The sequence below is a fragment of the Prevotella communis genome (genome assembly GCF_022024115.1).
Classification (GTDB): Bacteria; Bacteroidota; Bacteroidia; order Bacteroidales; family Bacteroidaceae; genus Prevotella; species Prevotella communis.
Genome location: NZ_CP091792.1, coordinates 2,650,302 through 2,707,972 on the forward strand (window position 1 = coordinate 2,650,302; position 57,671 = coordinate 2,707,972).

A 57,671-nucleotide genomic window follows, 5' to 3' on the forward strand; every position below is an offset into this window, starting at 1 on the left:
TTTTCACTATAAAGACGCTGATGACATCATTGTTGATAATAACACTCTGTTCGACTGGACGACATCCTCTGACAGCAACGTAAGATATTTCTCAGGGACAGCGACATACAGCAATTCGTTTACCATTAAGAAACTGAAGAAAGACGCACGCTATATCATCAGCTTAGGTCAAGTAAAAAACCTTGCCTCTGTAACCGTCAATGGCAAACCCTTCCCCACTCTATGGAAGGCACCATTCCTATTGGATATCACCCCTGCCATACATAAAGGCATCAACACCATAAGCATTGACGTTACCAACCTGTGGCCTAACCGCATGATAGGCGATGAGCAGGAGCCAGACGACATAGAATGGTCAGAACCCCTGACATACACCTATGCCCCAGGCAGTCCTACGGCAGGTCGTTATATGGCAAAGCTTCCCGAGTGGCTGAGCAATGGCACCCCACGCCCCTCCAAAGGAAGAAAGACCGTCGGGTGCTTCAAGTTCTTCACAAAAGAATCCCCCCTGCTTCCATCAGGATTGTTGGGTTCTATAGAACTATTGACTACGAAAACAAGATAAACTTCAAGACAGCCCTTGCTGCTTGCGATATTCCTGTGGTGTTGTCCCGGAATCACCAGAGACAGGAACTTTGATTCACGTTAAGGAGTTGTATCAGTTGACCTGTACCTGAGATTCCCCTACAAAAGGAGGGGAGGGTCTAAGATTTTTTGCTTACCTTTGCCCTGTAAAAAAATGTTTATGAAGAAGCTGTTATTCACAATCTCTATCACTGTTGTAGCGTCGATAAACTGTATGGCGCAAGGCTATCGCAACCCTGTGCTTCCCGGCTTTCATGCCGACCCAAGTGTGTGTACTGACGGCAAGGATTTCTACCTTGTGAACAGTACGTTTCAGTATTTCCCAGGTGTACCAGTCTTCCACAGCAAAGACCTGATACATTGGGAGCAGGTAGGAAATTGCCTCTCACGCAAATCGCAGCTTGACCTCTCAGGACTATACTCGCAAAACCAGCCAGAACTGGGTTGGACCAATGCGGGCATCTATGCACCGACCATCCGCTATCACAAGGGCCGCTATTATATGGTGACCACCATTTTTCCTTCACGCCGCCATTTCTACGTATGGACAGACGACCCCTCCAAAGAATGGTCTGACCCCGTATTCATAGACTTTGCCATTGGCAGTTGCGACCCTACCCTATTCTGGGACGAAGGGAAGTGCTATTTCTTATGGAAAGCGGCTGCCGACGAGACACGGCCGGGAATCAAGCCGGGCGACATCAACATCTGCGAGATTGACATTCATACCGGCCGGCGCACAGGCGATATTCATCACCTGGGAACAGGGCTCGGCGGACGTTATCCTGAAGGTCCGCACATATACAAAAAGGACGGCTTCTACTACATGATGCTTGCCGAAGGTGGCACGGAACATGGGCACCATGTCAACATCTTGCGAAGCCGTTCGCTGTTCGGCCCCTACGAACCGAATCCTGCCAACCCCATCCTGACGCATTTCAGCATGAAGATGCAGAACAGCAATATTCAAGGACTGGGGCATGCAGACCTCATACAAGCGCCCGACTCATCGTGGTGGATGATATGTCTGGGTTATCGCACCAGCGGCTACCTCCTGCATGTGATGGGACGCGAGACCATGCTTGCACCGATGCGTTGGGACAAGAATGCTTGGCCTGTGGTCAATGGTGACGGCACTTTGGCCATCAATATGAAATGTCAGACCTTACCTCAAGTTCCAATGCCCCTTGACCCTGTTCGCGAAGAGTTCAATTTCGTCAAGCGCGATGTACCAGCCGACAGCTACAGCAGCATCGGTTTGCCTTGGGGATGGATGAGTATCGGTAATCCCGATTATTCCTGCTATTCTCTTACTGAGCGGGAGGGCTGGCTGCGCCTGCATCCCACTTCTACGACACTCGATGCAGCCACCTCGCCCACCTTTGTGACAAGGCGGCAGACAGAGCTGCGTTTCAACGCCACCGCACTTATCGATGCATCGCATCTAACAGAAGGCTCTCAGGCAGGAATCACAGCCTACGCAGCGCCCCTGAATCATTATGATGTGATGGTGGAACGAAAGAACGGAAAGCTATTGGCCAAGTCAAATATCCGCGTGGGAGCACTCAGCCATACCGGCCAACCCGTTGAACTGAAAGGCACTCAGGCCTTCATACGCATCGGTTCCGACAAGGACTATTACTACATGCAAGTATCTGCTGATGGCAAATCGTTCGCCACACTCGCCAAGATGGATTTCCGCTACCTTTCAACCGAGGTGATAGGCGGTTTCACGGGTGTTATGCTTGGTTTGTTTGCCCAAGGTGACAGCAGAGACGAATATGCAGATTTTGATTGGTTTGAATATGACAATGCTTTCACAACTTCGAAAACGTTTTGATTTCTGCCTGCATAATTAAAATGAAGAGAAAAAGTGTCTAGTGAAATCAGGAAAAGTCAGCGCACGGCATCAGGAATATCATGTTGTCACTGGGATGGTGAGTAACTGAATAAACATTAAAATTTTTTGTTATCTCGGCCTTTTCCACTAACTTTGCACGCAATTATCGGAAAAGAAGGAAAAAAATGAGACCACTGATACTGATTTCCAACGATGATGGCTATCAGGCTAAGGGCATCCGCTCGCTGACGGCTATGCTGGAAGATATTGCCGACATCATAGTATGTGCACCTGATGATGCCCGCTCGGGCTTCTCGTGCGCTTTCTCGGCAACCATACCCCTCAAGCTGACCCTCAGGGAGAAGCGCGAGGGTGTGACGGTCTATTCGTGCAACGGTGCACCTGTGGACTGCGTAAAAATGGCGCTGCAGAATATCTGCGAGCGTCGTCCTGATATGATTATCGGAGGCATCAACCACGGCGACAATGCCTCGGTGAATGCCCACTATAGCGGCACGATGGGCGTGACGATAGAGGGTTGTCTGAAGTACATACCCAGCGTGGCCTATTCGCTGTGCGACCACCGCGAGGATGCCGATTTTGAGCCCCTGCGCCCCTATATCCGCAAGTTCACGGAGAAGGTGCTGAAAGAGGGACTGCCCAAGGGTATCTGTCTGAACGTGAATTTCCCCGCGGCCAAGGCGTTCAAGGGCGTGAAGGTATGCCGCATGGGCTTCGGCTCATGGCAGAACGAGACCACGAAGTGTCATCATCCACGTGGGTATGACTACTGGTGGATGGTGGGCCATTACCACAACGACGAGCCCGAGGCTACGGATACCGACCGCTGGGCACTGGATAACGGATACGTGGCCATCACCCCAACAGAGATAGACCTCACGGCCTATGCCTTCATGAGTCAGAAGGAGTCCTGGGAAGAATAACTCTTAACTCCCCCCATCTCTTAACTCTTAACTCTTAACTAAATGAAGTATTACCTCATAGCTGGCGAAGCCTCTGGCGACCTCCACGCATCACGTCTGATGCGGTCGCTGAAGGCATGCGACGCAGAAGCGGAGTTCCGTTTCTACGGCGGCGACCTGATGCAGGCCGAGGGTGGCACCTTGGTGAAACACTATAGCGAGATGGCCTACATGGGGTTTGTGCCCGTATTGCTGCATCTGCCCACCATCCTGAGGAACATGAGGCAATGCAAGGAGGACATACGCCGCTGGATGCCCGACGTGGTGATTCTGGTGGACTACCCGGGCTTCAACCTGAAGATTGCGGATTACGTGAAACGCCACAGCATCTGTCCTGTATACTACTATATCTCACCCAAGATATGGGCGTGGAAGGAGTATCGCATCAAGGATATCAAGCGCAATGTAGACGAGCTCTTCTCTATCCTGCCCTTCGAGGTGGATTTCTTTGAGAGGAAGCACCACTACCCTATCCACTATGTGGGGAATCCGACAGCAGATGAGGTTAAGGAGTGGCGGCTCACCCCTCCATCACAGGGAGGGGACGGGGGAGGGTCTCCCGTTATTGCGCTGCTGGCTGGCTCCAGAAAGCAGGAGATTAAGGATAACCTGCCGACGATGATCAGGGCGGCACAGAAGTTTGAGAAAAACTACCAGTTGGTGCTGGCTGGCGCACCTGGCATCGACGAGGCTTACTATCAGAGATTCCTGGAGGGTACCAACGTGAGACTGGTGAAGAACCAGACCTACGACCTGTTGTCGAAAGCGCATGCTGCCCTCGTCACCAGCGGCACGGCAACACTCGAGACGGCCCTGTTTGGTGTGCCTCAGGTAGTATGCTACGAGACACCCCTACCCTGGCTTATCGGTTGGCTGCGCAAGAAACTGCTGAAGGTGAAATATGTCTCGCTGGTCAACCTGATTGCTGACCGTAAGGTGGTGACGGAACTGGTGGCCGACACGTTCAGTCAGGCCAACATAGAGCATGAGCTGGAGCTCATACTCGACGGGCCGGCACGCCAACAAATGCTCGAAGGCTATGAGGAGGTGTGGCAGCGTCTGGGCAAAGAGAAAGCGCCGGATAATGCCGCAAGACTCATCACGCAGATTCTAAGAGAGCGTCTTTAACCCCTTGTTCTTTTGTCTTTCCTGCCAGATTTCAAACGAATTAATGATATTCTGCCAGAGGATATAGCAACCGGGGCCCACGGATGATAGTGGGTTCAGGTAGGTGATTCCCAGCCAGATGGCGAAGGCGGTATTCTTCTGCCCCAGTGCCTGACCGGCCTCCTGGGCTCGTCCGAAGAAATGGCCGATGAAGCGACCCACGGCAAACTGGATGATGCAGAGCACCAGGCCCAACAGGGCTATCATGCCAAGGAACACCACGGAGGCCTCAGCATGGAGGATATTCTTCACGGTGGTGCCTGTGACAATCATCAGCGAACAGCCCCAGAGGTAGAACGACAGGTCCTTGATGCTGATAATCTTCTGGTGAAAACGATGCATGGTGTGCTTCACGATATAGGCCAGCAGCATGGGCACTACCAGCAGTACCACGACCTGATAGAGAATCTTCAGGAAGGCACTCATAAAGGAGATATCGGCTCCCTTCTCAATCATCGGGAAACAAATGGGTACCATCAGCACCGTGATGAAATTGGAAAGGAAAGTATAGGTGGTGGTCTGTTCCAGCGAGCCGCCCAACTTCTGGGTTACCACAGCGGCGGCGGTGGCACAAGGAGAAATAATGCACATCAGCAGAGCCTCCAACAGAATAAGGGTAGAGTGAAAAGTGAATAGTGAAGCGCTCGACCTCAGGTCGCTTGCTACCGAAGGGACGCAAGAATTTGCTACCGCACGAGGCAAGCTCAGTATCAATGCCATCACGATGCCGATAAACAGCAGGTTGAAGATGCTCACCCACAGATGCCACCACACAGGGCGCATCTTATGGAAATCGACCTTGCAGAAGGTCACAAAGAGTATCAGAAACATAAACAGGGGCAGGATGGCCTCCATCACGGGGTCAAAAAACAGGGCTGCCCCGTCCAGCTGTGGCACGTAGGCAAACACCAGATACAACAGCGCTCCCATACCCATTGATACGGGCAGCGTCCAGTCTTTCAGGAATCTAATCACATTCATACAGTGTGCAAAGTTACGAATTAATTGATAATTGATAATGTATCGCGGGGAATTATTTGGTTATTGGCGTTTGTTTATTGACAATGAATAATTTTTAGTACCTTTGCACACGCAATGAAACAATACGATACTTATATATTCGACCTCGACGGCACGCTGCTGGATACGCTCGACGACCTGACAGCTGCCGTGAACTACGCCTTGCGACAGCACGGGATGCCCGAGCATACACGCGAGGAGGTACGCCACATGGTGGGCAACGGCGTGCGCCTGCTGATGGTGAGGGCCGTGCCCGATGGCGACAAGAACCCTCGTTTCGACGATGCCTTCCGCACCTTCCGCGAATACTATATGGAACATTCCCTGGACACCACGCGTCCCTACGACGGGATTCCCGAACTGCTGGCCGCACTGCGTCAGCAAGGCAAGCGCGTGGCCGTGGTCAGCAATAAGTTCTATGCCGCCACCCGCGAACTCTGCCGCCATTTCTTCGCAGACACCGTAGAGGTAGCCATTGGCGAACATGAGGCCGAGGGTATCCGTAAGAAGCCCGCCCCCGACACCGTGATTGAAGCCTTCCGCCAACTGGGTGTCAGCAAGGAGAATGCCGTGTATGTAGGCGATAGCGACGTGGACCTGCAGACAGCCGTCAACTCGGGGCTGCCCTGCATCAGCGTGCTATGGGGCTTCCGCGACCAGGCTTTCCTGGAGGCACACGGCGCCACCACCTTTGCCCGTAAGCCCGGGGAGATACTTCAGTAACTGTCGCTGGGATTTTCCACCTGTGTCTTTGGCCAATTGACCAAAAAGACCTGTTCGGTGGCACGCGTCAGGGCGGTATAGAGCCAATGGAAATAGTCGGGCGTGAGCATATCATCCGTCATATACCCCTGGTCTATATACACATGCGCCCACTGGCCGCCCTGCGCCTTGTGGCAGGTGGCAGCATAGGCGAACTTGATTTGCAGGGCGTTGTAGTACTTGTCGTCCTTGAGTTTCTTCAGGCGTTCTGATTTATAGGGCACATCCATATAGTCCTCCATCACCTGGGTATACAACTGCTCCTGCTGTTCGCGCGTCAGGGCAGGCGCCTCGGTAGTGAGCGTGTCGAGCAGGGTAATAGCCGTGAGCTCGTAGTCGTCGTAGTCGGGGAAGGTCATGGTGACCTCAGCAAAGCGGAAGCCATAGAGCTCATGGACATTGCGCACGCGCTGAACGACCGCGATGTCGCCATTGGCAATGAAGCTGATATTCCCTTCAATGCCCTCGCTCTTCACCCAGTAATAGTTATTCTTCACGATCATGATACGGTCACCACGACAGAGTTCGTCCTCACGATCGAGGACCGTATTGCGGATGCCCTGGTTATAGATATTGGCCCGCTTGTTGGAACGCGTCACCACCAGCGTCTCGTCCATGCCCACATGACTGAAGCTCGAGGCCAGCGACTCGATGAGTTCATCACCGGGCACGCTCACGATATCAGGAAAACCGTCAAGGCGGATCTTTGGCAACTCACATCTGCCATCAGCCATCATACATCTTACCTCGGTGGCATTCCACAGAATCCCAGAGTCCTCAGCCTGGCGCAACACCTCGGTGAGGTCGGCCTCATAGACCTTCATGCCGTAGCCACGCAGCACATGGGCCATCAGCGCCGGACTCTCTTCCTCGCCCACAGGGGGCAACTGGGCACGGTCGCCGATAAGCAGCAGACGGCAGTTTTTATAGTTATAGACAAAACGGATCAGGTCATCGAGCAAGGGCGTATCGGCATTGGCTATCATCGAGGCCTCGTCAACGATGAAAAGCGTGTCCTGGGCGGCATTGAATCCAAGACTGAAGGCAGAGAGGTCGGCAGCCGTCTTCTGACGGTAGATACGACGGTGGATGGTATAAGCCGGTGTACCGGAATAGTTGGAGAAGACCTTGGCAGCACGGCCGGTTGGCGCCATCAGCACCAGTTTCTGTTTCATGGCAAGCATGCCACGCACAATGGCAGAGGCCAGCGTGGTCTTACCCGTACCGGCCGAACCACGAAGCACCATGACCACCTGCTCGTCGCGGTCGGTCATAAACGTGGCAAACGTCTGCAGAGCCGCATGCTGCTCAGGGGTAGGCAAATGTCCAAAATGCGTCTCTATCTGGTAAATCAGCTCGTCTTGAATCATACAATATGCAAAGGTAAGAAAAAAAATAAGAATTAAGAATTAAGAATTAAGAATTATTTTTGTAATTTTGCAGCAAAATTACAAAAACAGATGCCAGAAATCAGTAACACAAAGCAACGGCTCACCATCCGCATAGGACGGGGCACCTTGTCGTTTTCACAACCCACGGACGACGGAACGGATGTGATGTTTGAACCATACGTGGTGAAAAGCGGCATATCTATGGCTGCCAACCTGCGCGAGGCTTTCAAGACCAGCGAACTGCTGATGAATCCGCCCAAGCGTGTCAGGGTGGTGCTTGACGCTGATGTGCTGATGGTTCCCGTGGAGAGCTTCCACGAAGAACAGGCAGAGACGCTCTATTTCCATGCTTTCCCCAGCAAGGAGCCCCTGGCTGTATACTATAACGTGCTGCCAGACCTGAACAGCGTGGCTGTCTATGCGATGAACAAGGACCTGCGACTGGTTATCGACGACCATTTCCAGGATGTCAACATGATCATTGCGCTCTCTACCGTATGGCGTCACCTGCATCAGCGCAGCTTTACCGGCACGCGCAGCAAACTCTATGGTTACTTCCACGAGAAGCGACTGGAGATATTCAGTTTCCAGCAGAACAGGTTCAAGTTCTGCAACTCGTTTGATGCATCACGCGCCCACGACTCACTCTACTTCCTGCTCTACGTATGGAAGCAGTTGCAACTGGAGCCTGAGCACGACGAACTGCATATTGTGGGCGATATCCCCGAACAGGAATGGCTGCTCAAGGAACTGAAGAAATTCCTGCAGAATGCCTACGTGATTAATCCTGCGGCCGACTTCAACCGTCATCCCGTGACAACAATCAAGTCGATGCCCTACGACCTCCAGACGCTGTTTATCAAGGGAAGATGAGGGATGATGGCTGAGGGCTGAGGGATGATGGCTGATGTAAGATGGAAGATGTAAGATAGCATGAGAATTATTACTGGAAAATATAAAGGAAGACATTTCGAGATTCCTCGCTCATTCAAGGCGAGGCCTACAACGGATTTTGCCAAGGAGAATATCTTTAACGTGCTGACACAGTATATTGACTTCGAGGAAGCCACAGCACTGGACCTGTTCTCTGGCACAGGCAGCATCTCCCTGGAACTCATGTCGCGTGGTTGCCAGCAGGTGGTCAGCGTCGAGATGGACCGCGACCATCATCGCTTCATCTGCGAGTGCATCAAGAAACTGGGCGACAAGAGTTGTATACCCCTGCGTGCCGATGTCTTTAAATTCCTGAAAGCCTGTCACCAGCAATATGATTTTATCTTTGCCGACCCTCCCTATGCGCTGAAGGAGATTCCGCAGATACCCGACCTGGTTTTTGAAAAGGGACTGTTGAAAGAGGATGGCATGTTTGTACTGGAGCACGGCAAAGACCATGACTTCAGTCAGCATCCGCATTTCATAGAACACAGAAGTTATGGCAGCGTGAATTTCTCGTTGTTTAGAGCAGAGGCGACAGCAGACGCATAACCGACTCGCCTAAGCGCACCAGGAACTTTGGATGGAGGCGTTTAGGCAGGGCGGACAGTGGTGTGGACTGACGGGCATCACGCAGGAAAATATCCTTCATCTGTAATGCCACAGCCTCGTCGTACACAAACGTATTAGCTTCAAAATTATTCAGGAACGAACGGAAATCGATGTTCGTAGAGCCGCATGTCGTGGTATGGTCATCACATACCAGCGTCTTGGCATGCAGAAAACGCGGTTCGTAGAGAAGTATCTGGATACCAGCCTCTTGCGCCTCACGCAGATAGGACCTGCTACCCCACTCTACAAACCAGCCATCGGTCTTGCGCGGCACCATCACCCTGACATCAACACCCGATGCCACGGCCGTCTTCAGCGCAAAGAAGATGGTCTCCGTAGGCAGGAAATAGGGCGACTGGATATAGATATAGCGCTTGGCCGACAGGATGATGCGCAGATAGCCCTGCATAATCTCGGGATAAGGTGCCAGGGGCGCCGACGTGACGGTCTGGAGGAGCGCGCCGTGAGCATCTTCCGCCGACTTGGGATAATAGCGCTTGTCACTCAACTGCGTGCGGTCCACGAAATACCAGTCGATGAGGAAGGCACGCTGCAGGGAGTAGACACCACTACCCTCGATGCGCATCATCGTGTCGCGCCATCCTCGCTGATGACGGCCCTTCACATAGCGCAAGGCGAAATTCATGCCACCGATATAGCCTACCCTGCCATCGACGATGAAAATCTTACGATGGTTGCGGTAGTTCATCTTACGTGCAAACGTGGGGAAACGTACGGGCATGAAGGCTTCCACCTCGACTCCCTCGATACGCATCCGCTCAAAGAAACGGTTGTCCACGCTCCAGCATCCCACGGCATCATAGAGCACACGCACCTCCACGCCCTCGCGAGCCTTGGCTATCAGGGCATCAGAGATGAGTCGTCCCAGGGCATCGTCCTCAAAGATATAGACATCAATATGGATATGGTCCCGCGCAGAGGCGATGTCACGCAGCAGCGACGGGAAGAAATCATAGCCATCCGTCAGGATCTCCACCTTATTATTATTAAAGGGAAGGGAGAAACTCTGATTGATGAACAGGTCGATAACCGGACGACTGAGTTCCGGCAACTGGAGATCGCCCTGTTCGATGAAGCCCGACATGGAACGGCGGGTGAGCTGATCCATGGAACGCTGGCTGACCATGCGTTCACGACGGGTGTTAACGCCCAGAAACAGATAGGCGATGATACCCACCACAGGCACGAAGAAAATCACCATACCCCATGCCATCGTCTTCGAAGGCTGACGATTATCCAGGACTACATGAATAATCGTTGCTACCACGATAATCTGATAGATGAGGAGTATGATGCTGTGCCAGGACATAGGGGTTGAGTTTTGAGGTTTGAGATTGGAGGTTGGAGATTGGAGGTTGGAGATTTATTCTATGTCAATGAGCTTATGGGTCTGCAACGACAGGCGCCACTTGGGATGCTGCTTGATATATTCTACGCAGGCCTGCGTAATAGCCTTATTGCGCTCAGGGTCGCCCGTGTCGCAGGGTTGCAGGTAATAATAATCCGCTTCGAGCTCAAAGTCCGACACATGTTCGGCATCCGTAAAGACCACCTTCACCTCGCTACAACGCTGGTGAACGGGCTTCTGCTTGGGTGATACCGTGAGCCAGTCGAGATTCTGGGGAGCAGGGCGCGTGCCGTTGCTCTCCATCGCCACCTCATAGCCATGCTGATGCAGGAAGTCCACGAAGGCCTCATCGACCTGCAACGTGGGTTCGCCGCCAGTCAGGACAATCAGAGGTTTGATGGCTGATGGCTGAGGGCTGAGGGCCTCAACCTCTGCCATAATCTCCTCGTTGCTCATCTCGCGATAGGACTCAAACTCCGTATCGCAAAACGAGCAGCGCAGGTTGCAACCAGCAAAGCGGATGAAGACAGCAGCACGCCCCGTGTTGCGTCCCTCACCCTGCAAAGAATAGAAAATATTATTTACCCTCATGCGGTAGCAAATTTTTCACTATTCACTTTTCACTCATCCTTTTCATACGCCGCGAGGTTGCCCTCGCTCTCCTGTACCTCAGCACGGTAGCAGGTAGGAATCTGCTCTACACACCAGCGGGCGATATTCTCTGCCGTGGGGTTGAAAGGCAGCACATCGTTCAGATTCTGATGGTCCAACGTTCCCTTGATCTTACGTTTGATCTCGGTAAAGTCGACCACCATACCATTCTGGTTTAACTCCTTGGCACGGCAGTAAAGGGTGATAATCCAGTTGTGACCGTGCAAGTTTGAACACTTACTCTCATAGTCCAGCACCAAGTGATGGCTGGCTGATACTTCTAATTTTTTCTGAATGTAATACATAATTCGTTTTAGACAACGAGATCGGTGCCCAGGCGCTTGGCCAGTTCATCACGAAGCTCTTTGGTTTCCTTATGTTCCTTTAATAATTTCATCATTTGTTCAACATCAGAGCCCACCTGTAGCAACTGACGCTGAATCTCTTTTAATCTATTCTCTACAATGTTGAGACGGAAGTCCATCACAAGATGGATGACGCGCTGACGCAAGGCCCCCTCACGAGGTTCCAATACGAAGCGTCCGCCCAACTGATGACGGTCGATGGCCAGGCGGGTGGCCAGTTGACTGACCTGCACATCGGCGTGATTACAAAAATATGACTCGGCCTTGAAACCGGGCTTCTCACTCTGCTCTACGGCCTCCTCCAGAATCTGGTTGTGGATGGGAAGAGCAAAAGAGAGTCCGTCCTGCGACAGGTCGAAGTGGACATACTGTGCCACATTGAGCGAGATGGTTCCACCTTCCTCTGTCTCCACATCCTCGAAGATGATTTCCTCACCATGACGCACGATCTCGCGAACAAGCATCTGCTCGACCTCAGAAGCCTGCTCTGTGGGCGAGTGAAGCGCCAGCAGGTCGTCCTCGTTCATCTGCGGCTGTGGTATTTCCTGCTCATTCTGAGGCTCGCGCCCTTGCTGTCGTGCGCTGTCTTTTCCTTTATCCTCCAGGTTCTTTTGGATGTATTTATTCATCTCTGCCACCAGCGTCTGCTCCTTCATATTGATGCGATGAGCAAAATCGCTGAGGTAGGTGGAGCGCAGAATCTGGTCTGGAATCACGGAGATACTCTTCACGATACCACCGATAGCCTCGGAGCGTTTCACGGGGTCTGTGACGTTCTCTACCGTGAGTCGGCTCTTGAAGGTAATGAAGTCGGTCTGGTTCTCCTCGATATAGCGCTTCAGGTCCTCCGTAGAGTGCTCGCGGGCAAACGAGTCGGGGTCGTCGCCATCGGGCAACAGCAGCACCTTGATGTTCATCCCCTCCTCCAGGAGCATGTCCGTGCCTCGCATGGCAGCATGTATACCAGCCTCATCACCATCATACAGCAAGGTGATATTACTGGTGAAGCGGTGAAGCATGTGTATCTGGTAGGTTGACAGCGCCGTACCACTATTGGCCACCACGTTCTCGATGCCGGCCTGATGCATGGCGATGACGTCGGTATAGCCCTCCACCATGAACACGCGGTCTTCCTTCACAATAGCCTTCTTGGCCTGATAGATGCCATAGAGCTCACGTTCCTTGTGATAGATGTCCGAGTCGGGCGAGTTGACATATTTCTGTGCCACACCCTTCGTCCTGCTGTCCAGCACACGGCCACCAAAGGCCACCACCTTGCCGCTGACATTGAACCAGGGGAAAATGGCACGACCGGCATAGCGGTCATATACTCCCTTCTCGCCCTCAATGCACAGACCAGTCTTTACCAGGAACTCTGGCTTATAGCCCTTGGCTTTGGAAGCCAGCGCCAAAGCGTCACGTTTCTGAGGCGCATAGCCCAACTGGAATTTCTCTATGATATCATCGCGTATGCCACGACTGCGGAAATACTGTTTGCCGATGGCGATGCCATCAGGGTCGTTCTTGAGGATATCATGGAACCAATCCTTAGCCCACTCATTGACAATAAACATCGACTCGCGCTCGCTCTGTGCCTCGCGCTCCTCGTCGGTCATCTCCTTTTCGACAATCTCGATGTTGTATTTCTTAGCCAACCAGCGCAGCGCCTCAGGATAGGTAATCTGCTCATGTTCCATGAGGAAGTTGGCAGGCGTACCACCCTTTCCGCATACGAAGCAGTGGCAGATATTCTTCGACGGCGACACCATGAACGACGGGTTACGGTCGTCGTGGAACGGACACAAGCCCTTATAGTTCACGCCACTCTTCTTGAGTGTCACGAACTCTCCCACCACATCTACGATGCGGGCAGCATCGATAATCTTGTCAACCGTCGCTCTATCAATCATCTTTTCTTATTTCTTTGGTAAGGTGAACACGAAACGTGCACCTGCTGTATAACTTGTATCGAGCACCACATCGCCACCCAGTCGGCGGGCGATACTGCGGGCCACGGTAAGACCGATGCCGGCGCCATCGTAGTATTCATTCAACTGTACAAACTCATCAAAGATATGTTCGGCTTCTTCTGCAGGGATACCGATACCCGTATCCTCCACAGCAAACTGCACGAAATGCTTGTCGGCCGACTGTGACACGAGGAGACGGATGGTGCCCTGACGCAGGTCCTCGCCCGACGGCTGCATGAACTTACGGGCATTACCTATCAGGAAGTAGATCGTGCGGACAGCCTGTTTCAGGTTGGTCTGCAGCATCAGGTCTGTCACGTCGTCATCGATATGGCATTCAAAGTCTGTCATCTCGAAACTGCGGACGCCCGACTGCTCAATAGCATCCTCGGCAATCTTCGCAGGTGTCACCTCGTCCTCGCGCTCTATAATCTTCTCGCTGTTAGCCTCACTCAGCTCCAGCATCTTATTAACCAGGTTGACGATACGGCCCGTGCTCTCGGCAATACGATGGTTGATGCTGCGACGCACATCGGGATCCAACGGGTCGTTCTTGGCAGTCAGAATCTGCGAGAAGCCCGACAGCACATTCAGCGGCGTGCGTATCTCGTGGGATATCTGATGGATAAAGTCGGTCTTCATCTTCAGAGAGACCTCAGCACGCTCGCGCGCCACCTTCAGTTCGTTATTACGCTGAGCCAGTTCGCAGTTCTTCTTCTTCAGGCGGCGTGCTGCATAGTAGATAATCAGCATGATAATCAGCAGCGTCACGGCAGCCAGCGTGGTGATGATGGTGATAAACTTACTGCGCTGAAGCACAGAATGGATTTCCATCTCCTCAAGACGTGTCTCGTGCTCGGCATTGGCCGTCTCCAGTTCATCCACCTTGAACATCGTACGGAGCTCGTTCAACTGCGTACGTGTGTTGGCCTGATTCAGCGAGTCGCTCAGGGCTAAGGTACGGGCATACATCATTGCGGCTTCCTTATAGCGGCCTGCACGCATCAAGATATCTGCGCGCTGCTTATGTACAGGAATCAGGGTGGGCTTATCGTCGATGACGCTACACATCCTGATACGCTCCGCATTCAGATCGAGGGCCTCATCATAGCGACCCTGCAACATACGCAACTTGGCACGATAGAACAGCAGGAACAAGTATTCGTAGCTTTTCTTGCCGGGCAGGTTCTTCTCTACCTCGTCCAGATATTTCTCTCCCTCTTCCAACTTACCCTTTCCCAGTTTAGCCTGAGCACAAGCAATGAAATAGTTGGCAAAAAGGATTTCCCTATCACGTTCATCCCCCTTTGCGAACCTGTTTTCTATCACCTGCCACCACTGGTGGGTCACGCTGTCCAGTTTCTCATAACGCTTCAGCGACTCCAGAGCATCACAATAGTAGGGATACATCTCCAGCAGCACCTCAGGGTCTATCTTCTGCATCAGGGGGATACTCTTCTCGAAAGCATCGGCCGACTCCTCAATATGGCTCATGCTGTAATAGACATTTCCCATATTGAAATAGGCCATCGACTCACCATATTCAGAACCCACGCGATGGGCCTCCTCGTACATCAGTTTCACTTCGCGAAGCGCCTGGTTGTACTGTCCGGTGAAATGATAGGCGCCCACCAGCATGTGCCAAGCCTGCATCTTCTTACGCACCATGCCGTGCTTCTCGCAGAATGTCATCATATCGCGCGAGAGGTGGAAGATGGAGTCATAGATTGCCACATTGAAATAATCGAGGATGCGATCCACACGCGCCTCGGCTTCGCTGGCAGCATTACCCTGACGACGGGCTTCTGCCTGCCATTCGTCAAGGCATCGCAACTGGAGCTTGAAGTCGCCAACCAAGAGGCTCTGGTTATAGATTTCCTCCATGGTATTCAACTTCTTCTCACCTTTCTGATGAGACATCACCTGGCGCAGGGAGTCCATTGTATGTTGCGGAGTGACTGCCGCTGAAAGGCTGGCGCCCCACAGCATCGTCACAAGCACGAGAGCCGTTTTCTGTATTTTATACCAGTTTATGGATAATACCATTTGTTTCAAAGTTATTTCTTGAGATACTTAGCCAACTCAGACTTGTTGGCCTTCAAACCTTTTGCAAAAGACTGCGCATTCATCTGTGCGCCCAGTTTTGACGTGTGGGTGTGGTCCTTCTTGAAATAGACAGCACCTGCCTTCTCCTTAATTTGAGCCACCTCAGTCTTTGCCTTCTCCTTATCGGCAGAGAGGCGCTTCTTGGCAAACTTCTTATCCAGGAAGTCGGCGCTGATGTTGTGCAGGTCCACAAACTCCACACCTGTCTCCTTCACCACCTCACGGTACCATTTGCCATACGAGCCGTCACGGCGCTCAATCTTGCCGCCAGGCCACTCGTTGCGCGGTGTCAGACTCACGAGGATGGGTGTAGCACCCTTCTCACGACAGTCGTCAATCATCTTCTTCAGATACCAGCCGAAGCTATAGACCACCTCGTAGGTACCGTTGTCCAGACGATAGACGTGCAGCGTGTCCTTCGACTCGGCAATCACGCCACGGGCCTTCGCATCCGTAATGGGACAGATATCGTTATGGCCAAACTGAATGGTCACGAAGTCGCCGGGCTGCAGGGCGTTATAGACGGCGTCCCACAGGCCTTCGCGGATGAACGAGCGCGTGGAACGGCCGGCACGGGCCGCATTCACCAACTGTATCTTGTTCTCGTCAAAGACGGTAGAAGCCTGCGAGGCCCAGCCCCACATGCCGTCGTCGTCCTTGTCGGCATTCTTCACAGTCGAGTCGCCCGTAAAAAAGACCACAGGCTTTCCGCTGAGGCGATCCACATTCCAGATGGTCTTCTGGGGAATCTGCATGAATTTCATGAGTGCCTTCAACTTCGGATCGCGACTATTCACAATACCCATATAGGCGCTATAGGCGTTGAGCTCAGCACCGAACTTTGACGTATGGATCTTGTCGCCCAGGAAGTGATAGTCCACCTTCCAGCGGCTGAACGAGTCGAGCTTCCTGCCACTAATCTCGTTGAGGTCGATGAAGGGCACGCCCTCCACGGCAGCGATATAGGCCGCCCACTCCGTCTGGGGCTTGCGCACAATCTTGCCCGTCTTCTCGTCGTAGGCATTGCGGGGCGTCAGCGACATCAGGATGGGGCTTGCCCCCTTCGCACGAATCTCACGGATATACTTGCGCAGGTAGGTGCCGTACGAATAGACGGTATCCTGCTTCTGCGTGCGCTGGTTGAAACCTATATAACAGGTATCAGGATCTACGCCGGGAATCACGGCACGGGCACGCTTCTGGTCAAAAAACTCACCATTGTCGTTATGACCTATCGACACGATGACCCAGTCGCCTGGCTTCAAGGCCTGACGTATAGCAGGCCACAGATCTGTATAGAATGTGCGGGTACTCATGCCGCCCAGGGCCTGATTTTCCACCGCAATCTTGTCTGCATCAAAATATTTGGGGAAGAAATAGCCCCAGCCCCACTGGCCGTTGTTGCCATTTCCCAAAGTGCCATTACGCATCGTGGAGTTTCCAACAAGAAACATCACGGGCTGCGAGCCCTTACGCGTAGAGCCCGGCTTTGGTCTCGACATCAATGCCTTGGCAATTGAGTCGGGCGTGTTATCCACAACCTTGTTCACATCCTCGATGGGATCTGGCAGGTTGTCGAAGGCCTGTGCCCACGCTCCAAGCGACAAGCCAGACATCATCACAATAGTAAGTAGTCGATTCATCATATTGCTATTTTGACAATTTCTTCGTTTTTCAGGGTGCAAAGTTACGAAAAAAGACTGATTTCTCCATATTTTTTCGTACTTTTGCACCGAAGATTACAATTCTTTAAGAAGAATGACTGATATGGGTTTATTAAAATGGGTGGCCTGCTGGGGCAACGCCACCTCGATTACCGACCGTCGCGAGGCCGTGTATGCCAAGAATCTTACGTTGCGTTATCCCGTACGCATGCCGTTTACCGGTAGCGCCTTGCGTTTCCGCTTCTCCAATCTTACAGGCACCGAACCTGTAACCCTCACGAAGGTGTTTGTGGGTCACACACCCATTACCTTTGGTGGTGCTACCAGCGTTACGCTGCAGCCTGGAAAGGAGACCGAGAGCGATGCCATCAGCTATGCCGTAAACCGTGGCGATACCATCGATGTAAGCATGTATCTGGCCGATTACACCCAGATGAACAGCGGCACGCTCATTACCGGTCCGCTGTCGAAGGGCTTCTATGCCTATGGCGATTTTGCCGAGGCCGACGAGCTGCCCCTCGACCTTACCCGCCACACCAACTGGTTCTACTTCCTCAATACCATCGATGTGCTCACATCGCCCGATAACCACGCCATAGTGTGCTATGGCGATTCAATTACCGCCCAGTCGTGGCCCGATTACCTGGCCCAGCTGGCCTTTGGCACCAACGTGGCCATTATCCGTCGCGCCGTCAGTGGCACGCGCATACTGCGCCAGTACGATTGCATTACCTATCAGGCTTACGGTTTGAAGGGTGCCACCCGATTCCCCATTGAGATGCGTGTGGCCGGTGCTACCGATGTCATCATCCAGCACGGCATCAATGATATCATCCACCCTGTTGGCCAGGATGTTAACCCCTTCCGCCCCTGGAGCGACCTGCCCACCGTGCAGGAGATGCAGCGCGGCGTAGAGGATATCTACGTACGTCCCGCCAAGGCCATGGGGCTTAAGGTGTGGAGCGGTACGCTGCTGCCCATCTACGGCTGGCGTACCTATAACGACAAACGCGACGCTATGCGACAGGAGTTTAACGAGTGGTTGCGCACCTCACCCATCTTTGATGGCTGCATCGATTTTGATGCTGCCGTGCGCAGCACCACCAATCCCAAGGCCTTTGCCGATGGCTTCGACAGCGGCGACCACCTGCACCCCAGCGAGCGCGCCTACGAGGCTATGGCCCAGGCCGCAGCCCACAAGCTGATACGCCACATACCCTCGCATTACGACCACGAGGAGCTGTATTAATTCAGATGTTGCAAAGACATCAGGAACAAGACACCTGCCTGTCCCTGATGTCCTGTTGAGTTCAAACTCTACTGACACCCAATTAGCGAATTTGAAAGCGATATCACGCTGAGCATAGGTTCCTCCTCCTGCGCCATTCTTAGTAAGGATTCCTATTGCAGATGTTAGTTCTACCCATCTTGTAGGACTCATCGTAAACGAGTTACTGCCTGCCTCAGCCAAAAGGGGGTCGAATTCGACCCCCTTAAAATTGGGGTTATGAAGTTTCTCCCACAACCCAGGTATTCCAAGGTGTTCTTCTGACGCATCCAGTTCTTAACAACATCCTTTGGTTCTGCTACATTCTTCTGACGGGCTATGTCAGTAATGCAGATATAATCTATTCCGTCTTTAGCCACAGAGGACATCAGGGACAGACGAGTGTCTTGCTCCTGAATCATTACCTTATGGGTAAGGAAGATTTGAGATGACAGGTATCTGTCATTTCTACTTTGCTTGTGTCACACCTGTCCCTGCGTCATATTAATTCAGATGTTGCAAAGACATCAGGAATAAGACACTTGCCTGTCCCTGATGTCCTATTTTAGATGGAGTAAAACACGGCTTCCATACAAGTGGACATGCTGATGTTGAAACACTTTACGAAGTCTGCAAGGCAGTCAGACCTTCTATTGGAGTTATTCCCATACATAAGGATACAGGAATGCAATATGCATCAGATAACTACAGAGTGTTTAACGAAGGGAAGTTCAAATTAGATGAAATAGATATTGAGGTGCATTGATAATGCAAATTTAATGACGGTGAACTTTTGAAATGAATTTACCAAGAGACATATCTAAACGCAAAATCTTTTGGAAGATTATTACAAATATATGCCAAGGTTAAAATAGAATAACCAATTTATGGTTAAATAATTTACGTTTTTCTATATTATTGCTTTAGTTTGAGAAAACATTTTAGATATATTGGTTTCGTTTACTGCACTTTTTTATATAATGAGGGGTAAACCAAACCTATTTTCCCACGCAGAATCTACTTTCCCACGCAGAATCTACTTTCCGACGCAGAAGTTACTATCTGCAAATGTAAGTGGCTGATAATTAGTATAAATGCCTTTGTTTTGGGGTATCTAAAGTAATTCCGAGGGACGGTGGAGGGACGCAAAATAGGCAAAAATCTGCAAATATGACTTTAGTTTAGGTTATAGATATTTAATATGGGTATAAACTAAACCAAAGGGTTGCGCTATCAAACAGAATAATTGGCTTCTCTTTCTTTTGGACGGCTATCATATCTCATATTTAGAGTTATATGCGTATATTTTGCTTCCAAATTCGATAAAAATGCGAATTTGGAGATAAAATTCTATAAAATAGAGTGATTTTAGGCAAAAACAGTACAAAGCTAATAAGATTTTTATTATATTTGCACCAAAATTACTCAGTATGACATTACAAAAGTGGATTGAAGATAGAGCTATTCATGGTTTTCCTACGTTTTCTGTTGAGGATGTAAGGGCTGCTGACTTGTGCTCTTCAGAACAGATTCTTCAAAATGAACTTTCCAGACTTAGTTCAAACAAGACTATAGCCAGTGTATATAGAGGGTATTACGTTATTATTCCCACTCAATATGTGTTGCGTGGATCTGTGCCAGCAACCTATTATATTGATCAGTTAATGTCGTACTTGCAAAAGCCTTACTATGTATGTATGCTTAGTGCAGCAGAGCTACTTGGCGCTGCTCATCAACGTCCCCAGCAATTCTCTGTAATGACGACTTTTCCTAAGCGTCGAGTCGTCTCTACTCGTAATGTAACCATTGATTGGTATTATCGGGATGGACTGCCAGAGGAAGCACTGATTACAAAGAATACAGAGACGGGAACTATCCGCATATCCAATCCTCTTCTAACCGCCGCTGACTTAGTGCAGTATCAGCAACATGTAGGCGGATTGTCACGAGTCGCCACCATACTTGAAGAACTTTCAGAGCAGATTGACATTAATAAGCAGTTTACGCCACTTGCAACTTATGTAAAAAAGGTTGTATGGCAACGACTTGGCTATATACTTGAAAATGTCGTTGGGGAAAAGAACTTGGCAGATGACTTGTATGAACAGCTTCGTACATCATCGGGGTATTTCAAATATCAACCTTTGAGTACATCGGCAGAAGATAATCCATCATCCAGAGATAGTCGATGGAAGATAAACATTAACGTAGAAATAGAAACAGACGATATATGATAAACAGAACAGCAATACAACAGTGGAGCGAGCCTACGAGGCTATGGCCCAGGCCGCAGCCCACAAGCTGATACGCCACATACCCTCGCATTACGACCACGAGGAGCAGTATTAATTCTGGAGTGTGTCACTATCATCCGTATGGGTGACGCTCCTCGTAGTCTATGTCATCGATAAGGTCTTTCAACTTGTGTTGCAACTTCTCAACGAGGTCTGGCTCCTGCAACTTTTTAAGGATGGCCTGTTTGTTGCCAAACCCGATGACGGTCTCTGCCCCATACGGCGAAGGATGGTTCACTGCTGCCAGTTCCAGGTAACGCTCGTCATCGTGCCCTAATCCTACCGCCGTCACCTTCATGATGACGTGCGACAGTCCGATATGTCTCTCCGTCACGTTCTCCCGTTCATACACCACGTCGAAGTACCCCATGTCAGGCACCTTCTCCTCCACCTGCTTCTGCAGGCAGGCTACCATCTTCTCCAATAGTTCTTTCATACGCTTCCTTTTTTGTAATAACTCCTTGGTTTCCCTTTTTATTATATAAAGAGTCTTACAAACAGCCATTTCTGTCACCCAAATTAGCCTACTCATGCCATTTTTTTGACGATTTTCTTGTCTGTTTTTACTTTTTTATTAATTTTACCCCCGATTATATCCAATAATAACGAACTAACCTATGCAGACAATGATAAGAACTAGTGAGGGTTGACGGGAGGGGACTGGTACTGACATTTCTACTTTGCTTGTGTCAATACCTGTCCCTGCGTCATATACAAAATTCTCAAATTTACCAAAAGAAAAAGTAATATAAGAATCAAATAGAGCAAAAAAAAGACGAAGCTTATAGCCTCATCTTTTAGTTGCAATCTCTATTCTCTATCTATATACTATTTGATAACGACCACCTTGCCCATTACAAAAATGACACTTTCCTGTTCCCCGACAACTTATGCAGGGATCTCCTCTATAATTTGTTTTATTACCAACACATGTCTGACAAACACCAGGATTATGACCACAAACAGAGCAAGGAACCCAATCTTGTACAGGAACAGGATCACGATGATGCTCTACTACCACCGTCGTTGTTTTATTTCCCGAGTTGTTGTTACTTGAACTACTACTGGAGGAAGAAGAAGAACTTGACAAAGATGACAAAGTAGAAGATTTAGACTGATGAATATATCTATAAGATGTGTAATCATATTTCGAGCTTTGTTTACTAATAGTTAAAGCAGGACCATCATGCCAATCATCATAATCACCATATACAATCTTATCAGAATACACCAAGATACTCTCACAACTCTTAGAAAATAGCTCATTCCCATCTAAATCAAAAATTGTTCCCCATCCATCTTTAAATGCTTTTATGTAAAATTGTCCACTCTTCGAATTATCATAAGGATCTGAATGAACTTTCACTTCACATACATTACACCCACTAAGATTGCGATGTTCTGGATAGATAGCAGGAAGTATCTCTTTTCCTTGCAAATCGCAAATGCCATATAATGGGCCATTTTTGCAAACCAAAATGTAGCCAAAATGATTCTTTTCTTCTACATTTATTCCGTATGCAATATAATGACTATCTGTAGAAATAATATTTTTACCATCTTTAGAATAGAATCCGACAAAATCACCATTATAAACTGTAAATACAGGATCTGTTCTATAACCAAAGTGTTTCGAATAATTCGTACCATATGTAATATTAGAATACTTAATGGGTACTATGGTATTCCCTTCAATATCTGTTGCGCCATATAAGTTTCCCTTTCTCTGCTTAAACCATATATAACCGTCACTGCCCACTTGTCGTTCTTTAGATGTCTTATTAGCAGATTTTATAGTAGTCGTTTTCTTGACAGGAGTCCTTTTCTTTATCTGTGCACTCCCCTTAATACCGAACATTCCCAATACTAGCACCATCAATAATAATATCTTTTTCATAATTGTATTAATTCAAGCTTCTAATTCTTATTGTTCTTCCTACTATTACAAGCCCTGCACAGCAGCTGGGCATTTGAGAGTTCCGTCCTGCCGCCGAGGCTCCAAGGACGTTTATGGTCTACTGTCAGTTCTTCCGCACGGAAGTGCTGGTGACAGTCTTCACACACATAGAGGCCGTTCTCGTCTGGAGTCTTTTCGGAGAGCAAACGAAGTTTGTCATCTTGTGTAAAGAGACGCTTGGGGTCCACACGGCAGTTGCCGACAATACCGAGAATCATTGCTTCAATGTCTGCGTCTCTAGTTTTGGATAGGCTATAGCCTTCAGTCTTCATAAAGTCATTTACCTCTTTCCAGATGGCATCCTTGTGCTGAAGCCAAATGGCGCGGTCTTTCAGGTACTTGACGGAGAACTTGAACTTCAGGACGGGAGAGATTTTCGATTTTTCGTTGAAAATATCACGGATGAAACTGATATATGGCTTTATCTTCTTTACTTCATCGTTGAAACTTTCGTCCTTGTGCAGTTTAACATATTCGTCTAATTCATCTTTTTTAGGAAAAAGACTATTATGGCGCACATAGAAAATGTACTCCAAGAGATGGTATTTGTTATCTCCACGGTCAATAGAGGCAGTAGGTAATACCTTCCTGACATCGGCATTGGTGCGGAAATAGTCACCAAGACCTTCTAAGTATTCACCATGATAAAGACCATTGAGTACTTCGTAGCGCGATAGAGGAACGCCAAGTGTATTGATGCGCTTGAAAATTTCACGTTTCTTTTCCTCACTGCCCTTACATATTATTATTGTAAGGTCTGTCTCATCTACAACATGTTGCAAGTCGCTATCATAAGCATATTCCTTCCAAGTCTTGTCATTATACTTAATATCGCCCTGCTTAAACTTCGTGATTGCCTCTATGCGTTGCTTACCATCGAGCACTTCAAGGATTCCATCTTCGCGTTCCCATAGATAGAAGGCGGGCAAAGGAATTCCGTGATAGATGCTATCAATAACTAAAGCCTGCTTGGCTGTATCATACACAATGGCTCGTTGCAACTCGATGTCGCTGATAATCTTGCCACTGGCCACTTTCTCATACAGTTCTTTTACTGTCATTCTATTCATCCTCCTTTCTGTGTTTGATGACTATTCTGTCCCAAAGACATTTATAATGTTTATTGCCTTCTGCCAAATAAAAACGCATACCGCCTTTTGAATAAACTGCATCAGGTTCTACGCAATCTTTCATGGGCTTTCCTAATTGACGGCTCGAACCCATGATTTCAAACTGCTTAGGGTTATATTTCTGCATGAAAGTAATGGGAACGCCCATCTCTCCGTCGTAATCGTAGGGAATCTCTGCTACAGTAGGCACCTCGATTGCATCATAATTCACATAGCGGGGATAGCGCTCAGGATTCTCTTCGTAGGAACAGCTCATGACTATTTGTTTCTCATTCTCGTCTACTTGCAGGTTGGTGTACCACATAGAACTGCGAGGCGTGTTATGCTGCTTAGGAAGCACACTACCATCTGGACGACGGAAACCGCTCAGATGATAATGATAGCCCACACGTATATTGCCATTCTGAAAATGACGAATGATACTCTTCTCTGTTGGAGCTGTCTGTGGGCCAATCACCAAAAACTGTTTCTTATTCTTCACGAGTATGTCGATAAACTCATCAAACTGGCTGAATGGCGGATTGGTGATGATAACGTCGTAGTGACTATAGTCTATATCTTGAAAGCGCACTCCTTCACCAGTCTTTGGATTGTAACCACTCACGCTGATAGAACGGAATCCCCATTCTTCAGCCTGATTAAGCAGATACTCCACAAATTGGCATTTCACCATGTCGAGGCGTTTCTCAATCTTGGCATTTGTCTGAGCGACATCAATGTTCTTGATTGTACCTTCCTGAGAGAACAAATCACGTCCCAAAACATAGCCCTCTTCCTTAAAGACTATTTCTTCATTGTAGCTCTCATCCCAGTCGCATGGGCAAAGAATCCGCTTGCCACGTAATTGCGGCAGATAATGACGCACCTCAGCGGCAATGTCATCGTAGAGGGTGTAATACTCGTCATCACGTCTATTCTTACTACCTTGTAATCTTTCCGTTCGCTTTATCATTAGTAGCACGTTCCTTTAAGTTCAAACAAATGGGGAATATCAAGAAGAAACGTGCAGTCAGGCTAATCACCCCATGTCGATAAAGACACAAAGAACGTGGACAATCTTCCTCGTCCACGTCCTTGGGTGTTTGGCCTAACCCGTAAAAGATAGACAAGTCAGACGTCCACGTATCAAGTGGACATCTGCTCTCTATTCTATCTTTTACGTCTATCTGCGGCCAAACTTCAAGGACGTTCTTTCGAATAAATAGCAAATGTTGCTAATTTCCCTCAAAAATCATTTCGGCTGATACCTATGTATCGCCTAGTATCATGTATCATAACATGATACCGTTGCAAAGATAGTAAATAATCGTCAAACAAGGGCAGTTTATATAAGAATTTTGTAGAAAATAATGCATAATTTTCAAAAAGCATTATATTTGCATCGGGAAACTAGAAGATTTTCGGACTAGTCTGTCAGAAACAAAAAAAACACTTCAGCATCCCTTAGATTTGCAATCTGGTCACTTTCTTTCAAAAGCACCATACACCTTTTTGAGATTTTTGAACCCCCACATTATACACCTTTTTGAGATTTTTGCCGTTGCAGATTATATGCTTTTTCGAGAAATTATTTTGAAGAAAACTTGTTTTTCACCATAAAAATGAGTACCTTTGTAGTCACAAAAAAAAGATTGTTTATGCCAAGGAAAAATAGTGGAATGTGGTATGAGGTTCACCCAACGCCAGTGAAGGGCGAGGACGGGAAGAACCTGGTATATGTGCGTCCGAAGAGCGGACAGAAACTGACGATGAAGGAACTGGAAGAGAAGTGCGAGGACTACAATGCATTACGATATGGCGAGCTGAGCCGTGCCTTCGATGCTTTCATCCGTGTGGCAGGTCGCTTTCTGGCTGAGGGCTACCGCATTGAGACACCCATAGGCTCGTTTGCCCCAAAATTGTCGCTGACCAAACAGGTGACAGACGCCAGTGAGGTGAAAGACCGTGACGTCAGACTGGAAGGCGTGGAGTATAACCCCGGCAAGCTGTGGGACAGGGAAATACAGAAGTGGATGGACGGATTCCGTCGATGGCAGAATGCAGATACACAGGAGATTCTGGCCGACAAAGAGAAGTTGGAACAGGTGATGCGAGACTGCATACAGCGACATCACGGCTACATTACCGCCAGCATCTTCTCACGTGCTTCAGGACTGACGCTCTATTCTGCCCGCAAGCAACTGAACGAGTGGACCAAGGGCGACAATCCTAAACTGCTGATGACACCTCGTGGCAAGGAGCATATCTATACTGAGATATGATGGCAGAGGGCTTTAGGAGCATCACACAAAAATTCTGCGATTCAAATCGGGTATAGGCGCACAGTCATTTGACTACAGGCGCACAGTCGTTTGGGTATAGGCAAATGATAGAAAGCAGACGTTTCTCTCCCTCCTACCCTACGGTTTATCCCTTGCAAGAACTAATCCTACCCCTTGTTACAACTAATACAAATCAGCGAAAGCGGTTACGGTTACAGCTGTAACCATGTAACCGCAGAGGACAAAAGCAATCTAAAATACATTGTAACATACTATTATATAACATCTTACAAACAATCATCAACAACCAGAACAACAAAATGGTTACATGGTTACAGTTGTAACCGTAACCGATGAAGACAAGATATGACTACAGAAGAAATCAAGAAAATCGTTGACGACGAACAAGCAGAACAACTGACCACCCTCATATGCCGCCATTGGGAAGTGGCCACGCAAAGACTCAGCACACTGGCCCAGGAAATAACAGACGGGATGGACACCTGCATAGAGGCAGAGATCTATGCAGCCCTGGTGCGCATGCAACGTGCGACGACAGCACTGCTGGAACTGAACGCGACACCCTCAGCGCTACTCGTTTCTGAGTATCTGGAGCGCATTGAGAAAACCGTATCGAACGCCAGCTTACGTCAGTCGGTGATAACGCTGGAGCAACAACTGTCGGGCGCAGAACCGGCTAAAGAACAAGAGTCACCGTTCTTCGACGTAGTGACCATGATGCTGACACAACCCATGACATTGCCCACAGAACAGCAGAAGGCCGCCCGACAGCAGTTTTCACCCACACAGCATATCGTCAGCGCACTTGCCCAGCACATGAAGCCAGATGAACTGCTGACGATGCTACAAATTGTCCAGACCACCGACATAGACAGCGAGATACAGAAAATGGATAAAACCACCAATCTTGTTCAGGACATGCGTCAGGTCATGGAAACACTCGACAGCAGGATGAGCGAAAGTCTGCAGATGATGTTGCTGGAACTGTTTATACTGCAGATACTGCCAAGTATGACGGTCAGCATGATTCAGCAACGCCGTACCGACAGCAAGGCTATGGCCCATCTATTTAATAAGGTACTCATGCGGGTACGCGAAAGCAACACATGGTGGAACTATTGGAAAGAGCATCGCGAGACACTCCGCGTGGTCAGCGACAGCAGTTCGTGGTGCGATATCATGACAGCCCAGCGCACCAAGGAGCGTGCAGCATTGGGACAGGTGCCCGGCGGACTGTTTGCCAAATGGACCACAGACCGCGAGGCCTTTGAAGAAGCCTTTCTGGATACCCATCTCGACGACGACACCCTGCGCCACTTCATTTTCCATCTGGCCACCCTGTCGGAGATTGCCAGAGAGCTGGATCCCACCAGTAAGTTTGGCGACGAGCAACTGGTGATGGACGACCTGCAGCGCGTAGGCGACGCCGTGATGGAGGCAGCCCGTCAACTGGATAATCTGGTAGATAAAGCCTGGTATCCCCATTATGAGGCGATGTGGCAGGAACTGATTCAAGACGAAAACATCTTTGCCCACCTGAAAGTGACACGCAAAAGTCCTCACAACAACCTGTTTACTGCACGTTTCTTCTGTCACCTGGTGGGAGAAATGAAAAAAAGTGCAGTCTTCGGCACCCATTCCGATGGTGATTTGGCCGAAAAACTGACTGAGAAGCCCTCTGTGGGCACGTTCAGAAAGAATATTCAGGAAGGTATGGGCGGAGAAGCACAGGATATACAAAATATTTTCAACGCTATCTACCAGAAATACAACCGGTTAGCACATCCCATGAAACAATTGCACTCTTAGGGAAAACATCCCACTTTTAAGGTGCAAAACCCCTTGTGACCTTTGCCGCCGCTATGATACAAATGGCATCATCATTTAGCGGCAAGCCTCGCAAGGCGAGCATGGCTGCTTATCGTCAACTGCTGGCGAAGAATCACGTGGAGGAAATCCTTCAGGACGTGAAGCAGAACAACCGTTTGGATCGCAAGAAGGAACTGCCCGTATGGCTTCCCCTTGCACAGAGTTTTAACAATGGTACGCGCAAGGCTGAAGATGCAGTGCCCTCAGGACTCTTCTACCTCGACATCGACGAGAAGGGACTGACGGAGCAACTCTGGCAGAAGGTGCAGGACGAGAACCTCATTGAGGAATATCGTATCGTCTATTTCGCCGAGAGTGCAGGCGGCGGCACCCACATCTGGGCTTGGCGTACCCCAGGCGCCACCATCGAGGAGGATATCCAGAAGCTGGCCTCCCGACTGGGTGTCAGCTACGACTCGCACGTCACCGACCTGGCCCGCTGTTGCTTCATGGCCAGCGAGAAGTATGTAAAGTTGCTGGATCCAATAGTGTTTGAGGAACAGCCTTCGTCCCCTAAGTTAGGGGACAACAGGGGTCTGAACGAGGAATCACCTCTTACAGAAAAGAACGAAAACGGCTCTGAAACTTGTTCAGCCCCCCAACCCCCTAACTTAGGGGGCTCGAACTACAAGGGCATCCCTTACGAGAACATCGTGCAGGCCCTGCTCTGGAAACTGGGGTATGGCGATGCACCTGCTGAGGGCGAGCGCAACATGGCGCTCTACACCATGAGTCGCTACATGCGCTTCATCTGTGACTTCGACGAGCAGAAGTTGTTCACTATCCTACCCCATTGGGGCTTGTCGGACCATGAGGTGCAGTCGACCATCAAGAGTGCCGTAGGCAGCACCCGTCCTGCAGGCATCCCATCAATGATGAACGAGGTGCTCTCGTCGCTTGGAGCAGCCACCGAAGCAGGTTCGGCAGAGAGTGAAGAATCAACTGTAGCTCCTGTCGACAACGAGTTACCTGGCATCCTTCAGGACCTCAGCGACCATGCCCCAGAGGAGTTTCGCGAGGCCACGCTGATGGCAGCAATGCCTATGTTGGGCACACTGGCCACAGGCATCCGCGCCAAGTATCGCGACGGGAAACTGAACTCACCCAGCTTCATTGTGGATATCGAAGCCCCTCAGGCCACAGGTAAGTCGTTTGTTGACGCAGAGTTTGAGTTGCTGATGGACCCTATCATCAAGCAGGACGAGGTGGAATGGCAGAAGGAGATTGAGTACTCGCTGGCCAAGAAAAACGGCGAGGAGGTAGAGAACCCCTGTGCCCAGATTCGCATCATCGAGCCCAACATCGGTGTGTCGGCCTTTCTGGAACGAGCTCTCTATGCCAAGGGCAAACATCTGTTTACCTATGCCCCTGAGATTGAGACGGTGCTGAAGAACAACAAGGGCGGCGCGTGGACAGAGAAGAACGACCTGTTCCGTCTGGCCTACGACAACAAGCCCTGGGGTCAGCATCGCATATCGAAGGACTCATTCTCTGGCAAGGTCACCCTCTATTACAATATGGTGATGTGCGGAACGCCCAATAAGTGCCGTGCATTCTTCGCTGATGCCGAGAGTGGACTGGTGAGCCGAGTGACGCCTGTGTTGCTGCCCGATATGGTAGGCGCACGTATGCCTCATTTCAAGCCGTGGAGTCAGGAGGATGAGGAGAAGGTGAAGCGCCAGTGCCTCTGCTTGATGGACGAGGAAGGCGAGATAGAACTGCCTCTCATCAACAAGGCCATCGAGGCGTGGGATGAAGAGAAGCGACAGGAGTACCTGCAGACATTGCGCTATTCACTCGACGTCTTGCGTCGTCGTGCTGCCCTCAATGGTTTCCGTGCCGGCATCATCGCCTACCTGCTGGAAGGTCGCCAGGAAACGGAGCGCGCCATCAGGTTCGCCGTATGGTATGCCGAACGATGTCTGCACTACCAGTTGCAACTCTATGGCAACAAGATTGATGCCCTCCACGACAATGCGGTGAGCCCCCAGGCTTCAAAAGGAAATATCCGCTATCTGGATGTACTGCCCAAAGAGTTTACGAAGGAAGACTTGGTGAACCTCCGCCTAGCCAATAACGAGTCGCCTGTGGTGAAGACCATCATCTGTCGCTGGGTAAAAGAAGGTCTCGTGGTGAAGACCAATGCCAATCTCTGGCAGAAAATTCAGGTGTAAGTATTTCAGAAAGGATACAATCCTTGCACAAAACGGCCAAATTGTGCACATACCGACGGTTTTTGTGCATAATATTTGGCTGTGTGCGTAAAAAATAGTACCTTTGCGGTCGATTTTGAAAAAAATCACCCGTTTTAAAACGAAAATACATTATTTATTTATATTATGGCTTTGAAAATTGTTGTGCTGGCCAAGCAAGTGCCAGACACCCGTAACGTGGGTAAGGACGCAATGACTGCCGAAGGCACCGTAAACCGTGCAGCCCTGCCCGCCATCTTCAATCCAGAAGATTTGAATGCCCTGGAGCAGGCCCTTCGCCTGAAGGAGCAGAACCCAGGCTCAACAGTAGGAATCCTCACGATGGGTCCTCCACGTGCAGGTGAGATTATCCGTCAGGGACTTTATCGTGGCGCTGATACTGGTTGGTTGCTGACCGACCGTCTCTTCGCCGGTGCTGATACCCTCGCTACTTCTTACGCATTGGCTACAGCCATCAAGAAGATTGGCGATGTTGACATCGTGATTGGTGGTCGTCAGGCTATCGACGGTGATACCGCTCAGGTAGGTCCTCAGGTGGCTCAGAAGCTGGGTCTCAACCAGGTGACTTATGCTGAGGAGGTTCTTTCAGTGAAGGATGGTAAGGCTACCATCAAGCGTGTGATCGACGGTGGTGTGGAGACTGTAGAGGCTCCTCTGCCAGTTGTGATTACCGTGAACGGAAGTGCCGCTCCCTGTCGTCCCCAGAACGCTAAGCTGGTGATGAAGTACAAGCGCGCTACCTGTCCTATGGAGCGTCCAGCCGAGGGTACTGCCTACGACTATCTGTACGACGAGCGCCCTGAGCTCACACTCAACCAGTGGAGCGTGGCCGATGTTGACGGCGATGTGAACCAGTGCGGTCTGAATGGCTCACCCACCAAGGTGAAGGCCATCAAGAACATCGTGTTCCAGGCTAAGGAGTCGAAGACTTTGACGGCTTCTGATGCTGATATCGAGGGAATGATCAAAGAATTGTTGGATGAGAAGATTATTGGTTAATTGAGATATGAACAACGTATTTGTATATTGCGAAATTGAAGGTACTCAGGTACAGGAAGTATCTCAGGAGCTGCTGACCAAGGGTCGTAAGCTCGCCAATGAACTCAAGGTTGAGCTCCACGCCATTGTTGCCGGTACTGGCATCAAGGGCAAGGTTGAGGATCAGATTCTGCCTTACGGTGTCGATAAGCTGTTTGTTTTCGATGCTAAGGACCTGTTCCCCTACACCTCAGCTCCCCACACTGATATTCTGGTGAACCTCTTCAAGGAGGAGCAGCCACAGATCTGCCTGATGGGTGCTACCGTGATTGGCCGTGACCTCGGTCCACGTGTATCATCATCCCTGACCTCTGGTCTGACTGCCGACTGCACAGAGCTGGAGATTGGTCCCTTCGAGGATAAGAAGAACAACAAGACATACGAGAACCTGCTTTATCAGATTCGTCCTGCCTTCGGTGGTAACATCGTTGCTACCATCGTGAACCCCGACCACCGTCCACAGATGGCTACTGTACGCTCAGGCGTGATGCAGAAGGCCCTGTACGATGGCGAGTGCCGCAAGGAGGTTGTTTATCCTGAGGTAAGCAAGTATGTGAGCCCCGAGGCTTTCGTCGTAAAGGTTCTGGATCACCACGTAGAGGCTGCCAAGCACAACCTGAAGGGTGCGCCTATCGTTGTAGCCGGTGGTTACGGTATGGGCTGCAAGGAGAACTTCGACCAGCTGTTCGAGTTGGCCAAGGTGCTGCATGGTGAGGTTGGTGGTTCTCGTGCCGCTGTTGATGCTGGCTGGCTGGATCACGACCGTCAGATTGGTCAGACTGGTGTTACCGTTCACCCCAAGGTGTACATCGCCTGTGGTATCTCTGGACAGATTCAGCACATCGCTGGTATGCAGGATTCTGGTATCATCATCAGCATCAACTCAGATCCCGATGCTCCTATCAACAAGATTGCCGACTACGTGATCGTTGGTACCGTTGAAGAGGTAGTTCCCAAACTCATTAAATACTATAAGCAAAATTCGAAGTAATTATGGCAAATTATTATAGCGATCATCCTGAGATCGGGTTCTACTTGAACCATCCCCTTATGGCTCGTATCGTTGAGCTGAAAGAAAAGGGTTTCGCTGATGCGAAAGAATATGACTACGCTCCCGTTGACCTGGGCGATGCCATCGAGAACTACAAGCAGATTCTCGACATCACCGGCGACGTGGCTGCCAATATTATCGAGCCAAACTCTGAGAGCGTTGACCTCGAAGGTCCACACCTCGAGAACGGTCGTATGATCTACGCCTCTAAGACTTACGAGAACCTCGACGCCACCCGTAAGGCTGGTCTGTGGGGTGTTTCTATGCCTCGTCGTTACGGCGGTCTGAATCTGCCTAACACCGTGTTCTCTATGCTCTCTGAGATGATTTCTTCTGCCGATGCCGGTTTCCAGAACATCTGGAGCCTGCAGAGCTGTATCGACACTCTGTACGAGTTCGGTTCAGAGGAGCAGCGCCAGAAGTACATCCCCCGCGTTTGCGCTGGTGAGGGTATGAGTATGGACCTGACCGAGCCTGATGCTGGTTCTGACCTGCAGCGCGTGATGCTGAAGGCCACCTTCGACGAGAAGGAGAACTGCTGGCGTCTGAACGGTGTAAAGCGCTTCATCACCAATGGTGATAGCGACATCCACCTCGTGCTGGCTCGTTCTGAGGAAGGCACCAAGGACGGACGTGGTCTGTCAATGTTCATCTACGACAAGCGTCAGGGCGGTGTTGATGTTCGTCACATCGAGCACAAGCTGGGTATCCACGGCTCACCTACCTGTGAGCTCACTTATAAGAACGCTAAGGCAGAGCTCTGCGGTAGCACCCGTCTGGGACTTATCAAGTACGTGATGGCTCTGATGAACGGCGCCCGTCTGGGTATCGCTGCACAGAGTGTAGGTGTTGAGCAGGAGGCTTACAACGAGGGTCTGGCTTACGCCAAGGAGCGTCAGCAGTTTGGTGACAAGATCATCAACTTCCCCGCTGTTTACGACATGCTCAGTCGCATGAAGGCCAAGCTCGATGCTGGTCGTTCACTGCTGTACGAGACAGCCGCTTATGTGGATATCTACAAGTGCCTCGAGGACATCGAGCGCGACCGCAAACTCACTCCTGAGGAGAAGCAGGAGCTGAAGAAGTACCAGCGTCTGGCTGATGCCTTCACCCCACTGGCCAAGGGTATGAACTCTGAGTATGCCAACCAGAACGCCTACGATGCTATCAGCATCCACGGTGGTTCAGGCTTCATCATGGAGTACAAGAGCCAGCGCCTGTTCCGCGACGCCCGTATCTTCTCTATCTACGAGGGTACCACTCAGTTGCAGGTTGTAGCTGCTATCCGCTACATCACCAACGGCACTATGCTCAACAATATCAAGGAGATGCTCGCTGGTCTCGAGGTGAGCGACAGCCTGAAGAACCTGAAGGCACGCGTTGAGAAGCTCGTTCCCGTTTACGAGGAGGCTCTGAACAACGTGAAGGCTCTCGACAATCAGGATGCTCACGACTTCCTGGCTCGTCGTCTGTACGACATGACTGCCGAGCTGGTGATGTCACTCCTGATCCTGCGCGACGCCACCAAGGCTCCTGAGCTCTTCGAGAAGAGTGCCAACGTATACGTTCGCATGGCCGAGGAGGATGTTCTCGGTAAGAGCGCTTACATCAAGGCATTCCAGGTAGAGGATCTGGCTAGCTTTAAGGCAAACGACGAAGAGACTGCTGAATAAGCAATCACGATATCAAAAAAGAATGAGCATCCTTTGCAGGGTGCTCATTTTTTTATGCTTTGAGAAGTGAATCCGTCAACGCTTGGGATTCACGAAGATATCAAACTCCTCCTGATAGGCCGGCGACTGGATAGAGAGCAGATTGAGCACGGAGTGGAAGATATAGTGCTGTTCCAGCACCGCTGGCAGGTCCTGCTTATAGGTCCTGAAATTATCTGAAGTCCAGACAAAGAACGGAATCTCGTACTGCTCCCTGGGTGCAAGTTTCATGGGCAGGCCATGCATAAACATCTTGTTCTCACCCAGTGACTCACCATGGTCAGAGATGAAAATCATGGCACGCTTCCAGCCTTTCATCGTCTGCAGGGTGTCGATAAGACCATTGAGGAGATAGTCTGTATAGCGGATGCTATTATCGTAGGCATTGACAAGACGGTCCACATGCTTCTCGCCCTCCTCCACATTCTGGGCTACGGGCTTGTAGGCCTCGAACTCTTTGGGATATTTCTTGGCATACTGAGGACCGTGGCTGGTGCTGGTGTGCAGGATAATCAGCACCTTGTTCTTGGGACTTGACTCAATACGCTGACGGAGGCCAGCAAAGAGGATTCCGTCATAGTTGCCATCCACATCGGGATACATATCAGCCAGTTCGGAGTCTGTCAGGTATTCATCGATATGGATAGGCGGTTCTCCCCAGTTAGAGGTACGCCACGACACATCCACACCCGTACGGAAAGCATAGTTGGGCAGCAGTTCGTAGAGGTCGCCACAATCCTTCGGCTCCAGGATAGCCTTGGTGCCAGCCGTGGTATAGGTAGCACACGACTGGGTCTGGAACACCTTCAGTTTCTGCTGTTTCGACAGCAGCGGATTGGTGTCACGCTTGTAGCCATAGAGCTGGAAATTGGCTTTTCTGGCCGACTCGCCAATGACGAGCACCACCACAGCCTTCTCGTTGTCCGTAATCTTGCCATCGGGCAGTTTGATTTCCTCGGCCTGCTCGTCCTGCATAAAGCTGATGACGCGGCAGGTATTGGCGATATACGACCAGGGCTGCAGCAAGCCACCCAGTTCGGTGTCGTGCTGACTGATAAAAAGCGTCTGGTTGATGTTGAGCAATGCCACGACAAGGATAATGGCCAGGGAACTGCCGCAATAGACGGCCAGTTTCTTCACCTTGCCAATGACGACGGGCTGGAACAGGCAGAACAAGGCCGGCAGGATGCCGAAGACAAAGATGAACAGCCACAGCGACCAGCTGAAGAAGCCGGAAGCCTCAGAATATCGGGTGTTGAACACATTCTCGATGGTGGTGGCATCGATATAGACGCTGTAGGTCAGGATGAAATAGACGGCCGTGGCATTGATAACAGCCATGATGGCCATCAGGATGCGGCCTACAATTCTCAGGCAGAACATAGCCAGACAGGCCATCATGAAGTTGAGCACCAGCATGATAATCACCAGTGACACCGTCAGCCAGGTAACACCCAACGGACTTTCGTTGCTGTTGTCGATGACAAACCGGAAGAATGGTATGTTGTAGAGCAGCAGTGTGCCTATACTGACGATACTCGAGAATGCAAAAAGCGAAAGGGGGCGTCGGAACACCTTTTTCACCTGTTCAAATAAAGCTATCATTTTGTCTCTTCTTTTTTAAGTTTCAATACTTTGTTCCTGCACAGCCAGAACATCAGGAAGGGGGTGGTAAAGCCGATGATGCTGCCTACACACACATCCGACAGGAAGTGCTGGGAAAGATAGACGCGCGAATAGGCACCCATGGCTGCAAGAACCAGCAACGCCACCAGCGCCACGTCAAACAGGATCTGGTTCCTGAGCGTTTTCAATGCATCCTTCCGGCTAAAGAAATACGCCAGCACAATGACGCTGCAGGTACAGAACATGAAGAACGTAGAGGCGTGGCCTGAGGGAAAGGAATTACTGTGGTGCATATCCACGCCCTGAACCAAAGGCAATACCAGGTCGGGATAATCCTCGAATACGCTCACAGGACGGGGGTTGCTGATCGTGTGCTTCAGGATTTGCAGGATGGTACCTCCCGTCAGCTCACACATCGCAAAGAAAAGCGTCATCTTGTTGCGCTTCCACAACGAGGGCAGGAAAGCCAGGACATACAAGGGCCACTCCGCCATCAGGGTATAGAATTTAAAGAAAAAATCCAGGACGCCTGAATGAAAGGAGTTGAGCATCAGGTGTAGTTCCGGTTTCGGATATATATACATCATTACGAGTATAGCCGTCAGCAATAACAAGTATGGTATGACATAGAGGGATACCAGTCTAATTAAAACGCTCTTGTTAATCATTATCTTTTCTTTGCAAAAATGTTTTATTGTTTAACTTTAAATACCAACATTATTTCATCGATGTAGTAGCAGATTTTTGCATAAATTGTAGTTTTAGAGTGCAAAATTAACATTTTTATTTCAAATGTCGGCACATTACGCTAAAAAAATGTCATGAGAGGACGAAATTCCACGCATATTCGTATCAATGTCGGTTTTTTTATTTATATTTGCACACTGAATAACATTATTTTCAACTACTATGGAACATGAGCTTTTATTTCAAATCTTTGGTTGGCTGGGTAGCCTCGGACTGATTTTCGGTTATCTGCCTCAGGCCATACAAACCATCAGGACACGAAATACTGACGGTATTTCCCTGCCAGGCTTCATCATGATGTCAATAGGCAGCATCTGTTTCATGAGCCAGGGATTAATGCTGGGCCGTTCTGGTATCTTCATCTTCACAACCAACGTCATCACAGCAACCTGTGCGGTGATTATCTTTGTTATCAAGATGAAGAATGACTATTTTAAGAAATAAGGAGTTAAGAGGTAGACGATAAAACGAGCTGTTAGAAAGTCTCGTTCAATGCACGCAAGATGACCAACGGATAGTATTTCATCTCCAACGCGTGCTCTTTCTCAGAGATCGTATCCGCAGAATCCTCTGGCGAGAGCGCCACACGATACTGGGCAATGATATCGCCTCCATCACAAACGGGTGTGACCCAATGAACAGTCATACCCGTCTCTGTCTCTCCTGCAGCCTTCACGGCCTCGTGTACATGATGTCCCCACATGCCCTTGCCACCAAATTTCGGCAACAGCGAGGGGTGAATATTCACGATGCGACGCGGAAAGGCCTCGATTAAGAAATCAGGTACTAAAGGAAGAAAACCTGCCAATACAATGAAGTCGATAGCATATTGCTGCAGTAAGGGCATCATCACCGCCTCATCATTCAACTCTGCTTTTGTGACGATCTGAACAGGCACGCCCAACTTCAGAGCTTTTCCAAGCACAGGAGCCTCTGCCTTATTGCTGACAACCAAGGCCGTGCAAACCTCATCAGAATCCTTAAAATATCGGATGATATTCTCACAATTTGTACCACCTCCAGATGCGAAAATGGCTATGTTGACTTTCTTCATTTTTATGCTCTTCTCAAAATTTAAGTGCAAAGGTACAGAAATAATTTCATTTTCCTGCAATCTCTACACCTATTTTCCCCCATCATGAAGGAAACTATTCACAAAATTGCATAACTATCGAAATCATTTTCAGATGGTACCAAATTATCATGTCATCAACATTCGTTAAATTTAGACAACTATTACTCTTTTTCGGAAATATTTCGTATCTTTGCCGCAAATATAAATAAACACGGATTTTACTTTAAACTATAAAATGCTAAGACCACGATTAATACCTATACTTATATGGATTACTGTTGTCGCCATTACAATGCCACTCATCAGCTGTGAAAACAGCGACGAACAGGCTGCACTTAATGACGCCATCAAGATGATAACAGATGCTTCCCAGCAGAAAGACTTCAGTCGTATGCAGGTATTAGCCGACAGTCTGGGAAAGGAAAAAGTGCTGAGCGAGGCTGAAAGTTATTTCTGGCAGGGCTTTGCCTACTATCGCATGTCGCAGGTACATACAGCCGAATTTTACTGGAAAGAAGCTATGGCAGCTATTGAAAGCTCTGATGATCCTGCAGATCTGGATACTTATGCCCGTTCGGCCAGTTATCTGGCAGGACTACATATTCGCTATTACAACTTCCAAAGTGCCAGTCAGGTGGTGAGAAATGCTCTGGAGCATTTGAACTACCACCATTACACTGCGACGAGCGACTATACCAATCTGCTTGTCTTCGCAGGATGCTGCAGGAGACATTTCAACATAGAGGACGAAGAGGTGCCCCAACTTTTCGAACAAGCATTCCAGCGACATCTGGAATACATTGCCAAAGAACAGAACCGCGAGACGTATCACGATGCCGCAGTGGGGGTTATCAATATCACCTACGGTTGGCTCAGCGAGAAGAAATATGAAAAGGGGCTATTCTGGAACCAACGCTTTAGTAAACTGATTAGTGAGTACAAACAGTTATTTCCGGATGATTCGACATATATCGATAAGCAGCAAGCCCGCTGCTATATCTTTGAGGCCATCGGACTTGAAGGCATCGGTAAAATTCACGAAGCAGAAAATACTTTTACGGCTTTTCAGCAATCTAACTTTGCAAACACCGACGAAGGCCAGCTGGATGCCAGCGACTATTTGGCGATGTCGGGCAAATGGCATGCTGCTGCCAGAATACTGCGCAATCTCGACAACATCTTTATTCATGCCCAATCGGGGTACTCACTGGATGATATCCAGAAATATTTGCTGAAGAAGTATCGCGTTAACCTGATGACTGGACAGCTCGATTCTGCCAGTGTTGTAGCCAATCAGATTTGTCAGCGACTGGACTCCGCTATTATCAAGTCGCAATGGATTGACTCTGACGAGCAGGAGACAATACGACAGAAGGAGGAACAGATACTGCAACAACAGGAACATTTGTCAAAGGCACGTATTATGTCGCTCATAGCTGCGATTATCGTCATCACAGTTTTCTTCTCTGTCTATACTTACTTCCGTCACAGAGCCGAACGCCGTCTGGCAGCCGCCAATGCCCAGTTGGAACAGAAGAACGAGCAACTGGCCATTGCCAATGCACATGCTGAGGAATCAGCCAGGATGAAGACCTGTTTCATACAACAGATGTCGCACGAGATACGCACGCCACTGAATATTCTATCGGGCTTTACGCAGGTAATCACCACCCCCGGTATGGAATTGGATGATGCCACTCGACTGGATATCAACAGCAAGATAACCGAAAACACCGATCGTATCACCTCGTTGGTCAACAAGATGCTTGAACTGTCTGAGGTAAGCAGTAAAAGCATCATTGATCGCACAGACAACGTACCCATCGTTCAAATTGCCACCCAAGCCATCGACGAGTCGGGCATCTGCAACGCAGAGCATCTGACATTCGACCTTCAACTGTCACCTGAAACCGAGAATATGTATCTGCAGACAAACCTGCGAGCTGCCACCCGCGCGCTGACACTGCTGCTCGACAACGCGAAGAAGTTTACTCACGATGCCGAAGCACGACTCCAGCATAATACAAATGGGAACTTAGGGGAGAAGAAAAAAGTGGTCATGAAGGTTACGTCTGATCACGACAAAACGGTGTTTACCATTGAAGACACAGGCATAGGGGTGCCGCCAGAAGACGCAGAGCGAATTTTCGAAGAATTCATACAACTCGATGAATACTATGACGGAACAGGCATAGGGCTCACGATAGCACGCTCACTGGCACGCCGCCTTGGGGGGGACATTCATCTTGACACCAGTTATACAAATGGTGCCCGTTTTGTGATGGAGATTTAGCAACAGCCATACTCCACAAATCACACGTTATATTCTTCAAGTACCTTTTTCATCATTCTATCTTGATGTGTACTATATCCCGGGATAAAAATATATCTGTTTTCCTTTTGTATTTAGCCCGACTTTTAGTACCTTTGCACAAGATTTTGAAATATCTAACTATATAAATATATGAAGAATATTACGCTTGACATTACGAAGGCCTCCTGTTTTTTGGCAGAAGGTGCAGTAGCTGCTTTTGAGCCAAAGGTAAAGGCAGCACAGGAAGCCCTTGAGAACGGCACCTGCCCTGGTAACGATTTTCTGGGATGGCTTCACCTCCCATCATCTATCACCCCTGCATTCCTGGCAGAGATTCAGGCTTGCGCCGACACGCTGCGCCAGAACTGCGAGGTAGTAGTAGTAGCTGGCATCGGTGGTTCATACTTGGGTGCTCGCGCTGTCATTGAAGCTCTGGGCAATAGTTTTGCGTGGCTCATTCAGGATAAGAAAAATCCCACAATTCTCTTTGCTGGAAACAATATTGGCGAGGACTATCTGTTTGAGATGACAGAATACTTGAAGGATAAGAAGTTTGGTGTTATCAATATCTCCAAGAGTGGTACGACTACCGAGACAGCCCTGACTTTCCGTTTGCTGAAGAAGCAGTGCGAGGCTCAGCGCGGTAAAGAAGAGGCCAAGAAGGTAATCGTGGCAGTGACCGACGCCAAGCGCGGTGCTGCACGTACCTGTGCCGATAAGGAGGGTTACAAGAGTTTCATCATCCCCGATAACGTGGGTGGCCGTTTCTCTGTGCTCACTCCTGTAGGCCTGCTGCCTATCGCCTGCGCCGGTTTCGACGTGAAGCAGCTGGTGGCTGGTGCTCAGGATATGGAGAAAGCTTGCGGTAAGGACGTACCTTTCAGCGAGAACCTCGCAGCGCAGTATGCTGCCGTACGCAACGGTCTGTATCAGAGTGGCAAGAAGATTGAGATCATGGTGAACTATCAGCCCAAACTCCACTTCTTCTCAGAGTGGTGGAAGCAGCTCTATGGCGAGAGCGAGGGTAAGGATGGCAAAGGTATCTTCCCCGCATCTGTTGACTTCACCACCGACCTGCACTCTATGGGTCAGTGGATTCAGGAGGGCGAGCGCACCATCTTCGAGACTGTTATCAGCATTGAAGAGCCCGAGAAGAAGTTGCTGTTCCCCAGCGACGAGGAGAACCTGGACGGTCTGAACTTCCTGGCTGGCAAGCGTGTGGACGAGGTGAACAAGATGGCTGAGCTGGGTACTCGTCTGGCTCACGTGGATGGTGGTGTGCCCAACATGCGCATCAGCGTGCCCAAGCTCAACGAGTACTACATTGGTCAGTTGATTTACTTCTTCGAGATTGCTTGCGGTATCAGCGGTAACGTGCTCGGCGTGAACCCCTTCAACCAGCCTGGTGTGGAGGCTTACAAGAAGAACATGTTTGCCCTGCTCGACAAGCCTGGATACGAGGCTGAGTCGAAGGCTATCAAGGAAAGACTGGCTAAAGAGAAATAATGAAACAAGCTATTCAGCAATACTTAGAGAAACACGGTTTTGGGGCACTTCGCCCCAAAGCCGTGCTTTTCGATATGGACGGCGTGCTCTATGACTCGATGTCGCACCATGCCGTAGCCTGGCAGAAATCCATGGCTACGTTTGGTATCAGGATGACAGTAGACGATGCCTATGCCACAGAGGGAGCCCGCGGTGTGGACACCATCCGCATGATGGTAAAAAAACAGCAGGGACGCGACATTGATGAGATGGAGGCCCAACGTATGTACGATGAGAAGACGCGCCAGTTTCATGCGCTGCCCGAGACAAACGTGATGCAAGGCGTACTGGACCTGATGGCACAGATTCATGCTGACGGACTTACTATCGGCGTGGTGACAGGTAGCGGACAGCGTCCGCTTATCAACCGACTGCTGAAGGATTTTGGTACGTATCTGAGTGAAGACCATATCGTGACGGCATACGATGTGAAGCATGGTAAGCCAGCCCCCGATCCTTATCTGATGGGGTTACAGAAATGTGGCAACCTGAAACCCTGGGAGGCATTTGTTGTAGAAAATGCGCCACTTGGCGTAAAGGCAGGCGTGGCAGCACAGATTTTCACCCTAGCAGTCAACACTGGTCCTCTGCCAGATAAAGTATTAGCTGATGCTGGCGCCAACTTGATTTTCGCAAAAATGCCAGACCTTGCAGAGGCCTGGCATAGTCTGATATCGTCAAGTGTATAGCACGCTATACGCCCTCCTCGTCGAAATCACCTTCACGATCATCATAATCGAGCATATCCATATCATCATCACGACTGATACTGATAGCTCCCTGACGGTCAATGACCAGCTCTAAAGGAACAAACACATCGTCAAGAGCATCAGGCATGCCTACGACAACAGAGAACTCCAGCCCCCTGTCGCCTATCTCATCATACTGGATTCCCGCCAGGATGCCATTGTTGCGGAATGTATCGTCGATGTATGAACTGAATGAGGCCTTGGTAAATACTTTCTTGAAAAACACGCTACCATCCTGACGCTTGATGGTCACGCTGACACGGTTGTCGAAATAAGGCTGACCATTCTCGTCTTTCACCTGCTTCAGACTATCATCCGACACACGGTCAATCTGTATTGTGTAGGGTTTGTCCTGCCACGTGATATGCGTGGTCTTGGTATCTACGGGCATGGCGATAGGAGCCTGAGGCTTCTTAGGCACATATTTCGTCGTGATGATATCCTTGGACTCTTTCTTCTCCTTGCAGGCACCAAAAGCGAGGATACCCGCAACCATTATAAAAGGTATATAGCGTTTCATATTCATAATTTTCGGCAAAATTACAGAAAAAAAACGAGACGGCACAAAAAAACGCCCACTATTTTATATAGCGGGCGCATTGTCATCACTGAAAAACTAATTTACCTAATCACTATGAAAAAATCATTTATTATCTTATTGCCTTTGTGTTGGTCTTTCTCTGCGGGGACCGTTGAACTGACGGCGGTTCTGCTGCTCGTCCTTCTGGTAAGCCTCATACTGCTCGGGAGTCAGTATGGCTTTCAGCTCATTATTATAGTCCTCCATATTCTTTTGCATTTCCTCGCGATTGAAACCACCGCCACGCTGTCCCTTTCCGCGACGCTGTCCCTGTGCTCTCAGGCTATCGGGGTTCATTCTCTGAGGTCTGTCACCCTGCATACGCTGTCCACCGCGACGCTGGCCTCCCATCGGGCCCATAGGGCGAATCTTACCTGCGAAACGGGTGTTCAGGTCTAATAGTTTCTTAGCCTGATCGTCGTTCAGTCCATATTTCTTTACCACTGCATCCGTACGCATCTTTGCCATCTGTTCAGGATTGAACTGTCGGCGTACCTGGGCTGTATCCTGTGCCATTGCGCTGAGGCTCATGGTCACCATTGCAATCATTGTTAAAACAAGTTTCTTCATTTCATCAATAGTTTATAATTTGACTTCTAGTTTTTTTCTTGAGTTGCAGCTCAGCCTCCGGATGCCTCGCTAGCAAGTAACTATCTTTATGACGCATCAAAAAAAGAAAAGTTTAATAAAGATACAAAAAAACTTATAATTTATCATTTTTATTCTCTTTTTTTTGTATTTTTGCAATTCAGAAAAAGTAATATAAGATATGAGAAAACTCATAGGATTAATCTTTATATGCCTATTACCACTTCTTTCTATGAGTTGCGGAAGGAGTGAGAAGTCTGATACAGAAGAGGCATACGCTTTTGATAGCATCCCTATGCTGGTCGCGCAGATTCAGCGCTGCTCGCGTCTATATACCACAGAATATCGCATTCACAAACTGGTGGCGTGTGAATCCAACCGTGAGATCAGCGGATTCGGCATCTCTTTCGGTCTCAATGTCTTTGGCGACCGGAAGATTATCATCCCCATCAATGCCACGCTGAAAGGGTATATCGATATGAATCAAGTCAGGGAGCATCATATTAAGCGACAGGGTGAAAAAATAATCGTCACCCTACCCGACCCTGCCGTCATGCTGACCAGTACAGAGATAGACCACGATAATATCAAAGAGTATGTGACGGGATTTCGCGATGATTTCACAGATCAAGAGATGGTGCGCTTTGAAGCGCAGGGACGCAAGGCTATTATTTCTGAGATACCCGAACTGGGTATTGAGCGGACTGCACGCGAGGATGCGGTACGTATTTTGGTACCCATCATTACACAGATGGGATTCCGCGAACAGGACATCACCATCCAGTTCCGTTCAGACTATAACCCTCAAGACTTAATACGCAGATTGGAGTAGCACTATGGAGCAACATAACAAAAAATTACTATTCACCTGCGGAGGCATAGCTGCCATCGTACTGGTATTCGTCCTGACGCTTGGACTCATCGGCCTTTTCTTCTTCGATAAGTTGTCCGACCGTCTGCCAGGATTACACTCTGAAGACACGTCGGAAATGATTATGACACCCTCAGAGATAGAAAGCATCCGACGTATCGGCCAATGGGAGTTTATGGCTATCAATGATGAGGAGTTGGTAGATACCGTGCGCAAGGGGTTCTTCTCTGATGACCACCTGGTACGTATCTATTATGGAACCATCCGCTTAGGACTAGACCTCAGCGACTTTGACGCCTCTCGAATTTCTATGCACGAAGATTCGTTAGCTGTACAACTGCCACAGATTACACTACTCGACAACCATTTCATTGACGAGGCACGTACGCAGTCGTTCCACGAATCAGGCTCTTGGTCAAACAAAGACCGACAGGCGCTCTACGAGCGGGCTCGCCACAAGATGAAAACACGCTGTATCACACCTGCTACCTGCGAAGGCACCCGCCAGCTGGCAGAGTCACAGGTACGTCGCCTGCTGATGGCTATGGGATATGAGAAAGTCAGTATCAGTTTCGATGAACCTCAACAACAGTAACCACACCATCGGCCACACGGAAGCGTACATCCCAGCCTGCAAACGGCATGCCGTATATACGCTCTGCATCATCGTGATAGCGTGGACGCGGATCCTGGCTGAGCACTTGTTTCAAACCAGCCAACTCATTTTCTGTGAAATGCTTTGATAGTGTCTGCGGTATCTCCACAAACAAAGGTTTCCATACTTTCTTATCTACGAATCCACTTCTTGCCTCAGGGTGACTGTCGGCATAGGCCACATAGGGCTTGATGTCGTAGATAGGCGTACCATCCATCAAATCAGCCCCCCTCACATGAATCACGGGGCCGTTCTCCCCTATCTCCACCTTATCTATACGTACGCACGAGAGACCCAGACGATTAGGACGGAACGGTGAACGGGAGGCAAAGACGCCAACCCGCTCGTTGCCACCTAGACGAGGAGGGCGCACGGTCAGTCCCTGCTGTTCATGCGGGTTAGCCGAGAATTCCCAGATAAGCCACAAGTAATCAAAGGCTTCCAGACCACGAACAGCCTCTTCGCGTCTGTATTCCGGTTCCAGGACAATCGTGCCGACAAGTTCTTCGGCCAGTCCGCTCTGGCGCGGTATGCCGAATTTCGACGTCAATGGGGAGTGAAAATATGCAACTGGATGAATGTTCATACTGATGATATAACGGCTTTATACCTGTTTTATTTGTTCATCTCAGTTTTTTTTTATAAGTTTGCAGCATGATTTTCTATTTCTCAGGTACAGGCAATACCCGATGGGCGGCAGAAAGACTGGCGCAGGAGACGGGCGAGAGACTGCTCTTCATCCCCGATGAGATGAAGAAAGGCAAGTGTGAGTATGAGTTGCAGGAAGGTGAACGACTGGGCTTCTGTTTCCCCGTTCACGGCTGGCAACCACCCCGTATCGTCAGGAAGTTCATTGATAATTCTGAATTCAAAATTCTGAATTCTAATTTTATTTATGCCCTCGTGACTTGCGGCGACAGCATCGGACGAACGATGGAGATGCTGGATAAAGACCTCAGGAAGAAGGGATTGCGTCTGGACAGTGCCTTCTCACTCATCATGCCTGAGTCGTATGTCTGCCTGCCGTTTATGTATACCGACACGCCTGAGCGCGAGCACGAGAAAATCAGTAAGGCCAGCGAAGACCTGGACCGGTACACCGGGATGATTAAGGAAAGGAAAACGGGTGAGGTACATACCCAACGAGGACTGACACCCTGGACTTTCTCGCATGTGATTGGTGCCTATTTCAACAGCTACATGATAACGGACAAGAAATTCACGGTAGATACAGACCTGTGCATCCATTGCGGAAAATGCGCAAATGTTTGTCCTACAGGCGACCTACTGATGAAAGACGGCACACCTACATGGCTGCACGACGACTCATGCACCAACTGTCTGGCCTGCTATCACCATTGTCCGAAACACGCCATCAACTACGGCAGTATTACCCGCAAACGCGGACAATACTATTTTGGACACGAAAAGTGACGGATATCAGATGTGGAGGAAACGGGTGACCTTTCCCACGAGACTCTTATCCATATTGTCGATAAAGGCATCGAGGAAACGGGTACTCAGTTTCAGGGGTATCACATCATAGTCAGCCAGGACAGCAGGTATCAGCACACTATTGCCCTCACGCAACAGGAGTTCCTCGCCAGTGGCACGCAGACGGATATGACAATCGCCATCAATACACATCGTGATGACAAAACTGTCATATTTCAGCAGATTACGATGGAAGCTCTCAGGTGTCTCCGTGACGCGCACGCTGAAATAAGGTGAGTCGACTATCAGATTAGCACGGTTGATATTCTCGTCGTAGATAGTGCGGTATTCGCTCTCCACATGATAGTCGAGCGCCTGCGCAGCCAGTTCTGTATGCAACTCACGCGGCTTTCCATCCATACCCGGACGATTATAGTCAAAGATACGATAGGTCACATCCGACGACTGCTGGACCTCAGCCAACAGGATACCGGCACCGATAGCATGCACTCTGCCAGCCGGCAAATAGAACACGTCACCCGTCTTTACCTCATGACGGGCAAGCACATCCGTTATCGTGCCATCGGCAACATGCTGTTTATAAGCCTCGGGGGTTATCTCCTGCTTGAATCCGGCATAGAGATAACTCCCAGGCTTAGCGTCGATAATATACCACATCTCACTCTTTCCCATCTTGCCATGCTCACGCTGGGCCATCTCATCATTGGGGTGCACCTGAATGCTCAGGTCACGACGTGCGTCGATGAACTTCACCAACAGGGGCAGCTGACCGTGATAGTGCTCGTTGACAGCCTGTCCGAGGATATCCTCCGGGGCTTCATTGATAACAGATATCAGGTCACGTCCAGCATACTCGCCATTGGCTATAATGCTGGGACTGGATGGTACGGCACTAACCTCCCAACTCTCACCAATAGGCGTATCAGAGCCAGGCAGTTTCTTATAATGACAGAGACGGTCGCCTCCCCACACTACCTCGTGCAGGTTAGGCTGAAAGAGAAGTGGATACAGTTTCAATTCTTAACTCTCAACTCTTAACTCTTAATTCTTACAGCAGGTTGTTACGCTCAATATCTTTGAAGTAACGATAGGTACCAACTTTCAGTTCATCACAAGCGGCATCATCGGCCACGATAATACCATGCTGGTGCATCTGCAGGGCAGAGATAGTCCACATGTGGTTGACGCTACCCTCTACAGCAGCCTGCAAAGCACGACACTTGGCATGACCATTCACCAGGATCATCACCTCCTTAGCAGCCATGACAGTACCCACACCTACGGTGAGAGCCGTCTTTGGCACCTGGTTCACGTCATTGTCGAAGAAACGGCAGTTGGCGATAATCGTATCCGTAGTCAGGGTCTTCTGACGTGTACGGCTGGTCAGGCTAGAACCTGGCTCATTGAAAGCGATATGGCCATCGGGACCGATACCACCAAGGAAGAGGTCGATACCACCGAATTTCTCTATTTCCTTCTCGTAGTTGGCACACTCTGCAGCCAGATCATGCGCATTGCCATTGAGGATATGAATATTTTCCTTAGGACAGTCGATATGGTTGAACAGGTTTGTAAACATGAAAGAGTGGTAGCTCTCAGGATGCTCTACGGGCAGACCTACATACTCGTCCATATTAAAGGTTACGACATTCTTGAATGAAACCTTACCCTCCTGGTAAGCCTTCACCAAGCCACGATACATACCGATAGGAGATGAGCCTGTGGGGAGTCCAAGTACAAAAGGCTTTTCAGCTGTAGGTTTAGCAGCATTGATTTTAGCCACTACATAATTGGCAGCCCACTGCGACATTAAATCATAGTTCGGTTCAATAATTAATCTCATAAATTTAGTTTGTTTTTAAGTTAATAAATATAAAGTTTATTACTGCATTTTCTTATAGTACTTTCTTATCGTGCCATCACCACGCCGCTGGATGAAGAAACCAGCAGCACGGGGACTAGAGAGTTGGCATCCCAACATATCGTAGGTTTGAGGTTGAGAGTTTGAAGTTTGAGCTATTACATGTTCAACGACTGTTTTGTCGCCTCCCATGAAATCAAAAGATATCAATCCATCCTCCGTCATCCGGATATTCGTTATAGGCTTATCCAACAGATAATCACCAGCTCCATTAGGGTAGTTCATCTTAGGCGCAGGAACAGATGTCACCGTCAGTTCATTATTGACAAACGAGGTAGAATCAGTTGTCCACGGATAAGGCGATGTACTAAGATGGCGGTTTTGCATTCGTGGACTTACCGCATAGGTACCCAGTTCATTCTTAGTCACATAATCTCTCCAGACATCGTAATCCATATTGTCGGCATGCACCAGCTCAAAACGACGCGCATTAGCGTTATTGTTCACCGTGTTACCTCTCCATACAGAGCCGTCATAGTTGACATGATAGATAACCAGTCCCTTGCCTGGTGCCCCTGCATCCCAACCCTGATGCTGACGGTTCTCAAGGAGGAGCCATTCCGAGTCAGAATGCTTGATGCGATAGACCTTGCCCCCATCGGAAGCAGGTTTCAAGCCCGTAATGGTGGCAGGACTATCCAAGTCAGTAAAGGAGAGCCACCCCAGTATCCATTTCTCTATCGGCGTAAAATTGGGCGGACACCATCCATAATTGGTAAAATTACCACCATCCATCAAGTCCCACTCATCGCAAACGGAGTAAGCATTACCATTTACGGGATAGATATCCGGCAATCCCAAAGAATGTGTGAACTCATGGCAGGCTGTTCCTAAACCACAAGAAATAGGCTTACTACTAGGCCACAATTCGGCGCTACATGTATAATTTGATATTTTATAGCTATCGGGGGTTGTTATGGTGCTAAACGAAGATGTATTGGGCCAGATATGTCCATATGAAGCTTCATTATTCACATTGCCAGTACATCCTGCATAGACATAAATCACCTGCTCGACATAGCGGTCGCCATCCCAGTCGTATACAGAGAAATCCATTCCCGGATTATCTTCTATCACCTTATTCGTAGCCTCGATAAAGGCATCTTTTCCATAGTTTCTGGTGCTCTTCGTGGGATTTGAATAAGGTTGGGAAGACTTGCTTACCTTCACAGGACCATAGACATCAAACTGCAGGTTCAGGATACCATTCGACTGGTCTCGGAAATAATCAGCCACACAGCCAGGTCCATTGCCATCATTGAAGCCAGACTCATTGAACATCTTATGATAAAAGGTGTTCGGAGTGCTGGAATAGCTGAATGTCGTATCAGAAAATTCAACAAGAATCACCAATTGCCTGTACGTCTTCTCAGGATCCCAATTCGTCTTCGCTGCAGGAAGTTTCTTCACCCCGGCCCGATGACTCACCATTGCGTCATCAGTATTATCAGGCAAACAATCGCCATGCACAGGCGCGAATTCGCGCTGTGCATGGCCATAGATTGGCATCATGAGAAGAGCCAACAGGCAAATGATGTTTATTTTGCGCATGGAGTCCAGGGCTTCAAGGTCTTGAAGAAATCGTTGCCCTTATCATCTACGAGAATAAATGCGGGGAAGTCCTCCACGTCAATCTTCCACACAGCCTCCATACCCAGTTCAGGATATTCAACGCACTCAATGCTCTTGATAGAACTCTTAGAGAGAACGGCAGCCACGCCACCGATAGTACCCAGATAGAAACCACCATGCTTCTTACAAGCCTCAGTAACCACATCAGAACGGTTACCCTTGGCAATCATCACAAGCGATGCGCCATTAGCCTGGAACTCATCCACGTAGGGGTCCATACGGTTAGCTGTTGTCGGACCCATAGAACCACAAGGATAGCCCTCTGGCGTCTTGGCTGGTCCGGCATACAGCACAGGATATTTCTTGAAGTACTCAGGCATACCCTCACCAGCATCCAGACGTGCCTTCAGCTTAGCGTGAGCGATATCACGGGCCACGATGATGGTACCCTTCAGGTTGACGCGGGTAGAAACAGGATATTTTGAGAGCTCCTTACGAACGGCATCGATACCCTCGTTCAGGTCGATCTCAATACCCTTGCCGCCTTCACCGGGCTTGCGCAGCTCCTCAGGAATCAACTCTGTTGGATTCTCGTCCATCTTCTCCAACCAGATACCGTCGGCATTAATCTTTGCCTTGATATTGCGGTCAGCAGAGCAAGACACGCCCATGCCGATAGGACAGCTAGCACCGTGACGAGGCAGACGGATCACGCGGATGTCGTGAGCCAGGTACTTACCACCGAACTGGGCACCAAGACCAATCTTGTGAGCCTCCTTCAGCAGTTTCTCCTCCAAGTCTATGTCACGGAAGGCACGACCCGTCTCATCACCCGTAGTAGGCAGGTTGTCATAGAACTTGATTGAAGCGAGCTTCACGGTGAGCAAGTTCTTCTCAGCTGAGGTACCACCAATCACGAAAGCAATGTGATAAGGAGGACAAGCAGCTGTACCCAGAGTCTTCATCTTCTCTACGAGGAAAGGAATCAGCGTACCCTCGTTCTGGATGGTAGCCTTCGTCATGGGATAGAAATAGGTCTTGTTGGCAGAGCCACCACCCTTAGCCACCATCACGAACTTATACTCGGCACCCTCGGTAGCCTCGATATCAATCTGTGCAGGCAGGTTGCAACGGGTATTCACCTCGTCGTACATGTTCAGAGGAGCGTTCTGTGAATAGCGCAGGTTGTCCTGTGTAAAGGTGTTATACACACCACGGCTCAGCGCTTTCTCATCCTCAAAACCAGTCCAGATCTGCTGTCCCTTCTCACCATGAATGATGGCTGTACCCGTGTCCTGACAGAAAGGCAGGATACCCTTGCAAGCCACGTCAGCATTGCGCAGGAACTGCAGGGCTACATACTTGTCATTCTCAGAGGCCTCAGGGTCAGAAAGAATCTTTGCCACCTGAAGGTTGTGCTCACGACGCAACATAAACTCTACGTCGTGGAAAGCCTGCTGAGCCAAAAGCGTCAGAGCTTCCTTTGATACCTTCACAATCTGCTTGCCTTCAAATTCAGCAGTAGTAATGCCTTCCTTAGAAAGCAGTCTATACTCGGTTTTGTCTTCGCCCACCTGAAACATAGGGGCATACTTGAATTCAACTGGTGTTGCCATAGTCTTGTTTTTTATTTAGTATTATGGGTACAAAAGTACAATAAAAAAACGAGACTCACAAACATGAATCTCGTTTTTTTATGATGAAAGGCGAATTAATAGCCAAAGATTTCCTTTGTCGTCACTCGTTTCACGGGACCATACTTCTCCAAGGTCGCCATATCGAGAGCCTCCTCATTGCCTAAGATGACGTAGCGATAAGGCTTACGGGCGATACATCTGTCGGCAAATTCCAGCACATCGGCCAGCGTCAGGTTAGGCATTGCCTCGTAGATACGCTGGTTGATATCGTAGTCAAGACCATTCTCCTGAGCTGTCAGCCAGGCATTAATCAGACCAAACTTCGTTGTACGCATACTGGCAAGACGCTTGATGATAGACTCTTTGGCAATCTTCAGGGCACCCTCACTCTGAGGTACTGAGTCAAGGATATGATGGAACTCCGCAATACAGTCGGCCATTTTGTCGTTCTGTGTGATGATATGCGTAAAGAACATATCCTTGTAATCCTGATGACTGGGCTGCATATAGTAAGCATAAGCATTGTAAGCCAGTCCGCGAGCCTCACGCAGTTCCTGGAAGACAATGCTGTTCATACCACCTCCGAAGAACTCGTTGAAGAGCGCCTGGACGGGAGCCTCCTCCGGATTCCATGCATTACCCTCATTGTGGTACATACGCATGTAGATATTCTGGGCATCATAAGGAGCCAGCAGCACCTCGTTGCTGTCGGTAGGCTGCATCACATAGTGCTTATTCTCAGGTACATCCTTCGTTGCCACGTTCGCCTGAGAAGCGTAAGAGGCCAAGGCGTCTGCCAGTTCATCCTCGCTCATCGGACCATAGTACAACACGGTGTGCTTGTACTGGGCAAGGTCTTTCAGCAAGCCAAGCAATTCCTCAGGATTGGTATTTGCCAGCGTATCGATAGAGATATCATGACGACGGGGATTGTAAGGACCGTATATGCCGTAGCTGGCCAGCATATCAAAGTTCGTGCGCTGGTCGGTCTTTGCATCCATACGCGACTTAGCCTCCATGCCCACAAACATCGCATAAGCCTCCTTATCCACCTTGGCATGCTGCATCAGGTGTTCCAGAAGAGCTACAGCCTGCGGCATATTCTCGCTGAGTCCGTTCAGGCTGACAGACAGGCTACGGTCGCCCACCTGGATATTGTAATTACAAGCCAGCTTATAGAACTGCTGTTTGATCTGCTCTGATGTCAATGAGTCGGTACCCAGATAGTCCAGATACTGGGCAGCATATCCATAACGCAAATCAGCCTCGTTGCCAAACTCATAGCGGAAAGCCAACTGAAAACGGCCGTTCTCCTTGTTCTGTACATAGATTGTAGGCAACTGGTCGTTGATATGTCCGAATGTCAGGTCCTTCTGGAAATCCACGAAACGAGGCTGGATAGGCTTCACCTCCAAGTTCTGGATATCCTTCACAAACTGACTCACATAGTCGCGGTTGGTGGGGATAGGCGTGATGGCCGGCTTGTCAATCTTCTTGATAGTCGGGTCTACGCCCTGCTTCTTGAATACCGTGACATAGTTGTTCACGAAATAGCGATTGGCAAACGCCACAATCTGTTCCTTCGTGATACCAGCCACACGGTCGAGAGCCTTCACCTCCTGTTCCCAGGGCGTACCGTTGATAAAGGCGTTGACAAACATTCTGGCACGTGCCTGGTTACTCTCCAAGGCGTTGTAATACTCCAGCTTCAGGTTGTTGACAACAGAGGGCAACAGGTCGTCAGAGAAATCTCCGGCTTTCAGTTTCTCAATTTCCTCGAGCAACAGCGAGCGTACCTCCTCCAGGCTCTGTCCTTCCTTCGGTGTACCTCCCAGAATCAGCATTGAGTAATCCTGCATGGGAATAGCAGCACCCCATGCGCCCAACATTCTCATCTGCTGGTTGATATCCAGGTCCAGAAGTCCGGCGGTACCGTTGCTCAGCATCTGCTGGATAACCTGCAAAGTATCAGCCTGCAAAGAACTGGCCCTGTCGAATTTCCATCCCAGCCACAGATTCTCAGCCTCCAGGCCAATAACCGTTGTATCTACGGGGGCCGTCAGTTCAGGCTGCTTGTCGTAAACAGGCTGTTCTACATCCTCACCTGGCTGCCACTCACCGAAATACTTCTCGATGGTAGCCACCACCTCATCAGGATCAAAGTCACCACTCATACAGATGGCCACGTTATTGGGCACATACCATTTCTTGAAATAGTTCTTGATATTGGTGATGGAAGGATTCTTCAGGTGTTCCTGCGTACCGATGGTGGTCTGTGTGCCGTAGGGGTGCGTGGGGAACAACTTCGCCATCATGGCAGTATAGAGCTTGTCGCCATCATCCGTCAGACTGATGTTATACTCCTCATAGACAGCCTCCAGCTCCGTATGGAAACCACGAATGGTCATATTCATGAAGCGGTCGGCCTGAATCTTTGCCCAGTTATCAATCTCGTTAGAGGGGATATCCTCCACGTAGCAGGTCACATCGTTTGATGTGTAGGCATTTGAGCCCTCACTACCGATGGTAGCCATCAGCTTGTCGTACTCGTTGGGGATATTGTACTTGGCAGCCAACTGACTCACAGAGTCAATCTCATGATAAGCCTTCTTGCGAGCCTCAGGGTCGGTCAACTGGCGATAAGCCTCGTAGCGTTTCTCAATCTCCTCCAGATAAGGAGCCTCAGCCTCAGGGTCGGTCACACCGAAGTGATTCGTACCCTTGAACATCAGATGCTCCAGGTAGTGAGCCAGACCTGTGGTCTCTGCAGGGTCGTTCTTGGAACCCGTACGCACGGCGATATACGTCTGGATACGCGGTTCTTCCTTGTTGACGCTGAGATAAATCTTCAGTCCGTTCTTCAACGTGTAGATACGGGTCTGGGCCATATCGCCCTTCACCTCCTCATAGTCATACTTAGAGCAGCTGCTCAATGCAAGGCCCATCAGGGCCATTCCAAACAAAAAATTTAGTTTCATGCCTAATTATTTAGTTTTCATAGTCAATCTCGTGGTCGAGTTTAGAGAGGAAGTCATCCAGTACCTCCTGTTCCACATCACCCATCAGGAACTCCTTCTCCGCATCCTTACGGATTTCAGCAATCCATGCACGGCGCGCCTTCACGTAGTCCTCACGGATACGCTCGCAGGCAGCCTCGTCAATCTCCGTCAGGTGATAGTAATCCAGAATCAGCTGATAGCTCCAAGCCCAACGGTAGTCGCTGTAGCTGTTATTGATGTCCTCAAAGCGCGTCAGCACCTGCTGGATATTCTCGATGCCGCCCTCCTTGATATCGTCTATCAGTCGTTGTTCCTCACTCTCAGGCAACAACAGTCCGCTGAGGTCAGACCAGGCCCCTTTGCCCACCTCCGACTTCGGATAGCCAAAGAAGCCCTCTTTCTGAGCACGCTTCAGTACGGCACCCATGTAGATACGCAGAGCAATATCATAGTACTTCAAGCCCTTCATAAGTGAAGAAGCGTTGATGACATACTCGTGGAAATTATACGTCGTGACATTGTCGCCAGAAGCATTACGCAACGCCTTCAGAATCTCGATACCCTGGATAATCTCACCTACCGTGAAAGGAGATAGCCAGTCAAAATTGATGATACTCTTCTTCGACTGCTTAGAACGCTTGTCGCGTTTTGGCCATTTCTTGATATCACGATACAAACCTACAGTAGTGATATTTCTGCCAGGCACCAGATACATCGTATCCCCATAAGCGATAAGATAAGAGAACGGCAGGTTGCGCGTGTCAGGATGGTGCATCAGTTTGCCGAAGCATACAGAGAAAGCACCAATCGTGGCAGGCATCAGCACATACGAGCCAGAGGCCGTCTTCGTACCGCGCTCCAGCGTACCATAGTGCAAGGGTCCCATCTTGTAGGCGTGGTTCGAGAAGTTGGTGTTTGAACCAGCGTTGTAGAACGAGAACTGTCCGCCAATCAGCAGGCTTGACTTATGATGCGAAGCCGAGAACGGACCGCAGAAGGCGGCACAGGCCTCACCATTAGCCATGAATGAGTTGGCAAAGAACAGACTGGCCTCGGCCGTGAAGCCATTGGTAATCTGACAAGCCTCACCCACGAAGCAGTCCTGCATCTTCACGGAGTTATTAATCGAGCAACCGTCACAGATAATCGAGTTCTCGCAGATGACACCCGTACCGATAAATACAGGCGCATCCTCACTACTCAGGATTGTACACTCGTTCAGACGGGCTGCACCACTAATCTCGCAGTCGCCCTTAATCACGGTGTTGATGACATCCTTGGTATTGATAATCTTCACGCTGTTGCCAATGGTACCACGTTCCGGCGTTGAGATACGTACCTCATCGTCAATCAACTGGCGCAGACGGTTTACCAGGGCCTTGTCGCGATTATGCTTCACCATGAAAGCAGCCAACTGAGAGTTCAGTTCACGGAACAGCACGATATTGCCATCACCCATCTCGTTGAGTACGCTGATGGTAGAGCCCGCGCCATAGCTGGCTCCCTCGCGAGTCTCAAGTGTTGAGATATTCGAGATATAGCAGTCGTCACCAATGGTATAGTTATTGATGAAGTTGCCCACCTTCTCTATCAGACAGTCATCGCCCACGGTGACATTTCTCAACGTGGCATCGTTGATACCCGAGTGCTTATAGAAGCCCTGAGCCACCTCAATCTTTTTCTCGAACTTACCCAGGCGGATATCGCCATAGAATATCACACGGTGGAAGTTATAGGGACGAAAATCCTCGTCAACCATTACCCTGTTCCAGTCCTCAGCCCAACATACGTTGTTCTCAAGCACCTGAATCTCTTCCTGTGTCAGTTGTCTGTACTCTCTCATAATTTATTTAATGTGTTAGGTTCAATTCTCTTCTATAGTATAGAGGAAGTCGTTATATGGATACTTCTGCACGTGCAGCTCGCGAACCTTATTATATAGCGTGGTGCGCAGTTCCTCGATATTCTCCTTGTTTTTAGCGCTAATGAACAAGGGAGCGGCAGCATATTCTTCACTCTTCACTTTGCCCTTTTCACTTATCTTGGCCATCCATGTCTTCTTCAACTCCTCCAATGACACGTTTTCCTTCGTAGGCTCCGTCAGGTCGTCTTCCTCCTGCGGCGTCCATGTGTAGGCATCAATCTTGTTGAATACCACCATCGAAGGCGTCTCCGAACAACCCAGTTCGCTGAGTGTCTGTTCTACCACCCGGATCTGGTCTTCGAAATCGGGATGCGAGATATCCACCACGTGTACCAGCAAATCAGCCTCGCGCACCTCGTCGAGCGTACTCTTGAAGCTCTCTACCAGGTCTGAGGGCAACTTACGGATGAATCCTACGGTATCGGCCAGCAGGAACGGCAGGTTCTCGATGGTCACCTTACGCACCGTCGTGTCGAGCGTGGCAAAGAGCTTGTTCTCAGCAAACACGTCGCTCTTCGACAGGAGGTTCATCAGCGTGGACTTACCCACGTTGGTATAACCCACCAGCGCCACACGAATCAGGCGTCCGCGGTTCTTGCGCTGGGTCGTCTTCTGCTTGTCAATCTCTGCCAGACGCTGTTTCAGAAGGGTGATACGGTGCAGGATGATACGTCGGTCCATCTCCAACTGCGTCTCACCAGGTCCACGCAGTCCCACGCTTCCCTTGCCGCCACCGCCGCCAGAGCCACCGCCCTGACGCTCCAGGTGCGTCCAGAGTCGCTGCAGTCGGGGCAGCATATAGCGATGCTGCGCCAGTTCCACCTGCGCCTTGGCTTCGGCTGTCTGCGCACGCATGGCGAAGATATCCAGAATCAGCGATGTGCGATCCAGAATCTTCACTTGCAGTTCCTTCTCAATGTTTCTGATTTGTTTAGCACTCAGTTCATCATCAAAAATCACCATACCCACAGGCTGTGGCATGTCTGCATCGCTCTCATAATCCTCGCGATGCTCCATGGCCTCGTCATAGGCATCCTCACACATCTTGATATACTGTCGTATTTCTTCCAGTTTTCCACTACCTACATAGGTCACACTGCTGGGACCGCCCACCTTTTGCGTAAAACGCTTCACGGTGCGAGCCCCTGCTGTCGTTGCCAGGAATTCCAGTTCGTCCAGATA

At 49.5% G+C, this 57,671-nt stretch carries 48 protein-coding genes and 1 pseudogene (2 of these 49 cut by a window edge); 23 read left to right on the forward strand and 26 right to left on the reverse strand.

Annotated elements, in window-relative coordinates; all coding sequences use genetic code 11:
• From L6468_RS11090 to lpxB, 4 genes are all read left to right on the forward strand, one after another.
• Positions 1-565, forward strand: partial view of a glycosyl hydrolase gene (locus L6468_RS11090; protein ID WP_255779402.1) — the final stretch only. Its footprint begins 1,847 nt before the window's first position; 565 of the gene's 2,412 nt are visible here — the last part of the coding sequence; its start codon lies off the left edge, out of view; it ends in the stop codon at positions 563-565.
• Between the two features lie 180 nt (positions 566-745).
• Complete coding sequence (locus tag L6468_RS11095; protein ID WP_237793284.1) at positions 746-2,425, forward strand: glycoside hydrolase family 43 protein; 1,680 nt, start codon at positions 746-748, stop codon at positions 2,423-2,425.
• A 185-nt stretch (positions 2,426-2,610) separates the two neighbouring features.
• Entirely contained in the window at positions 2,611-3,369 is a 759-nt protein-coding gene (gene surE / locus L6468_RS11100) for a 5'/3'-nucleotidase SurE (RefSeq protein ID WP_237793285.1), read from the forward strand.
• A gap of 42 nt (positions 3,370-3,411) precedes the next feature.
• Positions 3,412-4,536: a lipid-A-disaccharide synthase gene (gene lpxB, locus L6468_RS11105; protein WP_237793286.1), complete on the forward strand. Its 1,125-nt coding sequence runs from the start codon at positions 3,412-3,414 to the stop codon at positions 4,534-4,536.
• On the opposite strand, the gene L6468_RS11110 is transcribed toward lpxB, so the two are convergent.
• On the reverse strand, positions 4,519-5,556 hold the full coding sequence (locus tag L6468_RS11110; protein WP_091854541.1) for a bile acid:sodium symporter family protein: 1,038 nt from the start codon (positions 5,554-5,556) through the stop codon (positions 4,519-4,521). The two genes, lpxB and L6468_RS11110, sit on opposite strands and share 18 nt — an antisense overlap.
• Positions 5,557-5,670: 114 nt before the next feature.
• Here L6468_RS11110 and L6468_RS11115 point away from each other — a divergent pair, with 114 nt between their 5' ends.
• The gene (locus tag L6468_RS11115; RefSeq protein WP_237793287.1) at positions 5,671-6,318 is read left to right on the forward strand and encodes an HAD family hydrolase; all 648 of its coding nucleotides are present in this window, start codon (positions 5,671-5,673) and stop codon (positions 6,316-6,318) included.
• On the opposite strand, the gene L6468_RS11120 is transcribed toward L6468_RS11115, so the two are convergent.
• Positions 6,312-7,727, reverse strand: a complete 1,416-nt coding sequence (locus tag L6468_RS11120; protein WP_091854543.1) for an ATP-dependent DNA helicase — start codon at positions 7,725-7,727, stop codon at positions 6,312-6,314. The genes L6468_RS11115 and L6468_RS11120 overlap by 7 nt on opposite strands.
• A gap of 90 nt (positions 7,728-7,817) precedes the next feature.
• Here L6468_RS11120 and L6468_RS11125 point away from each other — a divergent pair, with 90 nt between their 5' ends.
• Together L6468_RS11125 and rsmD are read left to right on the forward strand one after the other, a co-directional pair.
• A complete protein-coding gene (locus L6468_RS11125) occupies positions 7,818-8,621 on the forward strand; it encodes a DUF3822 family protein (protein WP_091817008.1) in 804 nt (267 codons plus the stop codon).
• A gap of 60 nt (positions 8,622-8,681) precedes the next feature.
• On the forward strand, positions 8,682-9,233 hold the full coding sequence (gene rsmD / locus L6468_RS11130) for a 16S rRNA (guanine(966)-N(2))-methyltransferase RsmD (protein WP_091854545.1): 552 nt from the start codon (positions 8,682-8,684) through the stop codon (positions 9,231-9,233).
• Here rsmD and cls read toward each other — a convergent pair.
• From cls to L6468_RS11160, 6 genes are read right to left on the reverse strand one after another with little or no spacing between them, the layout of a single operon-like run.
• Positions 9,205-10,623 (reverse strand): cardiolipin synthase, encoded by a 1,419-nt coding sequence (cls, locus tag L6468_RS11135; protein WP_091817002.1) that lies wholly within the window; start codon positions 10,621-10,623, stop codon positions 9,205-9,207. The two genes, rsmD and cls, sit on opposite strands and share 29 nt — an antisense overlap.
• A 54-nt stretch (positions 10,624-10,677) precedes the next feature.
• Positions 10,678-11,253, reverse strand: a complete 576-nt coding sequence (locus tag L6468_RS11140) for a 7-carboxy-7-deazaguanine synthase QueE (RefSeq protein WP_237793288.1) — start codon at positions 11,251-11,253, stop codon at positions 10,678-10,680.
• A 29-nt stretch (positions 11,254-11,282) separates the two neighbouring features.
• Entirely contained in the window at positions 11,283-11,618 is a 336-nt protein-coding gene (locus tag L6468_RS11145; protein WP_091816996.1) for a 6-pyruvoyl trahydropterin synthase family protein, read from the reverse strand.
• Positions 11,619-11,626: 8 nt separating this feature from the next.
• Positions 11,627-13,588 carry a DNA primase gene (gene dnaG, locus L6468_RS11150; RefSeq protein WP_237793289.1) on the reverse strand — a complete coding sequence of 654 codons (1,962 nt, stop codon included), beginning with the start codon at positions 13,586-13,588 and terminating at the stop codon, positions 11,627-11,629.
• Positions 13,589-13,594: 6 nt separating this feature from the next.
• On the reverse strand, positions 13,595-15,694 hold the full coding sequence (locus L6468_RS11155; protein ID WP_237793290.1) for a tetratricopeptide repeat-containing sensor histidine kinase: 2,100 nt from the start codon (positions 15,692-15,694) through the stop codon (positions 13,595-13,597).
• A gap of 11 nt (positions 15,695-15,705) precedes the next feature.
• The gene (locus tag L6468_RS11160; protein WP_237793291.1) at positions 15,706-17,400 is read right to left on the reverse strand and encodes a GDSL-type esterase/lipase family protein; all 1,695 of its coding nucleotides are present in this window, start codon (positions 17,398-17,400) and stop codon (positions 15,706-15,708) included.
• Between the two features lie 121 nt (positions 17,401-17,521).
• On the opposite strand from L6468_RS11160, the gene L6468_RS11165 reads away from it, so the two are divergent.
• On the forward strand, positions 17,522-18,667 hold the full coding sequence (locus L6468_RS11165) for an SGNH/GDSL hydrolase family protein (RefSeq protein ID WP_237793292.1): 1,146 nt from the start codon (positions 17,522-17,524) through the stop codon (positions 18,665-18,667).
• 102 nt (positions 18,668-18,769) lie between these two features.
• Here L6468_RS11165 and L6468_RS14715 read toward each other — a convergent pair.
• A pseudogene (locus L6468_RS14715) lies at positions 18,770-18,859 on the reverse strand (KilA-N domain-containing protein); the annotation flags it as partial.
• A 388-nt stretch (positions 18,860-19,247) separates the two neighbouring features.
• Here L6468_RS14715 and L6468_RS11170 point away from each other — a divergent pair.
• Both L6468_RS11170 and L6468_RS11175 read left to right on the forward strand, forming a co-directional pair.
• Positions 19,248-19,451, forward strand: a complete 204-nt coding sequence (locus tag L6468_RS11170; protein ID WP_237796676.1) for an MBL fold metallo-hydrolase RNA specificity domain-containing protein — start codon at positions 19,248-19,250, stop codon at positions 19,449-19,451.
• A 664-nt stretch (positions 19,452-20,115) separates the two neighbouring features.
• Complete coding sequence (locus L6468_RS11175; protein WP_091854559.1) at positions 20,116-20,919, forward strand: type IV toxin-antitoxin system AbiEi family antitoxin domain-containing protein; 804 nt, start codon at positions 20,116-20,118, stop codon at positions 20,917-20,919.
• A 133-nt stretch (positions 20,920-21,052) separates the two neighbouring features.
• Here L6468_RS11175 and L6468_RS11180 read toward each other — a convergent pair whose 3' ends face one another.
• The 4 genes from L6468_RS11180 to L6468_RS11195 form a co-directional block, all read right to left on the reverse strand.
• A complete protein-coding gene (locus L6468_RS11180) occupies positions 21,053-21,415 on the reverse strand; it encodes a hypothetical protein (protein ID WP_237793293.1) in 363 nt (120 codons plus the stop codon).
• A gap of 381 nt (positions 21,416-21,796) precedes the next feature.
• Positions 21,797-22,876, reverse strand: coding sequence for a WG repeat-containing protein (locus tag L6468_RS11185; RefSeq protein WP_237793294.1), 1,080 nt, complete (start codon positions 22,874-22,876; stop codon positions 21,797-21,799).
• 20 nt (positions 22,877-22,896) lie between these two features.
• Positions 22,897-24,006, reverse strand: a complete 1,110-nt coding sequence (locus L6468_RS11190; RefSeq protein ID WP_237793295.1) for an HNH endonuclease family protein — start codon at positions 24,004-24,006, stop codon at positions 22,897-22,899.
• Positions 23,999-25,018 carry an adenine-specific methyltransferase EcoRI family protein gene (locus tag L6468_RS11195; protein WP_091816979.1) on the reverse strand — a complete coding sequence of 340 codons (1,020 nt, stop codon included), beginning with the start codon at positions 25,016-25,018 and terminating at the stop codon, positions 23,999-24,001. Before L6468_RS11195 ends, L6468_RS11190 begins: the two co-directional genes overlap by 8 nt.
• Before the next feature lie 685 nt (positions 25,019-25,703).
• On the opposite strand from L6468_RS11195, the gene L6468_RS11200 reads away from it, so the two are divergent.
• The 6 genes from L6468_RS11200 (at position 25,704) to L6468_RS11225 (ending at position 34,192) form a co-directional block, all read left to right on the forward strand.
• Complete coding sequence (locus L6468_RS11200; protein ID WP_237793296.1) at positions 25,704-26,327, forward strand: HU family DNA-binding protein; 624 nt, start codon at positions 25,704-25,706, stop codon at positions 26,325-26,327.
• Positions 26,328-26,693: 366 nt separating this feature from the next.
• Positions 26,694-28,157, forward strand: coding sequence for a hypothetical protein (locus tag L6468_RS11205; RefSeq protein WP_237793297.1), 1,464 nt, complete (start codon positions 26,694-26,696; stop codon positions 28,155-28,157).
• 62 nt (positions 28,158-28,219) lie between these two features.
• Positions 28,220-30,391, forward strand: coding sequence for a YfjI family protein (locus tag L6468_RS11210; RefSeq protein ID WP_237793298.1), 2,172 nt, complete (start codon positions 28,220-28,222; stop codon positions 30,389-30,391).
• A gap of 165 nt (positions 30,392-30,556) precedes the next feature.
• Entirely contained in the window at positions 30,557-31,429 is an 873-nt protein-coding gene (locus tag L6468_RS11215; protein ID WP_036909744.1) for an electron transfer flavoprotein subunit beta/FixA family protein, read from the forward strand.
• 7 nt (positions 31,430-31,436) lie between these two features.
• Positions 31,437-32,459 carry an electron transfer flavoprotein subunit alpha/FixB family protein gene (locus L6468_RS11220; RefSeq protein WP_237793299.1) on the forward strand — a complete coding sequence of 341 codons (1,023 nt, stop codon included), beginning with the start codon at positions 31,437-31,439 and terminating at the stop codon, positions 32,457-32,459.
• 2 nt (positions 32,460-32,461) lie between these two features.
• A complete protein-coding gene (locus tag L6468_RS11225) occupies positions 32,462-34,192 on the forward strand; it encodes an acyl-CoA dehydrogenase family protein (protein ID WP_237793300.1) in 1,731 nt (576 codons plus the stop codon).
• A gap of 75 nt (positions 34,193-34,267) precedes the next feature.
• Here L6468_RS11225 and L6468_RS11230 read toward each other — a convergent pair whose 3' ends face one another.
• Both L6468_RS11230 and L6468_RS11235 read right to left on the reverse strand, forming a co-directional pair.
• Entirely contained in the window at positions 34,268-35,836 is a 1,569-nt protein-coding gene (locus L6468_RS11230) for a sulfatase-like hydrolase/transferase (RefSeq protein ID WP_237793301.1), read from the reverse strand.
• Positions 35,833-36,444 (reverse strand): phosphatase PAP2 family protein, encoded by a 612-nt coding sequence (locus L6468_RS11235; RefSeq protein WP_176756995.1) that lies wholly within the window; start codon positions 36,442-36,444, stop codon positions 35,833-35,835. Before L6468_RS11235 ends, L6468_RS11230 begins: the two co-directional genes overlap by 4 nt.
• Before the next feature lie 322 nt (positions 36,445-36,766).
• Between L6468_RS11235 and L6468_RS11240 the strand changes: the two genes are divergently transcribed.
• The gene (locus L6468_RS11240) at positions 36,767-37,048 is read left to right on the forward strand and encodes a SemiSWEET family sugar transporter (RefSeq protein WP_237793302.1); all 282 of its coding nucleotides are present in this window, start codon (positions 36,767-36,769) and stop codon (positions 37,046-37,048) included.
• A gap of 31 nt (positions 37,049-37,079) precedes the next feature.
• Here L6468_RS11240 and purN read toward each other — a convergent pair whose 3' ends face one another.
• Positions 37,080-37,658, reverse strand: a complete 579-nt coding sequence (gene purN, locus L6468_RS11245; protein WP_237793303.1) for a phosphoribosylglycinamide formyltransferase — start codon at positions 37,656-37,658, stop codon at positions 37,080-37,082.
• A 313-nt stretch (positions 37,659-37,971) separates the two neighbouring features.
• Here purN and L6468_RS11250 point away from each other — a divergent pair, with 313 nt between their 5' ends.
• The 3 genes from L6468_RS11250 (at position 37,972) to L6468_RS11260 (ending at position 42,227) form a co-directional block, all read left to right on the forward strand.
• Positions 37,972-39,972, forward strand: coding sequence for a sensor histidine kinase (locus L6468_RS11250; RefSeq protein ID WP_237793304.1), 2,001 nt, complete (start codon positions 37,972-37,974; stop codon positions 39,970-39,972).
• A gap of 171 nt (positions 39,973-40,143) precedes the next feature.
• The gene (locus L6468_RS11255) at positions 40,144-41,499 is read left to right on the forward strand and encodes a glucose-6-phosphate isomerase (protein WP_237793305.1); all 1,356 of its coding nucleotides are present in this window, start codon (positions 40,144-40,146) and stop codon (positions 41,497-41,499) included.
• A complete protein-coding gene (locus L6468_RS11260; RefSeq protein ID WP_091816926.1) occupies positions 41,499-42,227 on the forward strand; it encodes an inorganic diphosphatase in 729 nt (242 codons plus the stop codon). The genes L6468_RS11255 and L6468_RS11260 overlap by 1 nt, the downstream gene beginning before the upstream one ends.
• Positions 42,228-42,231: 4 nt before the next feature.
• On the opposite strand, the gene L6468_RS11265 is transcribed toward L6468_RS11260, so the two are convergent.
• Complete coding sequence (locus L6468_RS11265; protein WP_237793306.1) at positions 42,232-42,807, reverse strand: DUF4738 domain-containing protein; 576 nt, start codon at positions 42,805-42,807, stop codon at positions 42,232-42,234.
• A gap of 135 nt (positions 42,808-42,942) precedes the next feature.
• A complete protein-coding gene (locus tag L6468_RS11270) occupies positions 42,943-43,437 on the reverse strand; it encodes a DUF4890 domain-containing protein (protein WP_237793307.1) in 495 nt (164 codons plus the stop codon).
• Between the two features lie 250 nt (positions 43,438-43,687).
• On the opposite strand from L6468_RS11270, the gene L6468_RS11275 reads away from it, so the two are divergent.
• Positions 43,688-44,287 carry a DUF4230 domain-containing protein gene (locus L6468_RS11275; protein ID WP_237793308.1) on the forward strand — a complete coding sequence of 200 codons (600 nt, stop codon included), beginning with the start codon at positions 43,688-43,690 and terminating at the stop codon, positions 44,285-44,287.
• A 4-nt stretch (positions 44,288-44,291) separates the two neighbouring features.
• A complete protein-coding gene (locus L6468_RS11280) occupies positions 44,292-44,921 on the forward strand; it encodes a DUF4230 domain-containing protein (protein WP_237793309.1) in 630 nt (209 codons plus the stop codon).
• Here L6468_RS11280 and tsaA read toward each other — a convergent pair.
• On the reverse strand, positions 44,893-45,567 hold the full coding sequence (gene tsaA, locus L6468_RS11285) for a tRNA (N6-threonylcarbamoyladenosine(37)-N6)-methyltransferase TrmO (RefSeq protein ID WP_237793310.1): 675 nt from the start codon (positions 45,565-45,567) through the stop codon (positions 44,893-44,895). The genes L6468_RS11280 and tsaA overlap by 29 nt on opposite strands.
• Positions 45,568-45,635: 68 nt before the next feature.
• Here tsaA and L6468_RS11290 point away from each other — a divergent pair, with 68 nt between their 5' ends.
• Positions 45,636-46,415: an EFR1 family ferrodoxin gene (locus tag L6468_RS11290; RefSeq protein WP_237793311.1), complete on the forward strand. Its 780-nt coding sequence runs from the start codon at positions 45,636-45,638 to the stop codon at positions 46,413-46,415.
• Between the two features lie 6 nt (positions 46,416-46,421).
• Here the strand turns inward: L6468_RS11290 and L6468_RS11295 are convergent, their stop codons facing one another.
• From L6468_RS11295 to hflX, 7 genes are all read right to left on the reverse strand, one after another.
• Positions 46,422-47,453, reverse strand: coding sequence for a type I phosphomannose isomerase catalytic subunit (locus L6468_RS11295; protein ID WP_237793312.1), 1,032 nt, complete (start codon positions 47,451-47,453; stop codon positions 46,422-46,424).
• 31 nt (positions 47,454-47,484) lie between these two features.
• Complete coding sequence (nagB, locus tag L6468_RS11300) at positions 47,485-48,279, reverse strand: glucosamine-6-phosphate deaminase (protein WP_091816900.1); 795 nt, start codon at positions 48,277-48,279, stop codon at positions 47,485-47,487.
• 39 nt (positions 48,280-48,318) lie between these two features.
• Positions 48,319-49,908, reverse strand: coding sequence for a M6 family metalloprotease domain-containing protein (locus L6468_RS11305; protein WP_237793313.1), 1,590 nt, complete (start codon positions 49,906-49,908; stop codon positions 48,319-48,321).
• Positions 49,896-51,545, reverse strand: a complete 1,650-nt coding sequence (locus L6468_RS11310) for a fumarate hydratase (RefSeq protein ID WP_237793314.1) — start codon at positions 51,543-51,545, stop codon at positions 49,896-49,898. Before L6468_RS11310 ends, L6468_RS11305 begins: the two co-directional genes overlap by 13 nt.
• 95 nt (positions 51,546-51,640) lie before the next feature.
• Positions 51,641-54,544 carry a M16 family metallopeptidase gene (locus L6468_RS11315; protein ID WP_237793315.1) on the reverse strand — a complete coding sequence of 968 codons (2,904 nt, stop codon included), beginning with the start codon at positions 54,542-54,544 and terminating at the stop codon, positions 51,641-51,643.
• A gap of 10 nt (positions 54,545-54,554) precedes the next feature.
• On the reverse strand, positions 54,555-56,408 hold the full coding sequence (locus L6468_RS11320; RefSeq protein ID WP_091816887.1) for a DUF4954 family protein: 1,854 nt from the start codon (positions 56,406-56,408) through the stop codon (positions 54,555-54,557).
• 21 nt (positions 56,409-56,429) lie between these two features.
• Positions 56,430-57,671: the 3' portion of a GTPase HflX gene (gene hflX / locus L6468_RS11325; protein ID WP_237793316.1), read on the reverse strand. The gene runs 93 nt beyond the window's last position; 1,242 of the gene's 1,335 nt are visible here — the last part of the coding sequence; its start codon lies off the right edge, out of view; it ends in the stop codon at positions 56,430-56,432.

Coding starts and splice junctions, on each gene's coding strand:
- nagB (WP_091816900.1), bottom strand. CDS start 48,279: ATGAGATTAATTATTGAACCGAACTATGATTTAATGTCGCAGTGGGCT.
- purN (WP_237793303.1), bottom strand. CDS start 37,658: ATGAAGAAAGTCAACATAGCCATTTTCGCATCTGGAGGTGGTACAAAT.
- L6468_RS11195 (WP_091816979.1), bottom strand. CDS start 25,018: ATGATAAAGCGAACGGAAAGATTACAAGGTAGTAAGAATAGACGTGAT.
- L6468_RS11115 (WP_237793287.1), top strand. CDS start 5,671: ATGAAACAATACGATACTTATATATTCGACCTCGACGGCACGCTGCTG.
- L6468_RS11145 (WP_091816996.1), bottom strand. CDS start 11,618: ATGTATTACATTCAGAAAAAATTAGAAGTATCAGCCAGCCATCACTTG.
- L6468_RS11230 (WP_237793301.1), bottom strand. CDS start 35,836: ATGATAGCTTTATTTGAACAGGTGAAAAAGGTGTTCCGACGCCCCCTT.
- L6468_RS11120 (WP_091854543.1), bottom strand. CDS start 7,727: ATGATTCAAGACGAGCTGATTTACCAGATAGAGACGCATTTTGGACAT.
- L6468_RS11305 (WP_237793313.1), bottom strand. CDS start 49,908: ATGCGCAAAATAAACATCATTTGCCTGTTGGCTCTTCTCATGATGCCA.
- cls (WP_091817002.1), bottom strand. CDS start 10,623: ATGTCCTGGCACAGCATCATACTCCTCATCTATCAGATTATCGTGGTA.
- L6468_RS11185 (WP_237793294.1), bottom strand. CDS start 22,876: ATGAAAAAGATATTATTATTGATGGTGCTAGTATTGGGAATGTTCGGT.
- L6468_RS11265 (WP_237793306.1), bottom strand. CDS start 42,807: ATGAAACGCTATATACCTTTTATAATGGTTGCGGGTATCCTCGCTTTT.
- L6468_RS11260 (WP_091816926.1), top strand. CDS start 41,499: ATGAAACAAGCTATTCAGCAATACTTAGAGAAACACGGTTTTGGGGCA.
- L6468_RS11160 (WP_237793291.1), bottom strand. CDS start 17,400: ATGATGAATCGACTACTTACTATTGTGATGATGTCTGGCTTGTCGCTT.
- L6468_RS11110 (WP_091854541.1), bottom strand. CDS start 5,556: ATGAATGTGATTAGATTCCTGAAAGACTGGACGCTGCCCGTATCAATG.
- tsaA (WP_237793310.1), bottom strand. CDS start 45,567: ATGAACATTCATCCAGTTGCATATTTTCACTCCCCATTGACGTCGAAA.
- L6468_RS11270 (WP_237793307.1), bottom strand. CDS start 43,437: ATGAAGAAACTTGTTTTAACAATGATTGCAATGGTGACCATGAGCCTC.
- L6468_RS11290 (WP_237793311.1), top strand. CDS start 45,636: ATGATTTTCTATTTCTCAGGTACAGGCAATACCCGATGGGCGGCAGAA.
- L6468_RS11240 (WP_237793302.1), top strand. CDS start 36,767: ATGGAACATGAGCTTTTATTTCAAATCTTTGGTTGGCTGGGTAGCCTC.
- lpxB (WP_237793286.1), top strand. CDS start 3,412: ATGAAGTATTACCTCATAGCTGGCGAAGCCTCTGGCGACCTCCACGCA.
- L6468_RS11250 (WP_237793304.1), top strand. CDS start 37,972: ATGCCACTCATCAGCTGTGAAAACAGCGACGAACAGGCTGCACTTAAT.
- L6468_RS11215 (WP_036909744.1), top strand. CDS start 30,557: ATGGCTTTGAAAATTGTTGTGCTGGCCAAGCAAGTGCCAGACACCCGT.
- L6468_RS11165 (WP_237793292.1), top strand. CDS start 17,522: ATGGGTTTATTAAAATGGGTGGCCTGCTGGGGCAACGCCACCTCGATT.
- L6468_RS11200 (WP_237793296.1), top strand. CDS start 25,704: ATGCCAAGGAAAAATAGTGGAATGTGGTATGAGGTTCACCCAACGCCA.
- L6468_RS11220 (WP_237793299.1), top strand. CDS start 31,437: ATGAACAACGTATTTGTATATTGCGAAATTGAAGGTACTCAGGTACAG.
- L6468_RS11140 (WP_237793288.1), bottom strand. CDS start 11,253: ATGAGGGTAAATAATATTTTCTATTCTTTGCAGGGTGAGGGACGCAAC.
- L6468_RS11190 (WP_237793295.1), bottom strand. CDS start 24,006: ATGAATAGAATGACAGTAAAAGAACTGTATGAGAAAGTGGCCAGTGGC.
- L6468_RS11255 (WP_237793305.1), top strand. CDS start 40,144: ATGAAGAATATTACGCTTGACATTACGAAGGCCTCCTGTTTTTTGGCA.
- L6468_RS11320 (WP_091816887.1), bottom strand. CDS start 56,408: ATGAGAGAGTACAGACAACTGACACAGGAAGAGATTCAGGTGCTTGAG.
- L6468_RS11095 (WP_237793284.1), top strand. CDS start 746: ATGAAGAAGCTGTTATTCACAATCTCTATCACTGTTGTAGCGTCGATA.
- L6468_RS11155 (WP_237793290.1), bottom strand. CDS start 15,694: ATGGTATTATCCATAAACTGGTATAAAATACAGAAAACGGCTCTCGTG.
- rsmD (WP_091854545.1), top strand. CDS start 8,682: ATGAGAATTATTACTGGAAAATATAAAGGAAGACATTTCGAGATTCCT.
- L6468_RS11235 (WP_176756995.1), bottom strand. CDS start 36,444: ATGATGTATATATATCCGAAACCGGAACTACACCTGATGCTCAACTCC.
- L6468_RS11280 (WP_237793309.1), top strand. CDS start 44,292: ATGGAGCAACATAACAAAAAATTACTATTCACCTGCGGAGGCATAGCT.
- L6468_RS11210 (WP_237793298.1), top strand. CDS start 28,220: ATGGCATCATCATTTAGCGGCAAGCCTCGCAAGGCGAGCATGGCTGCT.
- L6468_RS11315 (WP_237793315.1), bottom strand. CDS start 54,544: ATGAAACTAAATTTTTTGTTTGGAATGGCCCTGATGGGCCTTGCATTG.
- L6468_RS11310 (WP_237793314.1), bottom strand. CDS start 51,545: ATGGCAACACCAGTTGAATTCAAGTATGCCCCTATGTTTCAGGTGGGC.
- surE (WP_237793285.1), top strand. CDS start 2,611: ATGAGACCACTGATACTGATTTCCAACGATGATGGCTATCAGGCTAAG.
- L6468_RS11275 (WP_237793308.1), top strand. CDS start 43,688: ATGAGTTGCGGAAGGAGTGAGAAGTCTGATACAGAAGAGGCATACGCT.
- dnaG (WP_237793289.1), bottom strand. CDS start 13,588: ATGATTGATAGAGCGACGGTTGACAAGATTATCGATGCTGCCCGCATC.
- L6468_RS11175 (WP_091854559.1), top strand. CDS start 20,116: ATGACATTACAAAAGTGGATTGAAGATAGAGCTATTCATGGTTTTCCT.
- L6468_RS11205 (WP_237793297.1), top strand. CDS start 26,694: ATGACTACAGAAGAAATCAAGAAAATCGTTGACGACGAACAAGCAGAA.
- L6468_RS11225 (WP_237793300.1), top strand. CDS start 32,462: ATGGCAAATTATTATAGCGATCATCCTGAGATCGGGTTCTACTTGAAC.
- L6468_RS11180 (WP_237793293.1), bottom strand. CDS start 21,415: ATGAAAGAACTATTGGAGAAGATGGTAGCCTGCCTGCAGAAGCAGGTG.
- L6468_RS11125 (WP_091817008.1), top strand. CDS start 7,818: ATGCCAGAAATCAGTAACACAAAGCAACGGCTCACCATCCGCATAGGA.